Origin of the sequence: Actinomadura mexicana, assembly GCF_900188105.1 — a bacterium.
GTDB classification, from domain to species: Bacteria; Actinomycetota; Actinomycetes; order Streptosporangiales; family Streptosporangiaceae; genus Spirillospora; species Spirillospora mexicana.
The window spans coordinates 799,529-855,670 of record NZ_FZNP01000001.1 but is presented as its reverse complement, the minus strand read 5'-3'; the positions used below and the strand labels follow the sequence as shown (position 1 = coordinate 855,670).

The following is a 56,142-nucleotide window of genomic DNA, read 5'->3' as shown; positions in this document are numbered from 1 at the left end:
CGGTGCGGCCTGCTGCGGCGCGGTCCGCTGTTTCGGCACGGTCTGGACGGCGGCGACCGTCTCGGTGGACGCATGCTGCAAGGTCGTCGGCACGGCCGCCGTCACGCCGAAGACGGCGAGACCCGTCAGCGTGACCGTGGCCAGGGGACCGGGCCGCAGAACACGCGACCGCTCGGTGTGCTTGCCTTTCAAGGGGGGCTCCTTGCTTCCATGTGCCGCCTACCGGGTTAGCTGACGGGTTCGGACGTGGAAGTCGCCCTACGGCCTGAGCAGGCCGATTCACCCCAGTGCGGGTTGGGTCCCCGGCTCCGCCCCATGGCGGACTCGGCGGGTGCCGCTGAGAGAAAGCGGCGCTGACGATGTGGGGCCCGATCGATGAAGCGTCTCGGGCCTTGTCGCGCGGGGATGGCACCCCGCCCCACCGTGGTGGGACAAAACGCCTGGAAGGCGTCTCGAAGGGGCAAAGCTACTGAAACCTCTCGAATACGGCAAGGTCACCTCTGAATGGAGGAAAAACCTCCACTTTTTCCCCGGACGCTCAGGGGAGTCGGTCCCCAGACCGTGACGGCACGGGAGCGGTCTAGAAACGGGGGCGTCAGAGGCCCAGCTGGGCGGCTGCCAGGGCGGTGCCCTCCACACGGGCGGCTATCTTCGCGAAGGCGGTGTCGCGGGACGTGGAGGTGTCGTCGGCGAACGGGGAGAAGCCGCAGTCGTCGCAGGTGCCGAGGCGGTCGACGGGGAGGTGGCGGGCGGCGGCGAGGACGCGGTCGCGGATCTGCTCGGGCGTCTCGACGCGCGGGTCGATGGGGTCGACGACGCCGACGAAGACGCGGGCGTCAGCGGGCAGGTGGTCGGCGACGATGGCCAGGATCCGGTCGGGGTCGGGTTCGCTGGCCAGCTGGAGGTAGAAGGCGCCGGCCTTGAGCTCGAAGAGCTTGGGCAGCAGCTCCGCGTAGTCGACGTCGAGGCTGTGGGTGGAGTCGAGGTCGCCGCCCGGGCACACGTGCACGCCGATCCGGGTGCGCTCGTCCTCGGAGAAGCGCTCCAGGACCCGGTTGTTGAGCGCGATGAATGCGTCCAGCACGCCGCCGCTGGGGTCGAGTTTGAGCGACAGCCGCCCCTCGGTGAAGTCGAGCTGCACCACGTGGGCGCCCGCGTCCAGGCAGGAGCGGATGTCGGCCTCGGCCTCGTTGACCAGGTCGTCGAGGAACATCTCGCGCGGGTAGCCGTCGATGCCGTCGGCCGGGTACAGCAGGCTCAGCGCCGAGGGCGCGATCACGGCCTGCTTGACCGGCGCGGTCGCGTGGCGCTGGGCGGCCCGCAGGTAGTCCACGGCGTGGCCGGTGTAGCGGAACGGGCCCGCCGTCAGCCGCGGCAGCTGACGCTGGTGCCCGTCGGCGAACGGGATCACCGCGCCGTCCGGGGCCAGGCCGGCCAGGCCCGCGATCGGGTAGGTGGCGAAGCTCGGCTTGGACTGCTCGCCGTCGGTCACCACCGGACAGCCGAGCTCCTCCAGCCGGCGGAGGGTCTCGCGCACGGCGCGGTCCTGGGCGCCGGACAGCTCGGTCGGCGAGGCGGTGAGCAGTTCCTGGGGACGCGGGATGCTGCCGATGGGCTCTGTGGGGAGGGGCATACCACGAGGCTACGCTACCGAGAGTGGCGGCAAAGGTGCTCATCGTGACCAGAGGTGGCCGTGTGATTCCGTTGCGGCATCACGGCGAATCCCTCCCGAGGCCGTGCGCCGGTAGCATTCGCGGGTGGTCGATGGGGGAGTGCCGAACGGGCAGCCGGTCGCGGCGGACATGGATCCCCGGCGGATCCACGCCGCGCTGAGCCTGCTGGCGGACCGGCGATGGCGGACGCTCGGCGAACTGGTCCGGGAGACGGGCGCGCCGCGGCGTTCGGTGGAGTCGCTGCTGGCGGGGCTGTCGCTGGAGCACTCCGGCGGCGACCGGTTCCGCCTCACCCCCGATCAGGGCGCCGAGATCGCCGAGTCCCTGCGCACCGGGTACCGTCCGCTCGACCCGGCCGACCCCGTGGGGCACCTGCTGCCGGAGTACGCCGCCGTGGTGGAGCGTGTGGCCGGGCTGATCGAGCGGGCGCCGCGGGCGCGGCACGTCCTGGACCATGTCTCGGCCACGCCGGAGACGGTGGTGCGGCGGGCGCTGCTCCTGGGGGCGCGGTTCTGGCTGCCGGGAACGCGCCTGCTGTGCGTGGGGGACCACGATCTGACCTCGCTGGCCGTCGGGCTCGTCCACCCGGGCGTGCAGACCACCGTGGTGGACGTCGACGAGCGGATCCTGGCCTACATCGACGCGTGCGCCGCCGAACTGGAGGTGGACGTGCGCACCCGCTGGGCGGATCTGAGGCTGGGACTGCCCGCGTCCGCCGTCGAGTACGCGGATCTGGCGGTGACCGATCCTCCGTACACGCCGGAGGGCGTCGGGCTGTTCGTGGCCCGGGCGGTGCAGGGACTACGAGACCAGGGGCAGGGCCGGGTCCTGCTGGCCTACGGGGCGAGCGACCGCACGCCGATGCTCGCGCTGAAGGTCCAGCAGGCGCTGCAGGAACTGAACCTGGTGAGCGAGGCCGTCTACCCGGACTTCAACGGCTACTTCGGCGCGGAGGCGATCGGATCGCGCGCCGACCTGTACATCCTGCGGCCGACCGGAAAGAGCCTCCCGGCCGCCGGCGCCCGCGCCGACCGGTTCGCCACCGCCATCTACACCCAGGGGCCCCAGGCCGTCGAAGCCCGGACGGCGGTGCGGGCGTCGCCCGACGACGTCGCCGATCTGCGGCCGGACGTCCTGGTCGGGGACTGGCCCAAGCAGGTGCTGCCGCAGGTGCCGCGCGTGCGGCTGACGACCTGGCTGGCCAAGCCGTACGCCGCGCGGGTGCGGCACGCGGCCGTCGCGCTGCCCCCGGGGCTGGAGGGCGCGCTGGTCCGCGTGCTGCTGGCCACGCGCGCCGAGCACGTGCGGGTGTTCCTGCCCGAGCCTCCCGGCGACCTCGCGGACGAGGCCGCGTCGCTGGCGGGCGTGTACGAGCTGACCCGGCGCGGCGCGACCGTGGAGGCGGTGCGCGCCTCGTCCGGCACGGCCGACCAGGCGCAGCGGATCGTGCGCGCCATCATGGACCGGGCGCACGGGAAGGTCGCCAACGTCTGGCGCGACGCCCTGGTCGACGCGCACGCCGGCCTGACCAAGCGGCAGGCCCGCGCAGTCGTGGCCGACGCCGCTCCCTGGGCGCGAGACGTCACGTTGCTGGAACTCCCGCTCCACCGGCTGCGTGACCTGCCCGCCGCCGTGCGCGCCTCCCTGGACCTCGCCACCACGGCATCGGCCGGGTAGAACCGGCCGGTATGGGCTGAGGTCGGCGGTTATCGGGCGCGTTCCGGGCCGTACCCTGGCGGTGGCCATCGCGGACGCCGTCACGGGGAGCCAGTCGATCTCCGTCGACCCGACCCCGCCCTGGCGCCGAGGCAAAGGAGCCGACGATGAACGATCCGGTGGCGACGGCCGCGCACTCCGGGGTGCTGGAGGAGGTCGAGCGGCGGGTGCTGTGGCTGTCCACGGCCATCGTGCACCACGCCAACCGCGTCCGGCCCAACCCGTCCGGGCTGAAGGTGGGCGGCCACCAGGCGTCCTCGGCGTCGATCGCGTCCATCATGACGGCGCTGTGGTTCCGCCACCTCGGGCCGCAGGACCGCGTCTCGGTCAAGCCGCACGCCTCCCCCGTCCTGCACGCGATCAACTACCTGCTCGGCGAGCTGGACGAGCGGTACCTGACGACCCTGCGCGAGTTCGGCGGGCTGCAGAGCTACCCGAGCCGGACCAAGGACCCCGACCCGGTCGACTACTCCACCGGCTCGGTGGGCATCGGGGCCACCGCGCCGATCTGGGGCGCGGTCGCCCGCCGGTACGTGCAAGGAGCGCCCGCCGGGCGGCAGTACTCCCTGGTCGGCGACGCGGAACTGGACGAGGGCGCCGTCTGGGAGGCGATCCTCGACCCGGGCGTGGCCGAGCTGGGCGAGATCGTGTGGATCGTCGACCTCAACCGGCAGTCCCTCGACCGCGTCGTCCCGTACCTGGCCGCGCACCGGCTGAAGGGCATGTTCGCCGCCGCCGGCTGGCAGGTGCTGACGCTGAAGTACGGCCGGCTGCTGACCGGGCTGTTCGAGCGCCCCGGCGGCGAGGACCTGCGCGCCCGCATCGACGCGATGCCCAACCCGGAGTACCAGCGCCTGCTGCGCTGCGACGCCGGCGAACTCCGCGACCGCCTCCCCGGCGGCAGCGAACCGGTCGCCCGGCTGATCGCGGAACTCGACGACACCACCCTCCTCGCGGCCCTCCGCAACCTGGGCGGCCACGACCTCGGCACCCTGGCCGAGGCGTTCGACGCCATCGACGACACCAGGCCGACCGTGGTGTTCGCGTACACGGTCAAGGGCCACGGCCTGCCCAGCGAGGGCCACCCGCAGAACCACTCCTCCCTCCTCACCGCCGACCAGATCGCCGAGCTCGCGCCCCGCCTGGGCGCCGACCCGGACGCCCCCTGGGCCCGTTTCGAGGACGGATCGGCCGCCGCCCTCCTGTGCGCCGAAACCGCGACGCGGCTGCGCCGGCCCCCCGCCGCGCCGCAGGCCCCGCCCCCGGTGCCGGACGACATCGGCCGCACCCCCAAGGGCACCGCCACCACCCAGGCCGCCCTCGGCCGGCTGCTCCTCGACCTCACGCGCGAGGCGCCCGACGCCGCCGCCCGCGTCGTCACCGTGAGCCCGGACGTCAGCTCCAGCACCAACCTCGGCGGCTGGGTGAACAAGGTCGGCGTCTGGTCGACCTCCGAACGCCGCGACTGGTTCGCCGACGACGGCGAGACGATCCTGCACTGGCGGGAAGGCCCGGCGGGCCAGCACATCGAGCTCGGCATCGCCGAGACCAACCTGGTCGGCCTCCTCGGCGAACTCGGCGCCACCTGGAGCCGCTGGAACCGTCCGCTGCTCCCGATCGGCGTCCTGTACGACCCGTTCGTCGGCCGCGCGCTCGAACCCTGGTCGTTCGGCATCTACGCGGGCGGCCAGTCGATCCTGATCGGCACCCCGTCCGGGGTCACGCTGGCCCCCGAGGGCGGCGCGCACCAGTCGATCGTCACCCCGTCGATCGGCGTCGAGCAGCCGGGCTGCGTCGCCTACGAGCCCGCGTTCGTCCTCGACACCGAATGGACGCTGCTCGCGAGCATGGCCCGCCTCGGCCGCCCCGACGGCGGATCCGCCTACCTGCGCCTGTCGACCCGCCCGGTCGACCAGACCCTCGCGGCGGTCCCGTCCGACCCGGCGTCCCGCGAACGCCGCCGCCGCCAAGTGATCGCCGGCGCCTACCCGCTGCGCCGCTCCGCCCGTCCCGCCGTCACCATCGCGGCGATGGGCGCACTCGTCCCCGAGGCCCTGGCCGCCGCCGACCGCCTGGAGCAGGCGGGCGTCGGCACGGACGTGGTCTGCGTGACCAGCCCCGGCCTGCTCTTCCAGGCCCTCCGCTCCCGGCAGGGCCAGGACGACGCCCCGAACTGGATCCTGGACCAGGCGTTCCCCGCCTCGCGCGCCACCCCGCTGGTCACCGTCCTGGACGGCCACCCCCACACCCTGGCCTTCCTGGCCGGCGTGAACAACGTCCCCTGCACGACCCTGGGCGTCACCACCTTCGGCCAGTCCGGCTCCATCGAAGACGTCCACCGTCACCACGGCATAGACGCCGACTCGATGATCCGCGCAGCCCTGGACCTCCACTCCCCGTGAAACGACCCGAAGGATCGATCAGGAATCGAGAAGTGCCCGCCCCCGGTCCTTACATAGCGTGATCCTCACGAAGGCGGAAGCAGGTGGCCGACCGGCCACCATCACGCACACAAGGGGACAGACATGAAGGCGCACGTGAGTTCGATCCTGCTGGGCGTCCGGGACATGGACCGGGCCAAGCGGTTCTACACCGAGGGGCTCGGCTGGAAGATCCAGAACGACTACGGCATCTCGGTGTTCTTCGAGTCGGACGGGGCCTCGCCCGTCGGCTTCTACGGCCGCGAGGGCCTCGCCGACCAGGTGGGCACGAGCCCGGAGGGCAGCGGCTTCAGCGGGCTGGTCCTGACCTACGTCGTCCGCAGTGAGGCGCGGGTGGACGAGGTCATGGCGGAGGCCGAGAAGGCCGGCGCCACGATCCTCAAGCCCGCCGGCGCCCTGCCGTGGGGCGGGTACGGCGGCACCTTCGCCGACCCGGACGGTTACATCTGGAGCCTCGGCTACAGCGCCCAGGGAACCGACCAGCCCTACGCGGAGTAGCCGCCCGCGAGTGCCGGTAAGGCGGTTCGGCGTCGCACGGCAGCGTGCCGACGCCGAGCCACCGCACCGTCGGACGAGAGCCTTGATCGCCTGCAGCCAGGGTCCGCCCCATCTCCCTCCAGGGACGAACCGCCCCCGGGTCTGATCACAACGCGTGTTCTAATGATCACGGAAGTGACGGCTCTCGGTGGGGCAGCAGATGGGCATCTCGCAGGATCCGAACGCCGCCGCGAGACGGGGCGGCCTCCCTTGGCCGGTCGTGGCGGGATGGCTGGTGGGGATCACGACGGTCCTCGCGGTGACCGGCGTCGTGCTCGGCAGGGAGACCGGCCTGGCCCCGTTCCTCGTCTTCCTGCCCACCCTGATCGCCGGCCGCGGAACGGTCCGGCAGACCGCGGTCGCCTCCGTCTGGACGATCCTGGTCATCGCCGGATCGCTGATCCGCAGCCCGCTGTCGACCGCGGCGGCCGCCGCGAGCGTCATCATCTTCGCAGTCGCGCTCAACGGCCTGAGCGTGGTCCAGGCGGTCCGGCGCATCCGCCAGGAACGAGAGATCAGCCGTCTCCGCTCCGCGGCGGCCGCCCTGCAGCGCCAGATCCTGCGCCCGTTCCCCCTCGTCACCCGCGAACTGCTCGTCCACGGCCTGTACGAGCCGGTCGAGGAGGACAGCCTGGTCGGCGGCGACGTCTACGAGGCCATGCCGACCCCGTACGGCAGCCGCGTCCTCATCGCCGACGTCCAGGGCAAGGGCCTGCCCGCCATCAGCGCCGCCTTCGCGGTACTCAACTCGTTCCGTGAAGCGGCCCTGGCGGAGCCCACGCTCGCCGCCGTCGTGGAAGCCCTGGAGAACTCGGTGCGGCGGCACAACGCCTTCGTCGCCCAGACAGGCGAGGAACAACGCTTCGTCACGGCGCTCATCCTCGACATCGGCTCGGAAACGAAGGCCCAGGCCATCAACTGCGGCCACATCCCGCCCTACTCGCTGTCCGAACAAGAAACCGGCCAGATACCCCTGGGAGAGGCATCCCTGCCCCTCGGATTGGCCTTCCTCAGCCCCGAGCCACGGACCGTCGCAGCCTTCAACTTCCCAGTTGATTCCACACTTCTCCTGTGCACCGACGGCGTCACCGAGACCCGCGACCCGTCCGGCGCCTTCTTCCCCCTGACGGAGCGCCTGGCCGCCTGGAAGCACCTGCCCCCCGAGGAGATCGCACCGACCGTCCATCAAGAACTAAACGATTACGCAAAAGGCAGGCTGGCAGACGACAGAGCGCTACTCGTAATCCACAGAAGCCCCGCCAAGTCCCCTCCCCAACCAAAACGACCACCGCCCGGATCGCGGCGAACATCCGACCAGTCCCGGGCGTAGAAAGAGCCGACACAACACATCGCCGGACAGTTTCTTGTTCTCGGCGCGCAACCTGGCGAATTCTCCGTCCTCGCCCGCGCTCTGCATCGGCTTGGCGGTGCGCGGCATGGCGCCACCTTCAGAACCGCCTTCGGACACCCCGTCGTAGGCGGCGGAGGATCTGGGCCTTGTAGTTCCCGGTGAGCATCGTCCGGTCGTATGTCCCAAGTTGCCGATCGCCGCCGACCAGCGACGGTCCTACGAGAACGACCGCCGGAAAGAGCGGTCAACAAAGAAAACTCGGAGGACCCACCGTGCTTACCAACCGACGCGTGATCGTCATGCTGATCATCCTGGCACTGACGGCACCGCTCGCAAGCCTCTGCAGTCGCGGGAACGCCGACAACGGGCCGCTGACTTACGCCGAGGTCTGCGCGGAGGAAGAGAAGAAGCTGGCGGACCTGCCCGGCGCCGAGGCCCTGACGCGGGCCCTGGAAGCCCGGCGGACGTCGGAGGACGTCTACGCCGTCATCTGGGTCGACGTCCATCGCCTCCAGGCACCCGGCTGCCCCGGCAGCACCGAAGCCGATCCCCAGTCCATGGCGATCGAGAAGTTCATGCTGGTCGACGCGATCGACAAGGGCGGACCGGCAGTGCTGAGCAAGACCATCTACCGGCCGGTCGCTTCCGAACTCGCGGCCCTGGTCCACTTCTCCGGTACCAAGGACACCGCTTGGGCCAGTTTCGACCGGCTGATGAAAAAGGTCGACGGGGATCTCTCGAAGACCGGCATCGGCGGGAACGGCCCGCTGGACGACACCTCGGTATCCGGCTACCTGTTCGTCGGAGCACGGGGGTACGGTCACTGGCGCTGATCGGCGCCTCGCGGGTCGATCCTCGCCGATGAACTCCTCCCGGCGCCACCGACGGCGCCGGGACACCAGCCGAGGGCGGGACGGATCACAACGATCCGCCCCGCCCTTCCTTCGAATCCTGGAGCACGTGCCGTGACAGACGGCATCCCGTGGTGGCGTCCCGGTGTCACATGGGCCAAAAACGAGAAGAGCCGCTTTCCCCTGTATCGCCAAATCAGGGACGTTCCAGAACGACACGGCATCGCTCTGATCGGCGCGGACCTCCTTACCCGTCCGCTGCCTACGGGGCCTGCCGTCGAGACGAACCTCGCAGACTCAGCGCAGACGATCTTTGATGCCTGGTTCCAATGCGCGACTAGCGCACGTCCGCGCGTACGAATGCTCCGGCTCGCAGGGGGTTCGGGGGCGGCGTGCCCCGAGTCGCGCTCGCTCTGCCTTGACCTTCGGCATCCTCATCAAGGCAGTTCAACACCCGCCTTCTTGAGGTGCTTGTAGGCGCGCCACAGACACTCCTCTGCTGTGTCAGCATCGACTCGCACCCAACTTCCGGCAAGTGGCCCTCCGCTTGCGTAGAACGTCCAAGGGCGGGCCCCACGCTCGGCATCGACTCTGAGAAGCGCGTTCACGCCCTGCTCTAAGAGCCACTCCAGCAGGAAGCTGGCGTCATCCATGGCGGAACCATACCTACGGCGCCGGGCCGCGCGGCGGCGCGAGCGCCGCCGCCCCTTGACGCTGTGGCGGGTCCTGAACGTGGCCAGAGGTACGGCACAGGCCGAGGCTCCGCTTGCGCGCAAACCGTACGACTTTCGGCACGCCGGGGTCTCGTGGCGGCTCAATCCCGGGATGCCGGCTACCCAGGTCGCCGAGTGGGCCGGTCACAACGTGGAGGTCCTGCAACGGATCTACGTGCACTGCCTCGACAATGAGGACGGTCTCTGTCGAACGGATGGATGCGGCGCTAGGCCGCTAGCCTGAGCCCCGGTTCCGCGCCGGGGCTCTTCTGCTGGGGGTGACCTGGGCGGATGGCCTCGACCGCGTTCCGCGCATGTTCCGGGAACCGCGACAATGGGCGGCTTCCGCTGGCACAGGCTGCATACGCAACAAACCCCGGCGCCTGGCTAATGCCTGGTCAACCGGGGTTTTCGCTGATCGTCTGGAGGTGCCCCCTGCAGGATTCGAACCTGCGCACACGGCTCCGGAGGCCGTTGCTCTATCCCCTGAGCTAAGGGGGCGCGACGCGGTATGAGGTTACCAGGGTTGGCGGGGTGACGCGCACGGGGAGGTTCGCCGTGCGAACGGGGGGTGGAGTGGGCTAACTTCGAGGCCGTGACCGAGCCACTGGGACGCGTGCTGGTCGTCGATGATGACGAGGTGATCCGCCAGCTCATCGCCGTGAACCTGCAACTGGAGGGGTTCGAGGTGTCGACCGCGGTGGACGGTCAGGACTGCCTGGACAAGGTGGTGGAGGTCGGGCCGGACGTGATCACGCTGGACGTGATGATGCCGCGGCTGGACGGGTGGGTCACCGCGGTGCGGCTGCGGGAGGATCCCGGGACCGCGCACATCCGGGTCGTGATGATCACGGCGCGGGCGCAGGAGCATGATGTGCGGCGGGGGCACGAGATCGGTGTCGACGCGTACGTGACGAAGCCGTTCGACCCCAATCAGCTGATCCAGACGGTGCGGAAACTGGCCGCGGTGTCCAGATAGTGGTCGGCTAGTCTCACCAGGGTGACTCCAGCGGATGCTCTCGTGCGTGCGGTGCGGGACGCCGTGGACGCGGGGGAGATCGATGTCGCCGTTCCCGAGGAGGTCGTGATCTTCGGGCGGGGCGGCGGGGTCTTCGAGAGTCCGGTGGCGCTGAGGCTCGGCGTCGATCCGTGGGTGATCGCGCGGCGGGTCGGGGGGAGTGTCTCCGGGCCCGGGTTCGTCAGGGTCGTGGTGGGGCCCGAACTGGTGGAAGGCATCCGGCGTGATCCTGGTTACGGGGTCGCGCGGGTGCCGCGGGGCGGGTGGAGTGAGTGGCCCCGGACGTTCGACAATCCGGGGTTCTCGGTGCGTTATGCCTACGCGCGGGCCTGCTGGGTGGGGCGATGGGCCCGGGAACTCGGGGTGGCGGCCGGGCCGTTCGAGGGTGGTGCGGAGGAGCTCGTGGGGGCGTTGGGGGACGTTCCCGGACGGGCCGCGCAGGCGGAGCGGGAACGCGACGCCAGGCCCCTGATGTTGTGCTTGGAGAGCGTGGCCGGGGCGTACCACGAGGTGCACGAGCGGTGTCCCGCGCTGCCCGTGGGCGATGAGGAGCCGCGGGCGGCGCACGCGGGACGGGTCGGCTTGGCGGAGGCCGTCAAGGTCGTCCTCGGCAACGGGCTGAACATGATCGGTGAGACCCCTAGAGAGCGGATATGAGTCGAGTACACCCTGCTGGGCAGCGGCATGCCGACGTCCTGCCGGAGGAGCATCCGGCCGCGCCGGCGGCGGACCTGAACGCGCTCGAGCCTTCTGTGTGGCCGCGGAACTCAAAGCGGGAGGACGGCGTCCTCACCGTCGCGGGAGTGGACGTCAGGGACCTGGCCAAGGAGTACGGCACGCCCCTCTACGTCTACGACGAGGAGGACGTCCGGAGCCGTGCCAGGGAGTACGTGGCGGCGTTCCATGACGGGGACGTCCACTATGCGGGCAAGGCGTTCCTGTGCACGGCCGTCGCGCGGTGGCTGAACGAGGAGGGGCTCGGCCTCGACGTGTGCAGTGGGGGTGAGCTCGCCGTGGCGCTGGCGGCGGGCTTCCCCACCGAGCGCATCACGTTGCACGGGAGCAACAAGGCGCCCTGGGAGCTGGAGAGGGCCCTGGAGGTCGGGGTCGGGCGAATCGTGCTCGATTCGTTCGAGGAGATCGCCCGCGTGGGGTACCTCGCCCAGGAGATGGGCGTCCGGCCCAAGGTGATGGTGCGCGTCACCACGGGTGTGGAGGCGCACACCCACGAGTTCATCGCCACCGCGCACGACGACCAGAAGTTCGGGTTCTCCAGGAGTTCCGGGGCGGCGCTGGAGGCGGTCAGGCGGGTCCTGGAGCTGGAGCAGCTCGAACTGGTCGGGCTGCACAGCCACATCGGATCGCAGATCTTCGAGGTGGACGGGTTCGAGGTGGCCGCGCACCGGCTGGCCGAGCTGCTGGTGGCCATCCGGGACGAGCACCGGGTCGAGCTCCCGGAGCTGGACCTGGGCGGCGGCTACGGCATCGCGTACGTGCCGGGCGAGGAGCCGCACGATCCGAAGTCGATCGCGGACGGGCTGCGCGACATCGTGGCGCGCGAGTGCCGGGCGTACGGGCTGTCGATGCCGCGGCTGACCGTGGAGCCGGGGCGGGCGATCATCGGCCCCGGCGGCGTCACGCTGTACGAGGTCGGGACGGTCAAGGACGTCGAGGGCCTGCGCACGTACGTGTCGGTGGACGGCGGCATGTCCGACAACCTGCGCACGGCCCTGTACGGCGCCGAGTACACCGGGGCGCTGGCGAGCAGGTCGTCCGATGCCGCCCCGATGCTCAGTAGGCTTGTCGGCAAGCACTGCGAAAGCGGCGACATCGTCGTGCGGGACCTGTGGTTCCCCGAAGATCTTGCGGCGGGGGACCTGGTGGCGGTGGCGGCGACCGGTGCGTACTGTCGGTCGATGGCCAGCAACTACAACCATGTCCCGAAGCCCGCCGTGGTGGCGGTGAGGGAGGGCAGGTCGCGCGTGATCGTCCGGCGGGAGAGCGCGGAGGACCTGCTGCGGCTCGATGCGGAGGTGCGAGCGTGAAACCCGGACTGCGCGTTGCGCTGCTCGGTTGCGGCGTGGTCGGCACGGAGGTCGTCAGGCTGCTCAACGAGCAGGCGGACGATCTGGCCGCGCGCGTCGGGGTCCCGCTGGAGCTGGCAGGGATCGCGGTGCGCAGGCCGGACCGGGTGCGCGCGGGCGTCGACCCGGGGCTGCTGACCACGGACGCGCAGACGCTGGTGACCAGGGACGACGTCGACCTCGTCATCGAGGTGATCGGCGGCATCGAGCCGGCCAGGACGCTGATGCTGGAGGCGATGAAGACCGGCAAGTCGGTCATCACCGCGAACAAGGCGCTGCTGGCCGAGGACGGGGCGACGCTGTTCGCCGCGGCGCGGGAGTACGGCGCCGACCTGTACTACGAGGCGTCCGTGGCGGGGGCGATCCCGCTGCTCCGGCCGCTGCGGGAGTCCCTGGTCGGCGACCACGTGCACCGGGTGCTCGGCATCGTGAACGGGACCACGAACTACATCCTCGACCAGATGGACACGCACGGCGCCGGTTTCAACGAGGCGCTGGAGGAGGCGCAGGCGCTGGGCTACGCGGAGGCCGATCCGACGGCCGACGTGGAGGGTTTCGACGCGGCGGCCAAGGCGGCGATCCTGGCGCAGCTCGCCTTCCACACGCCGGTGACGGCCGCGGACGTCCACCGCGAGGGCATCACCGAGGTGAGCGCCGCGGACGTGGCGGGCGCCCAGGGCATGGACTGCGTCGTCAAGCTCCTGGCCATCTGCGAGCGCATCCCCTCGCAGGACGGCCGGAACGGCCGCGGGGTGTCGGTCCGCGTGTATCCGGCGATGATCCCCCGGTCGCACCCGCTGGCGAGCGTCCGCGAGGCGTACAACGCGGTGTTCGTCGAGGCGGAGTCGGCGGGCTCGCTGATGTTCTACGGCGCGGGCGCAGGTGGCGCTCCCACGGCCTCGGCGATCCTCGGCGACCTCGTCGCGGTCGCCCGCAACGTGGTCGGCGGTACGCCCGGCCCGGTGGAGGTCACGTACGCGAAGCTGCCGGTGCTGCCGATGGGCGAGACCGTCACCCGCTACTACATCGAGGTGGACGTGACGGACGAGGCGGGCGTGCTCGCCACGGTCGCCGAGGAGTTCGCCAGGCACGGTGTGTCGATCCAGGCCGTCCGGCAGGTGGGCTCGGGCGAGGAGGCGCAGCTCGTCGTCGTGACGCACCGGGCGCCGGACGCCGCGCTGTCGGCGACGGTGGCGGGCCTGCGCGAGCTGGAGATCGTCCGCGGGGTGACGAGCGTCATGCGCGTCGAGGGAGACGAGTGAGGCGGGCCCGGTCCCGGTAGACTCCGGGCGAACATCGCAGGTCAGCCGAGGAGACCGAGTGAACGCGAACGCCCGCGCGTGGCGCGGCATTATCGAGGAGTACCGCGACCGGCTTCCGGTGACGGACGCGACGCCCGTCGTCACCCTGCTGGAGGGCGGTACCCCTCTGGTTCCCGCCCACCGGCTCTCCCAGATGACCCGTTGCGAGGTGTTCCTCAAGGTCGAGGGCGCCAACCCGACCGGGTCGTTCAAGGACCGCGGCATGACGATGGCGATCAGCAAGGCCGCCGAGGACGGCGCCAAGGCCGTCATCTGCGCCTCGACCGGCAACACCTCCGCGTCCGCCGCCGCGTACGCGGTGCGGGCCGGGATGACCTGCGCGGTCCTGGTGCCCAACGGCAAGATCGCTATGGGCAAGCTGGCGCAGGCGCTGGTGCACGGCGCCCGGCTCCTCCAGGTGGACGGCAACTTCGACGACTGTCTCGAACTGGCGCGCAAGCTGTCGGTCGACTATCCGGTGGCGCTGGTCAACTCGGTGAACAAGTACCGGCTGCAGGGCCAGAAGACGGCCGCGTTCGAGATCGTGGACGCGCTCGGCGACGCGCCCGACGTCCACTGCCTGCCCGTCGGAAACGCCGGAAACATCTCCGCGTACTGGATGGGCTACAAGGAGTACGCCAAGGACGGCGCCGCCTCGCGCACCCCGCGCATGCTGGGCTTCCAGGCGAGCGGCGCGGCGCCCTTCGTGAAGGGCGAGCCCGTCCTGAAGCCGCAGACCATCGCCACCGCGATCCGCATCGGCAACCCCGCCTCGTGGGACCTCGCGGTCGCCGCGCGGGACGAGTCCGGCGGCGCGATCGACTCGGTCACCGACCGGCAGATCCTCGCCGCCTACCGGCTCCTCGCCCGGGAGGAGGGCGTCTTCGTGGAGCCCGCCTCCGCGGCGAGCGTCGCCGGCCTGCTCCAGGCGAGCGAGCGGGGCGGGCTCGCGGCCGGATCCAGGATCGTGTGCACCGTGACGGGCAACGGCCTCAAGGACCCCGACTGGGCCATCTCCGGGGCGCCCGCGCCGACGACCATCAAGGTCGACGCGCACTCCGCCGCGTCCGAGCTCGGCCTCACCTGAGGTGGGCTGGCAGGACGGCCCGGTGCTGGTGCGGACCCCCGCCACCAGCGCCAACCTGGGCCCGGGATTCGACTCGCTCGGCCTCGCGCTGGACCTGTACGACGACGTCGAGGTCGAGGCGACCGGCGGCGGCCTGTCCATCGAGGTGGACGGCGAGGGCGCCGAGGTCGCCGGCCGCGCCGAGCGGCACCTGATCGTGCGGGTGTTGCGGCGGACCTTCGACGTGCTGGACGACCTGGCCGGAACCGGTCCCGCCCGCCCGGACGGGCTCCGGCTGCGCTGCCGCAACCGCATCCCGCACAGCCGCGGCCTCGGCTCCTCGTCCGCCGCGATCGTCGCGGGGATCGTCGCGGGCCGCGCGCTGCACCCCGCCGGGAAGCTCCTCGACGACGCCGGGGCGCTGCGCCTCGCGACGGAGATCGAGGGCCACCCCGACAACGTGGCGCCGTGCCTCGCCGGCGGCCTGACCGTCGCCTGGACGACGCCGGGCGGCCCCCGGTCGGTGCGGCTGGAGTCGCAGGTCAGGCAGGTCGTCGCCTTCGTCCCCGAGCAGCGGCTCGCGACGGAGCGGGCCCGCGGCCTGCTGCCTGAGACCGTCCCGCACGCGGACGCCGCCGCCAACGCGGGACGCGCCGCGCTGCTCGTCGCGGCCCTCACCGGCGGCCTGGACGCCGGCATCCTGCTCGACGCGACCGAGGACCGGCTCCACCAGGACTACCGCGCCCCGGCCATGCCCGGATCGGCTGCGCTCGTCGCGCGGCTGCGGGACGCGGGCGTCCCGGCGGTGATCTCCGGTGCGGGGCCCACCGTCCTGGCCTTCACGACCGCATCACCGGTTGATTCGATCGGCGGCGAAGTGGGTAAAGGCTGGCACGAGCACCCGTTGGACGTCGCGACCCGCGGCGCACGCGTGGTGACCGGAGAATCCGAGTAACCGGGACACACGGCGGCGCCGGGGGCGGGGGAGTGCGCCGCTCCGGCCGGTGCCGGTCCGGCCGGGTCCCGCTAGGTAAATTGCGAAGACATCGACCTCTGGGGAATAGCAGTGTGCCCTGGTGATGTTAGGCTGATTGCCGCACCAGATGCCCCGTTCGGGGCAGCGTGCTCGTCAGCCGCGCGTCGCCTTTTCGGCCCTCCGGCCGTGTCGGTCCCGCGTACCAGGCTCCCCGACACCGTGACTTCCCGTTGTCAGGCATTCCAGCGAAACTTCGGACGTGGCGGTACCGGGGACACGCACGAGCGGAACGTCCCGTCCACCATCTGGCTGTGCCCAGAACACGCAGATCCCGGTTCCATCGTGATCAGCGGAGCCCGATCCGGCGCCCCCGCCGGGCCGCACCACCGGGTCGACTGGCCGAACGCCGGCCAACGCCCGCGCCCTGGGAAGGACCCTTAGTGAGCGAATCCAGCGAACTCCTTACGGACGCAACCAGCACGGAACCCGCCGCCGCTCCGGCCGGCACGGAGCCCGCCGCCCCCCGGCGCCGCCGCGGCACCGGCCTGTCGGCCATGGTGCTCCCCGAGCTCAAGGCGCTCGCGTCCAGCCTCGGCATCACCGGCACGACCGGGATGCGCAAGAGCCAGCTCATCGCCGCCATTCAGGAGAAGCAGGGCGGCCAGGGGCAGGGCTCGGCGGGGGGCGAGCAGGGAGCCGCTGCCCCGGCGACGGCCGAGCGGCCGCGCCGCAGCCGCGCCGCGGCCAAGCGCGAGGTGTCCGACGAGCAGGTCACCATCGCCGACGCCGCGCCCGCGCCCGCGTCTGCGCCCGCGTCTGCGCCCGCGTCCGAGAACGCGTCCGAGAACGCGGCCGCGCCCGAGGCGCAGTCCGGCACGGCCGAGAAGGCCGTCCAGGGCGACAAGCAGGAGAAGACCGACCGGCAGGGCGGCCGGCAGCGGGGCGAGAAGCAGGACCGGGGAACTTCCGAAGGGCGCGGCGACCGGCAGGGCCGCGACCAGGGGCGCGAGCAGAACGCCGAGGACGGCGAGTCCCAGGGCGGCCGGGACGGCAACCGTGACGGCCGCGAGGGCAGGGAAGGCGGCGGACGCCAGCGGCAGCGCGGCGGCCGGGACCGCGGCGAGGGCCGCGACCGCGGCGAGGGCCGCGACCGGGGCGACCGGGGCGACCGGGGCGACCGCGGCGAGCGGGGCGAGCGGGGCGAGCGGGGCGACCGGGGCGAGCGCGGTGACCGGGGCGAGCGCGGTGACCGGGGCGACCGTGGTGACCAGGGCGGCGGACGCCAGCGCGGCCAGGGCGGCGGCGGTCAGGGCGGCGGCGGCCAGCACGACGATGACGACGGCAGCGGCCGGGGCCGTCGCGGGCGCCGGTTCCGGGAGCGCAACCGCGGCCGCGGCCGCGACCGCTTCGAGGAGCCGGTGGTCACCGAGGACGACGTCCTCATCCCCGTCGCGGGCATCCTCGACATCCTCGACAACTACGCCTTCGTCCGGACGACCGGCTACCTGCCGGGCCCGAACGACGTGTACGTCTCGCTGGCGCAGGTCCGCAAGAACGGGCTGCGCAAGGGCGACGTCATCACCGGCGCCGTCCGGCAGGCGCGCGAGGGCGAGCGGCGCGAGAAGTTCAACGCGCTGGTCCGCCTCGACACCGTCAACGGGGTGGAGCCCGACCAGGCCAAGGGCCGCGTCGACTTCAGCAAGCTGACCCCGCTGTACCCGCAGGAGCGGCTGCGCCTGGAGACCGACCCGGGCATCCTGACGACCCGGATCATCGACCTGGTGTCGCCGATCGGCAAGGGCCAGCGCGGTTTGATCGTGTCGCCGCCGAAGGCCGGCAAGACCATGGTGCTCCAGGCGATCGCCAACGCGATCACCAAGAACAACCCGGAGTGCCACCTGATGGTCGTCCTCGTGGACGAGCGTCCGGAAGAGGTCACCGACATGCAGCGGACAGTGAAGGGCGAGGTCATCCACTCGACCTTCGACCGTCCCGCCGAGGACCACACCACGGTCGCGGAGCTGGCCATCGAGCGTGCCAAGCGGCTCGTCGAGCTCGGCCACGACGTCGTGGTGCTGCTCGACTCGATCACCCGCCTGGGCCGGGCCTACAACCTGGCGGCGCCCGCGTCCGGCCGCATCCTGTCCGGCGGTGTCGACTCGACCGCGCTGTACCCGCCGAAGCGGTTCTTCGGCGCGGCGCGCAACATCGAGAACGGCGGCTCGCTGACGATCCTCGCCACCGCGCTGGTGGAGACCGGGTCCCGGATGGACGAGGTCATCTTCGAGGAGTTCAAGGGCACCGGCAACATGGAGCTCAAGCTCAACCGGTCGCTCGCGGACAAGCGGATCTTCCCGGCGGTGGACGTCGACCAGTCCTCCACCCGCAAGGAGGAGATCCTCATGGCTCCGGAGGAGCTGCGGGTCGTCTGGCAGCTGCGCCGGGTGCTGCACGCGCTCGACACCCAGCAGGCGCTGGAGCTCCTCATCGAGAAGATGAAGGAGACCAAGTCCAACGCCGAGTTCCTGCTCCAGGTGCAGAAGACGACCGTCTCCGACGATCGCTGAGACGCGCCGCACGCCCCCGTCCGGTCCTCCGGGCGGGGGCGTCGCCGTCCCGCGGGCCGTCCGCGCGTCCGCCCCGGGGAATGGTGGGGTTAGCCCCACCCCTGATCGGGCGGCGGACGTCATGGCGGCCCCGCCTCCCGCCCGGCACGCTTGACACGTAGGACGGAAGGCCAACGCAGGTCGGAGCGGCACGGAGGGACGACGTGGGCGAGCTGAGCAAGGACGGCGGTGCCGGGGGCGGTGGCGCCGTCCGGTGGGCCGCGGCGCGGTGGGCGACGGCGACGGTGACGCGGGCCGAGGGCGGGCGGGCGTCCGTCATGAACCGGTCCTGGCATCCTCTCGCGATGGCGAAGTCCTCGCTGACCTGGCGTTCGGCGCTGTATCTGGGCGTCAGCCTGGCCTGGGGGCTCGGCTGGTTCGTCGTCCTCGCCGTCGGGCTGGCCCTGTCGGTCGGGCTGCTGATCATCTGGGTGGGCGTCCCGCTGCTGGCGCTGCTGATGGTCGCGTGGCGGTTCGGCGCGGTGCTGGAGCGGTGGTTCGTCCTGGCGGCGTTCGGCGTCCGGATCCCGGGCCCCTACCGGCGCATGCCGGAGGGCCGCAACCCGCTGGCCAGGCTCAGGGGGATGGCGGGGGACCCGGCCACCTGGAAGGACCTGGTCTACTTCGCCGTGCTGTTCCCGATCACGCTGGTGGAGTTCGTCGTGTCGATGACGGTGTGGGCCGGGACGGGCACGCTGCTGTTCCTCCCGGCGATCGTGGCGGTGGGCGGCGGCACCGAGATCAACTTCTGGGTCTCGTACTGGGCGGGGAACCCGGTCGAGGCGCTGCCGATGTCGCTCCTCGGGCTGGTGCTCCTCGTCCCGGCGATGTACGTGACGCGCGCGATGGCGATGGGGCACGCCGCGTTCGCCGCGCTGATGCTGGGCCCGAGCCCGTCGCAGCGGGAGAACGCCGCGCTGCGCGAGCGGACCGAGCACCTGCGGGCCAGCCGCGCCCGCGGGGTGGACGCGGCCGAGTTCGAGCGGCGCCGCATCGAGCGCGACCTGCACGACGGGGCGCAGCAGCGGCTGCTGGCCGTGGCGATGGACATCGGCCGCGCCCGCGCCAAGCTGGACGAGGACCCCGAGGGCGCGCGGGCGCTGATCGAGCAGGCCCACGCGGGCACCCGGGAGGCGATCTCCGAGCTGCGCGACCTCGCCCGCGGGATCTACCCGGCGATCCTCACCGACCGCGGTCTGGACCCGGCGCTGTCCGGGCTGGCCGGGCGCGCCCCCGTCCCCGTCGAGGTGGAGGTCGACCTGCCCGAGCGCCCGCCGGCGGCGGTCGAGAGCATCGCCTACTTCATCGTCGCCGAGTCGCTGGCCAACATCGCCAAGTACGCCCGCGCGACCCGCGCGTCCGTCCGCGTGGCCCGCGAGGACCGCTGGGTGGTCGTCGAGGTGATCGACAACGGGATGGGCGGCGCGGTCGCGCGGCGGGACGGCGGGCTGGCCGGGCTGGCCGACCGGGCGGCGACGATCGACGGCATGCTGATCGTGGACAGCCCGCCCGGCGGCCCCACGATCGTCCGGGCTGATCTGCCCTGCACGTGGTGACCTCGGCGCACGGCGCCGCGCCGACGACGATAATGGCCGGATGCGGGTAGTGATCGCCGAGGATTCGGTGCTGTTGCGGGAAGGGCTCGTCCGGCTGCTCGCCGACGCCGGGATCGAGACGGTGGCGACCGTGGGCGACGGCCCCGGGCTGCCCGGGATCGTCGAGGAGCACGCCCCCGACCTCGCCATCGTGGACGTCCGGATGCCGCCCTCGTACACCGACGAGGGGCTGCGCGCGGCGCTCGCCGTCCGGGAGCGCCGCCCGGGCACGCCGATCCTCGTGCTGTCCCAGTACGTGGAGGAGCGCTACGCGACGGACCTGATCGGCGGCGGCGCCCACGGCGTCGGCTACCTGCTGAAGGAGCGGGTGTCGGACGTCGAGGAGTTCATCGACGCGGTGCGCCGCATCGCCGCCGGCGGGACGGTCATCGACCCCGAGGTGATCGGCCAGCTGCTCGGCCGGCGCCGCACCGGCGACCCGCTGGAGGCGCTGACCCCGCGCGAGCGCGAGGTGCTCGGGCTGATGGCGCAGGGACGCTCGAACGGCGCCATCGCCGCGGACCTCGTCGTCACCGAGGGCGCCGTGGAGAAGCACATCTCCAACATCTTCATGAAGCTGGGCCTGCAGCCCGCGCAGGGCGGCCACCGCCGCGTCATGGCGGTGCTGGCCTACCTTGGGCTGTGTTAGTCGAGGGCGTCCGTGCCAGATCGGGAATGACCGGTGACCTCGCCGCGTTCGGGTATCTGGCACACTTGGTGTGCAACCGCTGCGGTACCGGTTCACGCCTCCCACATCTCCCATGGCACCGCCATGCGGATCCGGGGGCGCCCGGCGACCGCCTGAGGCGAGGAGAACCCATGAAGCCCGACATCCACCCGAACTACGTCGTCACGACCGTGACGTGTACGTGCGGCAACACCTTCGAGACCCGCAGCACCGCCGCGAACGGCGCGATCCACGCGGACGTGTGCTCGAACTGCCACCCGTTCTACACGGGCAAGCAGAAGATCCTCGACACCGGTGGCCGGGTCGCGCGCTTCGAGCAGCGCTTCGGCAAGAAGAAGGCCGACAAGTAGGGCGAACCGCACGGCGGACATCAGGGGCGGCCCGGGGACTCCAGGTCCCCGGGCCGCCCGAAACCGGTGCGGGGGCGGCCGTCCCCGTGCCGCAACGGGCCAGGACACAGCGTGAATCTCGACGATCTGATCAGCGAATACGCGGGCATCGAGGAACGGCTCGCCGACCCGTCCGTCCATGCCGACCAGAGCCTGGCGCGCAAGCTCGGCAAGCGTTACGCGGAGCTGCGCCCGATCGTCGAGACGCACCGCGAGCTGTCCGCGACCGAGGACGACCTCGGCACCGCCCGCGAACTGGCCGGCGAGGACGCCGCGTTCGCCGCCGAGGCCGAGGAGCTCGGGAAGCGCCGCGCGGAACTGGAGCAGCGGCTGCAGCGGCTGCTCGTCCCGCGCGACCCGAGCGACGCCAAGGACGTCATCCTGGAGGTCAAGGCGGGTGAGGGCGGCGAGGAGTCGGCGCTGTTCGCCGGCGACCTGCTGCGGATGTACCTCCGCTACGCCGAGCGCGTCGGCTGGAAGACCGAGATCCTCGACTCCCACCCCTCCGACCTCGGCGGATACAAGGACGTCACGGTCGCGGTGAAGGCCAGGGGCGCCCAGGAGGAGGGGGTCTGGACGCGGCTGAAGTTCGAGGGCGGCGTCCACCGGGTGCAGCGCGTGCCCGCGACCGAGTCGCAGGGACGCATCCACACCAGCGCCGTCGGCGTCCTCGTGACGCCCGAGGCCGAGGACGTCGACGTCCAGATCGACGCGAACGACCTGCGCATCGACGTGTACCGCTCGTCCGGGCCGGGCGGGCAGAGCGTCAACACGACCGACTCCGCGGTCCGCATCACGCACCTGCCGACCGGCGTCGTCGTCTCCTGCCAGAACGAGAAGAGCCAGCTGCAGAACAAGGAGCAGGCGCTGCGCATCCTGCGCTCCCGGCTGCTGGCGATGGCGCAGGAGGAGGCCGACGCGGCGGCCTCCGCCGAGCGCAGGAGCCAGGTCCGCACCGTGGACCGCTCCGAGCGGGTGCGCACCTACAACTACCCGGAGAACCGGATCTCCGACCACCGGGTCGGCTACAAGGCCTACAACCTCGACCAGGTGCTGGACGGCGACCTCCAGAACGTCACGCAGGCGCTGGTCGACGCCGAGATGGAACGCCGCCTGGCCGAAGCACAAGGATCATGAACCTGCTGCTCGACGAGATCGCCAGGGCCACCGCGCGGCTCGCCGACGCGGGCGCCGCCTCGCCCCGCGCCGACGCCGAGGAGCTCGCGGCGGCCGTGCACCGGGTGCGGCGCTCGGAGCTGCACGGCGTCCCCGACAGCGCGTTCGACGCCCGGTTCTGGGAGTTCGTCGCGCGCCGCGAGGCGGGGGAGCCGCTGCAGCACATCACCGGCCGCGCCTTCTTCCGCTACCTGGAGATGAAGGTCGGGCCCGGCGTGTTCGTGCCGCGCCCGGAGACCGAGGTGATGGTCGGCTGGGCGCTGGAGACGCTGCGCGACATGGACGTCCGCGACCCCCTCGTCGTCGACCTGGGCACCGGCTCCGCCGCGATCGCGCTGTCCATCGCGCTGGAGGCCCCCCGCGCCCGCGTCCACGCCGTCGAGAAGGACCCGACCGCCTTCGTGCACGCGACCCGCAACGTGGAGGAGCTGGACGAGCGGGGCCGCGTCCGCCTGCACCTGGACGACTTCGCCACCGCCCTCACCGAGCTGGACGGCACCGTCGACCTCGTCGTCAGCAACCCCCCGTACATCCCGATGAGCGAGTGGGAGTACGTCCCGCGCGACGTCCGCGACCACGACCCCGCCGACGCCCTGTGGGGCGGCGGCGACGACGGCCTGGACGCGATCCGCGTGGTGGAGCGCACCGCCCGCCGCCTCCTGCGCCCCGGCGGCTACACGGCCGTCGAGCACAGCGACCTGCAGGGCAACGGCGTCTACTGGGTCTTCGCGGAGGAGCACGGCTGGCGCGACGTGCGCAACCGCCGCGACCTGGCGAACCGGGACCGCTTCGTCACCGCGCGCCTGGCCGCCGACTAGCCCCGCTATCCTGATCGGTGCCATACCCGCGAGCGCTGTGCAGATGGGAGGACGGGCGACCGTGAGCCGACGTTACGACTGCTCTGAGCCGATGGAGCGCACCCGGGGGATCGCCGAGGCCTTCTCGGCCGTCCGGCGCGGCGAGCTGATCGTCCTGCCGACCGACACCGTGTACGGCGTCGGCGCGGACGCGTTCATGCCGCCCGCCGTGACCGCCCTCCTGGACGCCAAGGGCCGCGGCCGCGAGATGCCGCCGCCGGTGCTGGTCGGCTCCGTCCGCGCCGCCACGGCCCTCGTGGACGACCTCGGCACCTACGGGCAGGACCTCATCGACGAGTTCTGGCCGGGCGCGCTGACCCTCGTCTGCCGGGCCAACCCCAACCTCATGTGGGACCTCGGCGAGACCAAGGGCACCGTCGCCATCCGGATGCCGATGCACGAGCTCGCCGTCCAGCTGCTCAAGGAGACGGGCCCTCTCGCCGTCAGCAGCGCGAACCTGTCCGGCCGCCCCGCCGCTCGCACGGTCGACGAGGCCGAGAAGATGCTGGGCGACTCGGTCGCGGTCTACCTGGACGGCGGCGCCTCCGGCCACGCCGACCCGTCCACGATCATCGACCTGACCGGCCCCGTGCCCCGCCTCCTGCGCGCCGGCGCCGTCCCCGAGGACAAGATCCGCGCCGTGGTCGGCGTCCTCCTCACCGCGGAGGACGAGCCCGAGGAGCCCGCAGAGGCCCCCTCCACCGACGAGGCGGCCAAGCCTTCCCTCACCAAGGACGAGCCTCCGCAGACCCCTCGAGAGCCCTCTGAGCCCCTCCGGGAATCTCCTGCCCCGAACCCCGAGCCGTCCCTCCGCAAGGACGACCCCGGCACCGACTAGCTGTTCTGTCCCGTGGGGTCGGGGACGCGGCCGGCGGCCGGCGCGGCGACCCGGGACGGTCGGATCAGTGAGCCGGGAATGGCCGCCCGGAGTTCGGAGGCGACCGGTTCGGCTGTTTCCGAGGTTCTTTCTCCGGCGGTTATCCCGGGCGGCCGCAGGCCGTGCTCGCGGCCTGGTCTCGTGCGTCGGCCACCCGTTCGCGTGGATCGCCGCGGACGCCGGGGACGACCATTCCCGACTCGGTGACCGGCGCCATGATGAATGGCGGAAATCGTCGGCGAGCCTTGCCGGCCGGATCTCCGGGACAGGGTGGGCGATCGGCTCCTCCACACGCGTTCGCGGCGCGGGGACCAGGCAGGACCGTCCAGAAGAGTCGATCGCCACCGGCGGGCCGTCCGAACAAGATCCAATCAATGTGGCCCGTATACCGGGGTCGCGAGGGGCCGCGGAAACGCGAAGGCCCCGCCGGGTCGGGCGGGGCCTGGTCGTCGGGCCGAAAGGGCGGGCGGATCAGAAGATCTTCTTGCCCTTGCCGTAGTAGTACTTGCCGGTCTTCTTGTTCCGGCCGCACTCCTGCACCCACATGTGGCTGCCGTAGGACGACTTCACGCTGATCTTGACCTTGGCCTTGCCGTCGAAGTTGTAACGGGTGCCGCCGGACGTCACACCGATGATCTTGAAGCGCGACCAGTACACCTTGGAGCCCTCGGTGAACTTGAAGCGCACGCAGGAGGTCCAGCCGTTGGTCTTGTCGTCGAGGAGGTAGCCCGTGACGGAGGTGCTGCCGCCACTCCGCGTGTAGGTCCCGTAGGAGGCCACGTGGCTGTAGGAGTTGTACGGCTTCCAGCTGCCGGTGGCGGCTTCGGCGGGGGCGCCGACGGCGGCCATGCCGGCCATCAGGGTGCCGGCGGTCAGGGCTACTGCAGCGATTCGCCGCATAGGTCCCTCCATGTTCGGATTGGGGGGTTAGCGAGCGACAACCTAGCAGGCCCTTACCAGTGATTATTGGTAGGGATGCGCATCTGACCGGGGCAGGACGATTCCGGCGGTCCGGCGAACCGATCCGCCGCTGGACGCGTCCAAGGCCCCGCTGATCGTCCGTGCAAGGGGCAAAGGGCTTACCCGGCGGGCGGATCGGGGGCGTTACACCGGCACGATCACGGCAACGGTGGAAACATGCCCGACGTGCGTGGCCGTGTCCGGCGCTCCGCGACCATCGCGGGGGCGCTGCTGCTCCTCCTCGTGCTCGGGCTGCCCGCCTGCGCCGGAGGTCCGGCGCGCGCCGAGCCCGCGCCCGGGGCCTCCGGGGTCGCGCCGCCCCCCGAGCCGGCCTACCGCGGCGAGAGCATCCCGGCCTACGACGTCGTCCTCACCATCGGCGCCGACGGCGTGCTGCACGTGCGGGAGACGATCACCTACGACTTCGACCAGGCGGGGGAGCACGGGATCGTCCGGCACGTGCCGTTCCGCCGCGGCGACCGCCTCTTCGAGGTCCGGGGCGTCAGCAGCAGTTCCTCCACCGGCGCCCCGGCCCGCGTCCGCACGACCCGGTTCCTGCGCGACGTGCGGATCAGCGTCGGCGACCGGCACCGCGAGGTCCGCGGCCGCCAGGCCTACGTGATCGAGTACGAGGTGCGCCGGGTGTTCACCCCGCGCGCCGACCACGACGACCTGCTGTGGGACGCGATCGGTACGAACTGGGACGTCCCCATCGGGAACGCGGCGGTCCGGGTGCAGGCGCCGGTGCCGCTGCGGCACGCGAACTGCCGGGCGGGCGCGCCCGGCGCGACGACCCGGTGCCTGCGCGACCGCGACGGCCCGTACGCCATCGACTTCGTCCAGAACGCGCTCGGCCCGCACGAGGGGATGCGGATCCGGGTCCGGCTGCCCAAGCACGCGATCGCCGTTCCGCCGCCGCGGTACGTCCCGCCGCGCTGGACGGGCCACTGGACGGGCACCGCCGTGCTGGCCCTCGCGCTCGCCGCCGTGCCCCTGCTCGGGCGCCGCCCGGCGCCGCGGCGGGAGTCCGGCGCCGTCCTGGCCGCCGCCGGGACGCTGCTCGTCGTCGCCGACGCCGGGGACGACGTCGCGGCGAGCGGGCCGTGGGCGTTCTCGCTGGGGGACCGGTGCCTCGCCGGCCTCGCGCTCATGATCGTCGGCGCCGGGATCATGTGCGTTCAGCGGACCCGTAGTGCCCGATATGCCGCGGACGACCGTCCGGGAGGACTACAGTTGGTCGGTCGCGACGTGAACTGATCGTCCCGGCGGGTCGTCTACCGAGGTGAACTCCGTTCCGGACGGGGCACGTAGGCATCGTTGATCGGCGAAGGGAGGCGCAGGGGAGTGCGGGAGTACCTGCTCACGATCCTGGTCGCCGCTCTCGTCGCCTACCTGCTGACCCCGTCGGTGCGCAGGTTCGCCGTCTGGTTCGGAGCGCAGGCCGTCCCGCGCGACCGCGACGTGCACGTGATCCCGACGCCCCGGCTGGGCGGTCTCGCGATGTTCGGCGGGATGGTGGCGGCGCTGGTGGTCGCGACCGGGCTCCCGGAGATGCGCAAGGTACTCGGCGACGGCGGGATCAGCGTCAGCAAGGCGCTGCTGCTGTCGGGCGGGCTGATCGTGCTGATCGGGATCGCCGACGACCGCTGGGAGGTGGACGCGCTCACCAAGTTCGCCGGGCAGGTCGCGGCCGCCGGGATCTTCATCATGCAGGGCATCCAGATCTACGTGATCCCGCTGCCGACCGGCGACTCGCTGTCGCTGCCGCCCGCCTACGGGGTGCCGCTCACCGTCCTGGTCGTCGTCGCCACGATCAACGCGGTCAACTTCATCGACGGGCTGGACGGCCTCGCCGCCGGCGTCGTCGGGATCGCCGCGCTGGCGCTGTTCTCCTACGCCTACCTGCTGTCGAGGACGAACGGGCTCACCACGCTGTCCGCCGCGACCCTCATCGCCGCGGTGCTGTTCGGCATGTGCGCGGGTTTCCTGCCGCACAACTTCAGCCCGGCCAAGATCTTCATGGGCGACACCGGCTCGATGCTGATCGGGCTCCTGCTCAGCGCCTCCACGATCATGCTGACCGGGCAGTTCGACCCGGCCATCCTCGCCAACGGGCTGTTCCCGTTCTTCGTGCCGGTGCTGCTCATCCCGGCGGTGGCGGCGGTGCCGTTCATGGACATGCTGCTCGCGGTGTGGCGGCGCACCAACCAGGGCCGCTCGCCGTTCGCCCCGGACAAGCAGCACCTGCACCACCGGCTGCTGGAGCTCGGCCACTCCACCCGCCGCGCCGTGCTGATCATGTACTTCTGGGTCGGGCTGCTGGCCTCCGGGCTGGTCGGCCTCGCGCTGTTCGACGCCGCCTGGATCACCCTCGGCCTCACCCTGATCGTCGCGGTCGCGGGCGTGCTGCTGATGCTCCGCATCCCCGGTCGCCGCAGGTCCGCCCGCGCGAAGGCCCCGGGTGCCGGCGAACAGTCCGCCGAGCGCCCCTCGATGCCCGTCTGACCTGCGCCGGGACGTCACCCGGTGGGCGCGGGGCCGACTGCTGCGGGAGCCTCGAACGTGCGTGGGCACAGGCCGGGCTCGGCTACAGTCCCTCGTGCGGGCGTCGCGCGCGGTAGCACCCCGCGCGCGCCGGATCGCATTACCTCTAGGGTAATTGTGGACATTCCGGACGCTTGTGATACCTTTCACGAACAAGAGACGACCACTGACCGTGACCAGCCGGAGCCCTCATGCATACCTCCGACGCCCGGATGCTCCGCGGCGCCGCGATCCCGACGTCGATCGTCGGGGTGGGCGCCGTTGTGATCGGCCTGCTGACCGCCGGCGCCAAGGGCGCCCTGGCGGCGGCGCTGGCCTCCGTCGTGGTGATCGCCTTCTTCTCGGTGAGCGCGCTGGTGGTCTCCTGGGCCGCCCGGCTCTCGGCGCAGACCATGATGCTGGCCGCCCTCGCCAGCTACGCGGTGAAGATCCTCGCGGTGATGGTCCTGGTCACGGCCATCGACGGTGTGTCGATCTTCAACACCCAGGTCTTCGGCTGGACGGTCATCGGGCTCGCGCTGCTCTGGATCGGAGCCGAGTTCCGAGTCGTCCTCCAGCGGAGGCCCTACATTGACGACCCCGAGGACGTCCTGGACCGGAGTCCGTGATGAAGCGCTCGCGGACGGTGTCGGCCCCCATGACGGACTACTCCAATATGACCACCGCAGGCATGGCCTGCTATCGTCCGGAGCGCGATGAGCGAGCAGAAACGCCGGCCCGAGGACGGCCAGCGGGAATTCGCCGACGCCGCCTGGTCCGCGCCCAGCTACCTCCTTTCCGGGATGCTCATCTGGGGTGGTCTCGGGTGGCTGCTGTCCAAGTGGACGCACCAGGCCTGGCTGGTCCCGACCGGCCTGGTCATCGGCGTCGTGCTCGCCGTCTACCTGGTCTACGTGAAGTTCGGTCGCCACTCCTCCTGAGCGGCCCCGCCGCCGAAGAAGCCTTCGTGAAACATCACCACATTGATGAAGGGAACGCCGCGTGAACGCGCTGACGGTCCTCGCCTCCGGCGGAGATGAGTTCCAGGCCCCCGGACCGGAGCTGTTCGACTTCCCGCCCCTGTTCGCCGGCGGCCCCGAGTGGCTCACCAAGCCGGTCGTCTTCGCGGTCGTCGGGTCGCTGCTGGTCTGCGTCTTCTTCTGGAGCGCCTTCGCCAAGCCGAAGCTCGTGCCGCGGGGCGTGCAGAACCTCGGCGAGGTCGGCTACATGTTCGTGCGGGACGAGATCGCCCGCCCGTTCCTCGGCAAGAACACCGACCGGTGGATGCCGATGCTGATGTCGATGTTCTTCCTGATCTGGATCTGGAACATCTTCGCGGTCGTCCCGGTCGTCCAGTTCCCGATCGCCTCGCACATCGCGTTCCCGATCGTCCTGGCGCTCTTCGTCTACATCGCCAAGATCTACCTCGGTCTGCGGCACCAGGGGATCCGGTACTTCTCGAACATGATCCCCCGCGGCCTGCCGCTGCCCGTCTACTTCCTGCTGGTGCCGATCGAGTACCTCTCGACCTTCGTCCTGGCCCCGTTCACCCACGCGGTCCGGCTCTTCGCCAACATGTTCGCGGGCCACATGATCCTGGCGTTCTTCAGCCTGGTCGGCTTCTGGTTCCTGTTCGAGAAGCCCACGGTCGCCGGGTTCGGCGTCGGCATCATCGGCGTGATCGTCACCATCGCCATGACGGCGCTGGAGCTGCTGATCCAGTTCCTGCAGGCGTTCCTGTTCACCATGCTGGCCGCCATGTACATCCAGAGCGGCCTGGAAGCCGACCACTAAGACCGCGGGGCACGCGACGCCCCGGCTCCGCGGCCCCACCGGACAACCCCGTAAGCCCAGACCGGCGGAGCTTCCGCCGGCCGACAGAAAAGGGAAAGAACATGGGAGACCTCGCTGCCCTCAGCGGTAACGTCACCTCGATCGGTTACGGCCTCGCGGCGATCGGCCCGGGCATCGGCGTCGGCATCATCTTCGGCCAGGGCGTGAACGCCATCGCCCGCCAGCCCGAGCTGACCGGTGTCATCCGCACCAACATGCTGCTGGGCTTCGTCCTTACCGAGGCGCTCGCCCTGATCGGCCTGGTCGCGCCGTTCATCTTCCAGGGCATCAAGTAGTAGCCATCCGAACTGAGGAAGGGCTGCAGACATGATCACAGCAGCTTCCGTCCTGGCGGCGGAGGAGAACAACCCTCTCATTCCGCACCCGTTCGAGCTGGTCGTCGGAATCTTCTCGTTCCTGGTCGTCCTGATCGTCCTCGGCAAGATCCTCACGCCGCGTATCCAGAAGACGCTGGAGGAGCGGACCGAGGCGATCGAAGGCGGTCTCGTGCGCGCCGAGCAGGCGCAGCAGGAGGCCCAGCAGGTCCTTGAGCAGTACAAGGCCCAGCAGAAGGCGGCCGCGGTCGAGGCGTCCAACGAGCGCCGCAAGGCCGAGGAGCAGGGCGCGCAGATCATCGCCCAGGCCAAGGAGCAGGCCCAGGTCGAGGCGCGCCGCATCGTCGAGAACGCCAAGGCGCAGATCGAGGCCGAGCGGCAGCAGGCGCTGCAGTCGCTGCGCGCCGAGATCGGGACCTTGTCGGTCGAGCTGGCCGGACGAGTCGTGGGCGAGTCCCTCGAGGACAGCGCGCGGCAGAGCCGGGTCGTCGACCGGTTCCTTGAGGAGCTCGAGGAACGCGCTCGCACCCAGGAGCAGATCACATCATGACCATCACGGGAGCGGTGAGCAGGGCGTCGCTGGCCGAGGCCAAGGATCGGCTGGAGGCCGTCATTCCCTCCGCCGACCTGGCGCGGCTCGGCGGCGACCTGTTCGCGGTGCTGCACCTGATCGACCGCGAGCACGGCCTGCGGCGGGCGGTCTCCGACCCGGCGCGCGACGGTGCCGAGAAGGCGCAGCTCGTCCAGATCCTGCTGGAGGGCAAGGTGTCGCCGGCCGCTCTCGGGCTGGTCGCCGACGTCGTCCGGCTGCGCTGGTCCAGGCCGTCGGAGCTGTCGGACGCGGTGGAGATCCTCGCGGTCACCGCCGAGTCCGCCCGCGCCGAGGCCGACGGCAGGATCGACGACCTGGAGGACGAGCTGTTCCGGTTCTCCCGGGTCGTCGAGGGGGAGCCGGAACTGCGCGGTGCCCTGGCCGACCCCGCGTTGCCGGACGAGCGCAAGCTCGGCCTGGTCAACGCGCTGGTGGAGGGCAAGGTCACCGACGCGACGCTGACGCTCGTCACCGAGCTCGTGCTTCGTCCGCGAGGACGTAGCCTGGAGAGCGGGCTCGCCGACTACGGCAAGCTCGTCGCCCAGCGTCGGCAGCGGCTGGTCGCCCTGGTCCGCACGCCGGTGCCGCTGTCGGCGGAGCAGCGGACGCGGCTCGCCGCGGTGCTGGCCGTCGCCTACGGCCATGACGTACATCTGAACATCGAGATCGACCCCACCTCGATCGGCGGCCTTTCGGTCCAGATCGGGGACGAGATCATCGACGGCACGATCGCCGGACGGCTGGACGACGTCCGCCGGCGGCTCGGCACCGGCTGACCCGCCGGCTAGCTGACCCCATAGGGAGCAAGAGAGGAATCATGGCGGAGCTGACGATCCGTCCGGACGAGATCCGGAACGCGCTGGAGCGCTTCGTCCAGTCGTACGAGCCCGAGGCCGCCGCGCGCGATGAGGTCGGCACCGTCGTCGATTCGGGCGACGGTATCGCCCACGTCGAGGGCCTGCCCTCCGCGATGGCGAACGAACTCCTTGAGTTCGAGGACGGTACCCGTGGCCTGGCTCTGAACCTGGACGTACGTGAGATCGGCGCCGTTGTCCTGGGTGACTTCAGCAAGATCGAAGAGGGCCAGAAGGTCCGCCGGACCGGCGAGGTCCTCTCGGTCCCCGTCGGCGACGGCTTCCTGGGCCGCGTCGTGGACGCGCTGGGCAACCCACTGGACGGCCAGGGGCCGATCGAGACGACCGAGCGCCGCGCGCTCGAACTGCAGGCCCCCACGGTCGTGCAGCGGCAGTCGGTGAGCGAGCCGCTGCAGACCGGCATCAAGGCCATCGACGCGATGACGCCGATCGGCCGCGGCCAGCGGCAGCTGATCATCGGTGACCGGCAGACCGGCAAGACGACGGTCTGCGTGGACACCATCATCAACCAGAAGGAGAACTGGGAGTCCGGCGACGACAAGAAGCAGGTCCGCTGCATCTACGTCGCGATCGGCCAGAAGGGCTCCACGATCGCCAACGTCCGCCGCTCCCTGGAGGAGGCGGGTGCGCTGGAGTACACCACGATCGTGGCGGCTCCCGCGTCCGACCCGGCGGGCTACAAGTACATCGCCCCCTACACCGGGTCCGCGATCGGGCAGCACTGGATGTACCAGGGCAAGCACGTCCTGATCATCTTCGACGACCTGTCGAAGCAGGCCGAGGCCTACCGCGCGGTGTCGCTGCTGCTGCGCCGCCCGCCGGGCCGCGAGGCCTACCCCGGTGACGTGTTCTACCTGCACTCGCGCCTGCTGGAGCGCTGCGCGAAGCTGTCGGAGGAGATGGGCGGCGGCTCGATGACGGGCCTGCCGATCATCGAGACCAAGGGCAGCGACGTGTCGGCCTACATCCCGACGAACGTCATCTCGATCACCGACGGGCAGTGCTTCCTGGAGACGGACCTGTTCAACCAGGGCGTCCGGCCGGCGATCAACGTCGGCATCTCGGTCTCCCGGGTCGGCGGCGACGCGCAGATCAAGGCGATGAAGACGGTCGCCGGCACGCTGCGCCTGGCGCTGTCGCAGTTCCGTGACCTGGAGGCGTTCGCCGCCTTCGCCTCGGACCTGGACGCCGCGTCGCGCGCGCAGCTGGAGCGGGGCGCCCGGCTGGTCGAGCTGCTGAAGCAGCCGCAGGGCAGCCCGTTCCCGGTCGAGCAGGAGGTCGTGTCCGTGTGGGCGGGCACCTCCGGCGCGCTGGACGACGTCCCGGTGGGCGACATCCGCCGCTTCGAGCGCGAGTTCCTCGACTACGTCGAGCGTGAGGAGGGCGGCCTGCTGACCTCCATCCGCGAGACCGGCAAGCTGTCCGACGACGGCCTCACCAGCCTCAAGAACACCATCACGGAGTTCAAGAAGGGCTTCCAGACCAGCGAGGGCGAGCTGCTCGCGGAGGAGCCGGTCGAGGCGATCGACGACGAGGACGTCAAGCAGGAGACGATCACCCGCGTCAAGAAGGACTGACGGCCATGGCCGCACAGCTTCGTCAACTCCGGCAGAAGATCAAGACGGTCAAGTCGACCGCCAAGATCACTCGTGCCCAGGAGATGATCGCCACGTCGCGGATCGTCAAGGCCCAGCAGGCGGTGGCGGCCTCCAAGCCGTACGCCGACCAGATCACGCAGGCCCTGACCGCGCTGGTGAGTCACCACGTCGGGATCGACCATCCGCTGCTGGAGGAGCAGCCGGCCGACAACCGCAGCGCCGTGCTGATCATCACGAGCGACCGCGGGTTCTGCGGCGCCTACAACGCCAACGTCATCCGCGAGGCGGAGTCGCTGGTCAAGGCGCTGCGGGCCGAGGGCCGCGAGCCGGTCCCCTACGTCATCGGCAACAAGGGCATCACCTGGTACCGGTTCCGGGACCGGGACGTCGCCGAGTCCTGGAAGGGGTTCAGCGACCGCCCCGCCTTCGGCAACGCCGAGCAGATCGGGCGGCGGCTCGCGGAGGACTTCCTCAAGACCGACGCCGAGGGCGGGGTCGGGGAGATCCACGTGGTCTACACCGAGTTCGTCTCGATGCTGACCCAGACCGTCCGGGTCACCCGGCTGATGCCGCTGGAGATCGAGGAGGCCGAGGCCTCCAAGGTCCCGCCGGCGTACGAGTTCGAGCCGTCCGCCCAGGCCGCGCTCGACCTGCTCCTGCCGAACTACATCGAGAGCCGCATCTTCCACATGCTGCTCCAGTCGGCGGCGTCCTTCCAGGCGTCGGTCCGGCGGGCCATGAAGTCGGCGACCGACAATGCCAACGAACTGGTCGGGGTCTACACGCGCCAGATGAACCAGGCGCGGCAGGCCGCGATCACCCAGGAAATCAGCGAGATCGTCGGTGGCGCTGACGCGCTCGCCGATTCTGGCGGGGAGTGAGAAGGGTATGACTGCTCAGGTAGAGACGGCGACCGCGACCGGGCGCGTCGCCCGTGTCATCGGGCCGGTCGTCGACGTGGAGTTCCCCGCCGACGCCATCCCGGAAATCTACAACGCCCTCAACGCGCAGGTCACCCTGGGCGGCGAGGCGAAGACCCTGACCTTCGAGGTCGCCCAGCACCTCGGCGACAACATGGTCAGGGCCATCTCGATGCAGCCGACGGACGGCCTCGTCCGCGGCGCTCCGGTGACGGACTCGGGCCGGTCGATCACGGTGCCGGTTGGCGACATCACCAAGGGCCACGTGTGGAACGCCCTCGGCGACGCGCTGGACGTCCCGACCGCCTCGCTGGAGATCAACGAGCGCTGGGGCATCCACCGCAGCGCTCCGCCGTTCGACCAGCTGGAGTCCAGGACCGAGATGCTGGAGACCGGCATCAAGGTCATCGACCTGCTGTGCCCGTACGTCAAGGGCGGCAAGATCGGTCTGTTCGGCGGCGCGGGTGTGGGCAAGACCGTCCTCATCCAGGAGATGATCCGCCGCGTCGCCCGCAACTTCGGTGGCACCTCGGTGTTCGCCGGAGTGGGCGAGCGCACCCGTGAGGGCAACGACCTCTGGGTGGAGATGGACGAGGCGGACGTCCTCAAGGACACCGCGATGGTGTTCGGCCAGATGGACGAGCCGCCGGGCACCCGGCTGCGGGTGGCGCTGTCCGCGCTGACGATGGCGGAGTACTTCCGCGACGTGCAGAACCAGGACGTGCTGCTGTTCATCGACAACATCTTCCGGTTCACGCAGGCCGGCTCGGAGGTGTCCACGCTGCTCGGGCGCATGCCGTCCGCGGTGGGGTACCAGCCGACGCTGGCCGACGAGATGGGCGTGCTCCAGGAGCGGATCACCTCGACGCGCGGTAACTCGATCACCTCGATGCAGGCGATCTACGTGCCCGCCGACGACATCACCGACCCGGCGCCGCACACCACGTTCGCGCACCTGGACGCCACCACGACGCTGTCGCGGGGGATCTCCGAGAAGGGCATCTTCCCGGCGGTGGACCCGCTCGACTCCACCTCGCGGATCATGGACCCGCAGATCCTGGGGAACGAGCACTACGAGGTCGCCCAGGAAGTGATCCGGATCCTGCAGAAGTACAAGGAGCTGCAGGACATCATCGCGATCCTCGGCATCGACGAGCTCTCCGAGGAGGACAAGGTCACCGTCCAGCGGGCGCGGCGCATCGAGCGCTTCCTTTCGCACCCGATGTACGTGGCCGAGCAGTTCACCGGCCAGCCCGGTGAGACGGTGCCGAAGGACGAGACGATCTCCTCGTTCAAGGCGATCGCGGAGGGCAAGTACGACCATCTCCCCGAGCAGGCGTTCTTCATGTGCGGCGGCATCGAGGATGTCGAGAAGAAGGCCAAGGAGCTGGAGAAGTAGTCCGCTCCGGCGGGCCGCGCCCGGGCCCCGCGCCCGGGGCGGCCCGCCGGATCCGCTCCAGTAGTCGGAGGGAAAGACGTGGCAACCCTGAAGGTCGGGCTGGTCTCGCCGGAGCGCGAGGTCTGGTCCGGCGAGGCCAAGATGGTGGTCGCGCAGACCATCGAGGGCTCGCTCGGCATCCTGCCGGGGCACGCCCCGGTGCTGGGCGTCCTCCTCGACGGCAGCGTGGTGAAGATCGAGCCCGCGGACGGCGGCGCGCCGGTCCTGGCGGCGGTCGGCAGCGGGTTCTTCTCCGTCGCCGCCGACGAGGTGTCGGTGCTGGCCGAGCAGGTCGAACGGGACGAAGAGATCGACGTCGACGACGCCAAGCGGGCGCTGGACGCGGCGCTGTCCGCCGAGGCCGAGGACGCGACGCCGGAGCGGCGCGCCAGGGCACGGCTGCGCGCGGCGGGCGTCGAGGTCTAGGTTCGGGCGGACGGCGGGGGATTTGGGCGAGCACCTGGCACTGGACGTCGGCGGGGTGCTCGCCGCGCTCGTCCTGGCGGCGGCGCTGCTGTTCGCCTCCATGGCGGTGCGCCGCTGGCTGTTCACGCGCGGCGGCGGCACCGTGGAGTGCAGCCTGCGCGAACTGCCCCGGGAGGGCGGAGCCCCCGGAGTGTGGAGGCTCGGCATCGGCCGCTACAAGGGCGATGTCCTGCACTGGCACCGCGTGTTCGGTTTCCGCAGACGGCCCCGGCAGGTGATCCACCGCCGGGGCCTCGTCGTGTCCAACCGGCGCGTCCCGGACCGGGACGAGGCCGAGGGCCTGCTGCCGGACGTGAGCGTCATCGAGGTCAGGAACGGCGACCTGGCGGTGGAGCTGGCGATGGGCGCGGCGGCCCTGACCGGGTTCCTGGCGTGGCTGGAGGCGGCCCCGCCCGGCTTCCCGGTGGACCTGCACTCCCCGGAATGAGGGCGGGTCCGGCGGGCCGGAACGAGCCCGGCCGGGAATGAGCCGGTAAGGCCCCGGTATCGAAACGGTCTTGCCGTGCCGCCGCTGCTTGAGGCGGCCGGGCCGCGGGGTGAGGATCGCGCTGGTCCGCTTCCTCCTCCGCCCCGCTGGAGTGCACGTGCGCATGCTCCTCACCGGCCGCAGGCTTTTCGTCGCCCGCAGGTTCCTCTTCGGCGCGGCGGTGGCGCTGCCCGCCCTGTTCCTGCCCGCGGCCCTGCTCCCGGCCGGGGCCGCGCCGGCGCGGCCCGATCTCGCGGCGCTGGTCACGATGAAGGACGTCAAGCCGCATCTGGCCGCGTTCCAGGAGATCGCCGACTACAACGGCGGGAACCGCGCGGCGGGGAGGCCCGGCTACGACGTGTCCGTGCGGTACGTCACCGGGCGGTTGAAGAAGGCCGGTTTCTCGCCGAAGGTGCAGGAGTTCACCTATCCGTACTGGCGGGAGCGGTCGAGCGCGAAGTTCGCGCGGACGGCGCCCTCCAAGGCGTCCTACAAGCGGGAAGCCGACTTCCTCACGCTCGCGTACTCCGGTTCCGGCGATGTGACGGCACCGGCGGCGGCGGTGGACGTCCCGGCCGAGGGCGAGGGGACGAGCGGCTGCGAGGCCGGTGACTTCACGGGCTTCAGGAAGGGCTCGATCGCGCTCGTCCAGCGGGGGACCTGCACGTTCGCGGCCAAGGCCGCCAGGGCGCGGGCGGCCGGCGCGTCCGCCGTGGTCATCTTCAACAAGCCGGGGGAGAAGGGGCCGGTGAACGGGACGCTGTCCAAGCCGGCCGCGATCCCGGTCGTCGGCCCGACGCACGCGGTCGGCGCCGCACTGGTGAAGGCCGCGCGGAAGGGCGGCCTGAAGCTGCGGGTGAGGACCGACGCCGTGCACGGCAGGCGGACGTCGGCCAACGTCATCGCCGACACCCCGCAGGGGCGGGCCGACAACGTCGTGGTCGTCGGCGCCCATCTGGACAGCGTCCCGGCGGGGCCGGGGATCAACGACAACGGCACCGGCGCCGCCGCCCTGCTCGCCATCGCCGCCAAAATCAGGTGGCTCGGCGAGGACGGCCTGCGCAACCGGGTGCGGTTCGCCTGGTGGGGGGCCGAAGAGGAGGGCATGCAGGGGTCGGAGCAGTACCTGCGGTCGCTGCCCGCCGCCCAGCGCGGGCGGATCGCGCTGAACCTGAACTTCGACATGCTCGGTTCACCGAACGGCACCCGGGGCGTCTACGACGGTGACCACTCGACCGGCGCGGGCACGCGGGCGCCCGCCGGGTCCGGGGCGATCGAGCGGATGTTCCGGCAGTACTTCCAGGGCCGCCGCCTTCCGGTCACCGCGAGCCAGTTCAACGGTCGCTCCGACTACGGGCCTTTCATCGAGCGGGGCATCCCGGCGGGCGGGATGGACACCGGCGCCGAGGGAGTGAAGACCGCCGCCGAGGCCAAGGCGTTCGGCGGCAGGGCGGGCGAGGCGTACGACCCGTGCTACCACGCCAAGTGCGACCGCCTGAAGAACGTCGACCTCAAGATGCTCGACGGCAACGCCGACGGTGTCGCCCACGTCCTGCAGCACCTGGCCCGGACGACGGTCGCGGTGAACGGCGGCGCCCGCCTCGGCCCGGTCCGGGACCCGTCCTACGCCCCGCTGTGGCAGGGCCCCTACCTGCTGCGTTAGCGGCGGGCAGGTTCGGCCGGCTCGGCGTCACGCCGGGGGGAGCCCGAAGTCTTCGACCGGGGTCGCGGGGTTCGCGTTGTGGGCGGGCCGCTCGGGATCGAGCATGCACCCCGCGAAGGGGCCGTCGGGGGCGCGGAGGCGCGCGAGCGCGGGGTCGAGATGGTCGCGGTGCCAGTCGCCGGGGCCGGTGTGCCCGCAGGCCGGTGAGTCGGTGAGCCCCTGCCAGGCCATCCAGAGAGCGTGGAGGCGGGCGAGTGCCTCGGGATGCTCCCACCAGCGTGAACACCACGGTCGGAGCGGGCTCACCTGGTTGACGTAGACGGGGACCAGGAGAACGTTGACCCACGTGGCCATGGTCTCCAGTTCGAGGGTGTGCTCCGGGCCGTCCAGGTACAGCAGGAAGGTCGGTACGAGCGGACGTCCGCCATCCGGCCGGGCGGCGGTCTCCTCGGCGTCGACGGAGGCGGGGGAACCGAGCCGATCGCGGAGTCCCTTGATGAACTCCGCGTGCCTGGCGAGTCCATGGCCGTGGATCTCGACGACCGCGCGCAGATCGGCGAGATCTTCGGCGAGGTCGTCGGGTGAGTCGGTCATGATGCGTCTCCATCGTGCTACTGGCCGCGAGCACCATGGATGACCGTCCGGAGACCTCGGGGCGGGTCAAGCCCGGCGTGACCGCTAGTTCGGCGCCACGGTGATGCCGCCGTCGCGGGTGCGGAGATCGACACGCCGCGCGGCCTGCGAGTCCTGGTGGACGGCCGGGTCGATCCGCTTGCCTCCCTCGGCGGACAGGACGATGGCGTAGGTCTCCGCGGCCGGGAGGCGCAGCCGGATCGAGCCGGTGCCGGCGGCGGCCCGGACGTTCGCGGGCGGCGAGTCCAGCCGCATCGTGATGCCGCCGTCGTCGGTCCGGGCGGTGATCCGGTCGGCGGCCAGCCCGTCCAGGGTGATCGAGCCGCTGCCGGTGCCGAGGTCGGCGACGGCGACGCGCCCGCTCACCTCGACGCGGCCGTCGGACGCGCGGGCCTTCAGCCGGTCGGCGGTGAGGTTCTGCGCGGTGACGGCGCCGCTGCCGCTGTGCAGGTCGGCGGCGGCCGCGCGGCCCGTCACGCGCACCGAGCCGTCGTCGGCGCTGATCGACACCGTCGCCCCGCGCAGATCCGTCGCCCTGACCGCGCCGCTGCCGCTGCGCAGCCGCACCGGCCCGGCGAGGCCGGACGCCTCGATCGTCCCGTCGTGGCTGTCGATCTGCACCGGAGTGCTGCGGGGCACCTGGACGCGGTAGGAGACCCCGCACACCGCGAACCCCATCACGTTCCTGCCGCACGAGGACGACAGCACCAGCGTGGAGCCCTCGGAGACGCGCCGCGCCTTCGGCTTGTTCTTGTCGTTGGACCAGCGCAGGACTTCGGTGATCCTGATACCGGGGGAGTCGGACGCGGTGACCTCGACCCGGCCCCCGTTCGTCGTGATCTTCAGCCCGGCGGTGCCCGCGGGCGCGGCGTAGGAGCGGTCCTGCTGGTGCCGGCCGGCGTTCACGTTGCCGCAGCCGGCAAGCGCCGCCGCCGTCAACGCCGCCGCGGCCGTCAACGCCGCGGCGGCCGTGGCTGTCAGGGTCCTCACTGGTCTCTCCCCGTCGTCGGCGTGCGCCCGTACAGGCCAAGCCTGCTCCAGGCGCGGCGGCGCCGCCAGGAGGGGAGCCGGTCGACCGGGGGTGGGGTTAGCCCCACCCTCCGCGGCGCCTCAGCGTTCCCCGCCGGGCTTCCAGAGGACGTCGCCGTGCTCGGCGTTGGCGACACGGCAGAGGATGAACAGCAGGTCCGACAGCCGGTTGAGGTACGTGGCCGTCAGCGGGTTCACGCCGCCTTCGGGCGTGGCGCCGGAGTCGCCGTGGGCCTCGACCGCGGCCCAGGCGGACCGCTCGGCGCGGCGGGTCACCGTCCGCGCGACGTGCAGGAGCGCGGCGCCGGGCGTCCCGCCGGGCAGGATGAAGCTGCGCAGCGTCGGAAGGTCGGCGTTGTGCTCGTCGCAGGCCGCCTCCAGCCGCTCGATGTAGGCCGGCTCGACGCGCAGCGGCGGGTACTGCGGGTCGGGGACGACGGGCGCGCACAGGTCGGCGCCCACGTCGAACAACTCGTTCTGGATGCGGGTCAGAAGCGTGACCAGGGCTTCGGGCAGGGACCCGAGCGCGAGCGCCGTACCGATCGCGGCGTTGGCCTCCTCCACGTCGGCGTACGCGGCAAGGCGCGGATCGGTCTTGGACGTGCGGGACGCGTCGCCCAGCGCGGTGGTGCCGTCGTCCCCCGTGCGGGTGTAGATCCGGGAGAGCACGACGGGATTGTCCCTGTTCTTCGCCATGGGGGCAGCCTAGCCCTGCCGCCGGCAGAAGCCCGTTCGGTAGTGTTTTCGGAAAGACCCCGGAGGCCGCCGTGTACGACTACATCATCGTGGGAGCGGGCAGCGCGGGCTGCGTCCTGGCCGCCCGACTGACCGAGGACCCCTCCGTGAAGGTCCTGCTGCTGGAGGCGGGCCCGCCCGACGACGCCCCCGAGATCCACATCCCGGCCGCGGTGGCCGCGCTGATCAAGGGGCCGTTCGACTGGGACTACGCGACCGTCCCGCAGGAGCACGCGGCCGGGCGCAGCGTGTACTGGCCGCGCGGGCGCACGCTCGGCGGCAGCTCGTCCACCAACGCGATGATCTACATCCGCGGGGCCCGGTACGACTACGACACCTGGCGCGACTCCTACGGCTGCGACGGCTGGGGCTACGAGGACCTGCTGCCCTACTTCGTCCGCGCCGAGGACCAGCAGCGCGGCGAGCTGCCCTACCACGGCGTCGGCGGCCCGCTGCGCGTCGAGGACCTGCGCTACAAGCACCCCCTCACCCGCGCGTGGGTGCAGTCGGCCAAGGCGTACGGCCTCGCCGCCAACCACGACTTCAACGGCGCCGACCAGGACGGCGTCGGCTTCTACCAGGTCACCCACAAGCGCGGCCGCCGCTGGTCGACCGCCGCCGGCTACCTGCACCCGATCGAGTACCGCCCGAACCTGACGGTCGTCACCGACGCCCTCGCCACCCGCGTCGTGATCGAGGACGGCCGCGCCACCGGCGTCCGCTACGAGGCGCGCGGCGAGACGATGTCGGCCCGCGCCGAGGCCGAGGTGATCCTGTCGGGCGGCGCGGTGAACAGCCCGCAGCTCCTCATGCTCTCGGGCGTCGGCCCCGCCGACCACCTGCGCTCCCTCGGCATCGACGTCCTCGTCGACTCCCCGGTGGGGCAGCGCCTCCAGGACCACCCGTTCGTGAACGTCATGTTCGCCACCCTCCGCACCAAGCCCCTCTGGGAACTGGCGAACGCCCGCTCCTTCGCCCTCTACCAGGCCCTGGCGCGCGGCCCCTACGCCTCGAACGTCGCCGAGGCCGGAGGGTTCGCCCGCACGGTGGAGGGCCTGCCCGCCCCCGACCTGCAGTACCACGTCCTGCCGACCCCGTTCGTCAACCAGGGGCTCACCGACTCGTCCGAGCGCCTGCTGTCGGTCATGGTCACCGCTGTTGCGATCGCGAGCCGCGGCGCGCTCACCCTCCGCTCCGCCGGCCCCCACGCCAAGCCGCTGATCGACCCCGCCTACCTCTCGGACAAGGCCGACCTGGACATCCTGGTCGCCGGCGTCCGGCAGGCCCGCGAGATCGCCGCCTCCGGGCCGCTGGCGGGCCTGGTCGGCGGCGAGTGGGCCCCCGGCGAGCAGGTCGACTCCGACGAGGCCATCGCCGACTTCGTCCGCCGCGAGGCCGCGACGCTGTTCCACCCGACCAGCACCTGCGCGATGGGCGCGGACGACTCCGTCTGCGACACCGAACTGCGCGTCCGCGGCGTGCAGGGCCTGCGCGTGGTGGACGCCTCGGTCATGCCGGCCGTCCCGCGGGGCAACACCAACGCCCCGACCATCGCGATCGCCGAACGCGCCGCCGACCTGATCCGGGGCCGCGCCCCCCTCGCGCCCGCGGGCGCCCCGAAATGAGGAACGCCCCCGTCGGAGACGACGGGGGCGTGGCCGCTGGGACGCAGGCTGCGGGGTTCACCGCTTGAGCGCCTTCACGAGACGGGCGCGACGGCTGTTCTTCCCCTCCGCCCGCAGCATTCGCACGCGGTCCTCGATGACGACCTTCATGAACTCCTGGCTGAACATCTGCTTCTCCTCGTTCCTGCCGGACCCTCTTGGCCCGACATGTACAAGGTTCGCCCTAAGGCCCCACCCCCAGCATCGGGACGACGCCTTATCTAGGCATGCCTAGGGCGCCTTAGACCCCCGCCGTCACGCCGGGAAGATCTGAGTCGAGCGCAGAGGGTGCGACGCGTCGATCGATCGCGCCCTGCTCAGTCCACCGGTGCGCCGCCGGACAGCGGAACCTCCCGCGCCGTCCGCGCTCAGCGCCACCTCCGTGCTGATCTTCTAGCGCCGCGCCGCCCGCCCCGACCCCGCGGCCCCTCCGACGACGTGCCGCCTGGAGCTCGACCGCCGAGTCGTCGGCGACCTGCCGGCCGTCGGCCGGCTGCTGCACGCGGTCGCCGACCCGTGGCCCGCCGGCGGTTAGACGAGTCCTCGCCCTGATGGACGGTGCCGAGGGGCCCGACCGGAAAGAGGTGGACGGCGGGGAACCGGTATGCGAGGATCCGAGCCATGATCAATGAAAGGGGCGCCGCCGCCCTGACCCGGTGAGCGTCGACGCGCAGCGGGAAGCTGCCGCCGTCCGCGCGGAATGGCTCGGGCATCTGCTCTCCACCGCGCCCGCCGACCGACCGGCCGCCGAGGCCGCCATATCCGAGCTGTACCGGCTGATCGGTCTCGATCCACCCCGTTTCCACTGGGTGCCGTCGCCGCTGGCGGCCCTGGAGACCGTCCCGCCCGGTGTGCGGCCGCGGCCGTCCGAGACCGCGGACCGACTTGACGAGTGGCCTCTGCCGGCACGTTTCCGCAGGCTGGTCGGCAGGGCGTCCGTGGAACTGGACGAACGCGTCATGCGAGGCTCTCCGGGGCTGGACCCGATGATCCGGCAGCTGGTTCGGATGCCGCTCACGACCTCGGCCCGAAGCACGATCCACATTGCGCTCCAGGAACCGCGGGGACGGCGAGACGCCTGGTACACGGCCCTCTGCGTCTCGTGGAGCGCCCACTACGACGCGGTCCGCCGGTGCTCCGGTGTGGTCTTCACGCCCGAGCAGAACCGGCTGATCGACCTGTGGGCGACGCCCGCCCGGTCCTGCGGCTGGTGGTGGCCGCGCGAGGACGTCTGCGTCGTCTCCGAACGGCCCGTCGAGATCCATACGGAGGTCTGGGACGACGAGGGCGAGGTGCGCCTTCACCGCTCGGACGGTCCCGCGCTCCGGTTCGCCGACGGCTGGGACGCGCACGCCTGGCACGGCACGAGGGTGCCGGGCTGGGTGGTGGACGACCCGGGCGTCGAGCGGATCGCGCGGGAGGCCAACGTCGAGGTCCGGCGGTGCGCGATCGAGAACATCGGCTGGGGCGCGTACATCGACCGGGCCGGGCTGCGGCTGGTGGCCGCCGCGCCGGACCCCGGCAACCCCGGCTCGGAGCTGCGGCTCTACGACCTGCGCGACCAGGCCAGGGTGCTGCTCGCCGTCAACGGCTCCGTCGAGCGCGACGGGAGCCGCCGCCGGTACGGGCTGGCCGTCCCCGGAGCCTTCGACGACCCGCTCGCCGCCGCCGGATGGACCTACGGGCTGTCCGCCGACCAGTACGCACGCCTCGTCCGCCGAACCTGAAAGGTGATCTTGATGACCGTGAATCCCGAGACCGTGCTTCCTGACGCCGTGACTCTCGCCTCCCTCTCCGAGCAGACCGGGCTCGCCGTCCTCGACCATCTCGACCGGTCGGTGAGCATCCCCGTCGTCGACGGGATCCAGGCGCAGGGCGATCTGATCGTCGTCCCGACGTCCGAGCTCCCGGCGCTGTCGTTCTGGCCGGACGCCACATGGACGGACGTGCCGCCCGAGGGGGTCGAACTGCTCCGGGGCGCGGCGGGCGGCAACCCGCATACCCTGGTCGCCGATCCCGGCACCTGCCGCTGGACGACGAACGCGTGGGAGACCAACGGCCTGGTCATCGGCGTCTTCGAGGCGTCGGCGCCCGTCTACCTGCTGCATCCCGAGCACGGAGCCTCCGGCTGCGCGCCGGGACGCTACGCCGTCCGCCGCCAGCGCGAGTACGCCCCCGGCGGCTGGGGCTCCCGCCTCGTGGCCGACTGAGCCCGGCCGGGCCCGGGCCGGGGGCCTAGGCGGTCTCGACGAAGCCCAGACGGTCGTAGAGGCGGCGGGCGCGGCGGTTGCGGCGGGTCACGGCCAGGGTGAGGGCGTCGTGGCCCCGCTCGGCCAGGGCGTGCATGACCGCTTGGACGAGGCCCTGGCCCAGGCCGCGCCCCGCGTGGGCCGGGGCGGTGAAGAGGAACGCGAGGAGGGGCAGGTCCTTGTAGAGGGTGACAAGGGCCCCTCCCGCCGGGCGGCCCTCATGGTCGGCCACGAACGACGCCTCCGGGAGGAACGTGCCGTACTCGCCGGCCATGGTGAGGTGGATCTCGCGGACGGCGCCCTCGACGTCCCCCACGTCGGCTTCGTCGGGGGTGCCGCGGTAGGCGTCCCACATCAGGGCCGCCAGGGCGGGGACGTCGGCGCCGGTGAACGGCCGGAAGCCGGGTGGGGGCGGAGGCGGCGCACCCAGGGTCACCTCGAGGCGGCTCCGCACGGGGGCGTTCATGGTGTCGATTCTAGGCGGCGCCCCCGCCGGAGACCGGCGGGGGCGTTCCCCGGTCAGCGCTTGTAGCGGCGGCCGTGGATCATGTTGATCATGCCGAGGACGCGCGCCATCTCCTTCTCGGTGCGGGCGAACGTGGTGAGGTTCATGGTCGCGAACCGCTGGCGCGTGATGGCCTTCGGGCGGGCGAACTCGCGCAGGCCGTCCGCGCCGTGGATGCGGCCGAAGCCGGACTCGCCGACGCCGCCGAACGGCAGGGCCGCGACCTGGGCGAACGCGGCGAAGGCGTTGATGGACGTCATGCCCGACCGCATCCGGCGAGCGACGTCCATCGCGCGGGCCTTGTCGCCGGAGAAGATCGTCCCGGCGAGGCCGTAGCTGGTCTTGTTGGCCTTCTCGACCGCCTCGTCCATGTCCTTCACGCGGTGGACGGTGATGGTGGGGCCGAACGTCTCCTCGCACACGGCCGACGAGTCGTCCGGGACGTTCGTCAGCACGACCGGCTCGACGTAGGGCTTGCGGACGGACTCGGCGCCGCCCACGACCGCCTTGCCGCCCTTGTCCAGCGCGTCCTTGATGTGGCGCTCGATGATGTCGAGCTGCGAGGGCATCGTGATGGGGCCGTAGGCGGCCTCGCGGTCGAAGCCGGGACGCAGGTCGCGGGCCTTCTCGGTCAGCTTGCCGAGGAACTCGTCGTAGGCCTCGTCCACGACGTAGATCCGCTCGACGCCGATGCAGGTCTGGCCCGCGTTCGACATGGCGCCCCACAGCGCGGCGTCGGCGGCGGCGTCGAGGTCGGCGCCGGCGTCGACGATGCAGGCGTCCTTGCCGCCGCACTCGGCCACGATCGGGGTCAGGTTCTCGGCGCAGGCCGCCATGACGCGCTTGGCGGTGCGGGCCGAACCGGTGAAGGCGATCTTGTTGACGTGCGGGGACGAGGCGAGCGCCGCGCCCGTCTCGCCGAGCCCGGTGACGGTCTGCAGGACGGGGTGCTCGGGGATCACCGCGGCGAACAGCTCGGCGAGGAACACGCCGACGCCCGGGGTGAACTCCGACGGCTTGAACACCACGGCGTTGCCGGCGGCGAGCGCGTAGGCGATCGAGCCCATCGGGGTGAAGATCGGGTAGTTCCACGGCCCGATGACCCCGACGACGCCGAGCGACTGGTACTCCAGGACGCAGCGCTGGTTGATCGCCATGAGCCCGGGATAGACGTTGCGCGGTCCGAGGACCTTCTGCGCGTTGCGCGCCGCCCAGTCCAGATGCGTGATCGCCATGATCGTCTCGAGCTGGGCGTCCTGGACCGGCTTGCCGGTCTCCTGGTGGATGAGCTCGGCCATCCGGTTCAGGTTGCGGGTGAGCGAGCCCTTGACGTTCAGCAGCCGGAGCCGGCGCTCCTTCCAGCCGAGGGCGCGCCACCAGCCGGCCGCCTCGCGGGCGCGCTCGACCGCCGCGGCCACGGCGGCGCCGTCCCGGACGGGGTGCTCGGCGACGACCTCGCCGGTGGCCGGGTTCAGCGACGTGAACGTCTCGGTGTTCTCCGTGGCCACGGACATGGGGAACCTCCCGGGAGGGGCCTGGTAAGTGACTGCTTGCACGGCAGTACCGGCTAGTAAACCACCCTATGTGCCGGCTCGGGCGTCGGGGATCCAGCTTCCGTGGAATCCGGCCGGAACGCGGCGCGGCAGCCGGACGCTCGCGGCGGGCGACAGGTCCGCGGCGTCGAGCACCAGCAGCTCGGACGCCGAGCCGCGGGTGACGATCGACAGCAGCCAGCCCTCGTCCTCCGCGCGGGCGCCCGCCGCCGGCACGAAGACCGCCTCGCCGACGTGCGCGTCCTCGCCGAGCTCGTGCGCGGACGTCCCCTGCCCGCGCAGGTCGTACTTCACGATCGACTCCCCGCCCACCGTGTAGAGGTAGCGGTGCTCCCTGCCGGTGCGGGTGTCGTCGTGCGTGGGGAACTCGACGCCGCGGTCGTCGAGCGGCCCCTCGGTCGCGCGGCGGGTGACGGGGTCGAGGATCCAGCGGTGCAGGCTTGCGTTCTGCGAGCGCACCGCCCCGGTGGCGGGGTCGACGGTTCCGCCGATGTCCTCCCAGAGGGAGACGAAGTTCTCGGGGCGGTAGCGCGCACCGTCCACCACGATCCGTCCGGCGGCGTCCTCGTGGGCGTTGCCGACGTGGAAGACGTAGCAGGGGTCGATCTCGTACCAGGTGACCTCGTCCGTGCCGTCCCGGCGCATCACGCCGAGCCGGGCGCCGTACGCGTCGTCCCAGACGTAGGGCATGCCGGTCGATCCGGACAGCGCCAGGTCGACGTCGAACACCACCGGCAGGTCGAGCCAGACCACGTGGTTCTCGGTGATCGCGAAGTCGTGCATCATCGTCGGGCCCGCCACCCCGACCTCGCGGCTCTCGGCCAGCGTCCCGTCCGGCGCCAGCCGGTGGAAGGTGAGGTGGGGCTCGAACGCCCCGTACCCGAAGAACAGCAGGTCGCCGGTGACCGGGTCCTCCTTGGGGTGCGCCGTCATGGCGCTGGTGAGCCGCCCGCCGAAGTCGCAGGCGCCGATGGTCTCCAGGTCGGGCGTCACCTGGTACGGGAACCCGGCCTCGACCAGGGCCCAGATCTTGCCCGCGTGCGGGACGACGTGGGTGTTGGCCTGGACCGAGCGGCGGTCGAAGGTGAGGTCGTCGCGGACGAACGGCGTCCCGTTGAGGAAGGCGTCGGTCCGCACCCACCGGTTGCGGTACCACTCGGCGCGGCCGTCCCGCAGCCGGATGCCGTGGATCATTCCGTGGCCGGTGAACCAGTGCCTGCTCGGCTCGCCGGGCTTGGGGTTCGGCCCGTTGCGCAGGTAGCGGCCGGTCAGTTCGGGGGGCAGCACGCCGGTGACCTGGAGGTCGCGGGCGTCGGTCTCGTCGGGGACGGGGGCCAGGTGACCGTCCAGCCAGGTGGCGGGGCGCTCGGTGATGTTCTCGCCCATCTCGGTGCTCCTTTCCGGGCCGCTCCTGGACGGGAGGTCAGCGGGAGGACGGCTCGGGCTGCGACGTGGCGGGCGCCTCCGTCAACGGTAGCCCGAGCCGCGCGAGGTGGCGCCTGCGCGCGGCCTCGGGGTACCGGGCGGTGACGGCGGCGGGGACCAGGAATCCGGCGATCTTGACGGCGACCAGCAGCGCCGTGTCGTCCGGTGACCAGTGCTGGACGCAGCCGAGGGCGGCCGCCAGCACGGTGAAGCTCGCCGCCCACACGGTGGTGAGCACGCGGTTGATGCTCCGGAACACGTCCGTCGCGGCGATCTCCGCGGTGACCTGGCGGCGCGCGATGCCCGCCGTGAAGGGGCGTCCGAGCAGGAGCGTCGCCCAGGCGGTGAGTCCCAGCCACCCGATCGCGAGCGAGGCGCCGTAGTCCAGCGCCGGCGAACCGGGGACGGTGAAGGCGAGCGCGGTGAGGGCGGCCATGAAGGCCGAGGTGGAGATCTCCAGGAGCAGCGAGTCGGCGCGGTGGCCCCGGCGCAGGTCCTGGCCGAGCAGGGCCAGCGCGGCGACGAGCCCGGAGACGGCGCCGGCCCGGTCGCCGAAGCCGCTGACGGCCGCGAGCAGGATCCAGGGGAGGAAGGTTCGGGCGTAGTACTTCGGCATGGCCGGGGCCTCCTGGCCTCACATTCCAACTTTGACATGTCGAAGATAAACATTCCAATTTAGACATGTCAACTGTGAAGGGTTAGAGTGCGAAGCATGAGTTTGCGACATGCGGTGCTCGGGCTCATCGCCGAGATGGACGGCGCCAGCGGCTACGACCTGCTGAAGATGTTCGAGATCTCGCTGGGGAACGTCTGGCCGGCCCGGCAGAGCCAGCTCTACGGCGAGCTGGGCAAGCTCGCCGACGCCGGGCTGATCGAGGTCGCCGAGGAGGGGCCCCGCGGTCGCAAGGCGTACCGGATCACCGAGTCCGGCCGCGCGGAGCTGCGCCACTGGCTGGTGGACGTCCCCTCGAAGGGGAGCCGCAAGGACGAGTCGCTGCTGCGGGTCTTCTTCCTCGGCCTGGTCGAGCCGGAGGACGCCCGGCGCTACATGCGCGGGCACGTGGCGGGGCTCGGGGAGTACCTCGACGAGCTGACCGCCCTGGAGAGGAACGTCGACTGGGGCGAGGACGACCTGTCCGTCTACGGACGGCTGGTCATCGAGTACGGCAAGCGGTTCGCCGCGATGCGCCGGGACTGGTTCGACTGGGCCTCTCGCGAGATCGAGTCCCTCGGCGGGCGCGAGCGGGCCGCCGAGCGCGGGTAGCGGGGCAGGACGAAGGGGCCGCCACGCGGCAGGGCCGCGAGCACTGAGGCTCGCGGCCCGGCGGGGGGTCGGTGGAGGGCGTGCGCGCGGTCAGCGGAAGTCGTGGGCGTGGTCGGCGGCCCACTCCTTGAACGTCCGCCCTGGGCGGCCGGTGATCCGCTCGACCTCACCCGACGGCGCGGCCGGGTGGTCGACGGCGCGGGCGCGCAGGCGCAGCAGGACGTCCACCAGGCCCTCGCGCATGTAGGGGCGGCCGAGCATCTCCTCCCGCGCCTGCTCGGGAGTGACCTCCTCGAACCGCGCCGGACGGCCGGCCGCCTCCCCGATGAGTCCGACCATCTCCGGATGGGTGAGCGGCTCGGGACCGGTCAGCACCGGCTTGGCGCCGACCAGGGCATCGGTGAGCAGGGCCCTCGCAGCGACGGCCGCGATGTCGCGCTCGTGGATCGGCGTGCTGCGCGCCGCCGCGTACGGCTCGCGGACGGGCTCGCCGGCGCGGATCGCCTCGCGCCACGCCAGCGCGTTGGAGGAGAACTCGCCGGGACGCGTGAACGTCCACTCCATCCCCGTCGCCTCGATCGCCCGCTCGATGCCGAGGTGGTGCGCCGCCAGCTCGTTGGACGGGTCGTCGTCCAGCGCCGCGGCGGACGACAGCATGACGACGCGCCGGACGCCGTGGTCGACCGCGCGGGTGAGCAGGTCGCCGAGGCCGTGCCAGAACACGGCCGGGTTGAGGAAGAGCGACGTGACGCCGTCCAGCGGCATCTCGTCGGTGCGGGCGACCTGCGCCTCGCTGGGCAGGTTCGCGGTGGCGGGGTCCCGGGACAGCGCGCGGACGGCGGCGCCCGCGGTGAGCAGCTCGCCGACGAGGTGGCGTCCGACGTTGCCGGTCGCTCCGGTTACGAGAATCATGCCGCTAGCTTCAACCAAACAGATGAACATGTCAAACAGCCGGATGGTTGAACTCCTCAGAAGCCCGGCTACCATGGGGAACGTGACGGAACCGACGAAGCGGCCGGCGACGAAGCAGGCGAGGCGCGCCCCCGCCCCGGACGAGCGCACGCTCGACGCCGAGCGGTCGCGGCGCCTGCTGCTGGACGCCGCGCTGGAGGAGTTCTCCGCCAAGGGCTACGCGGGCGCCCGCGTCCAGGACATCGCCGACCGCGCCGGCGTCAACAAGCAGCTGATCAACTACTACTTCGGCGGCAAGGAGGGGCTGTACTGCGAGCTCAACCGCCGCTGGCTGGCGCGGGAGGCCGAGTTCAACGACCCGGACGTCCCGTTCGACGAGATCGTGGTCCGGTACCTGCGGCACGTCCTGGACGACCCCCGCGGCACGAGGCTGAACGCCTGGCGCGGCCTCACCGAGGACCTGGACGACATCCCGCCCGGCCCCCGGGAGGACCTGTCCGACATCGAACGCCGCCAGGCCGCCGGGGAACTGCCCGGCGACCTGGACCCGGCCGCGATCATGTTCGCCGTGATGGCGATGGTGTCGGCGCCGGTCACCAAGCCGCTCGCCGTCCGCCACGTCTTCGGGATGGACCCGGAGTCACCCGAGTTCCAGGAGCGCTACGCCGAGCAGCTCCGCCGCATCGTCCGCCACCTGACGGGCTAGTCGAACGGCCGTCGAACGGCCATCGCTCGCCGCCCACGGTCGGAACACCGGAAGGTCGCCGTCGCGCTACATCACTGCGAGTGCCGACTTGGATACACTGTGCAACCGGAGTCGGAGGTAGGGAACTCCTGCGGTGGTCACGACGTCCTTTTCCGTTCCTCCCGGGGAGTTGCATGTGAAGACCGCTTCGCCCGCCCGAGCCGCAGCGGCCGCCGTCGCGGTGGCCGGGCTGCTGTCCTTGGCGGCCGCCATGCCGGGCGCGGCGGCCCAACCCGGGTCCGCGCCGCGATCGGCCAAGGCGCCGGTCTCGCAGATCGAGATCGTCGTCGGCCCGCAGAGCGGGCGGGGTCAGCTCTCCCAGGCGACCTGCCCCGCGAGCAAGCGCGTCCTCAACGGAGGTTTCGAGAGCACGGGCTTCAGCCAGTCGGGGAGCGGCGACCCCTACGACGGTGTCACCGCCAACGGACCGACCCTGGACGGCAGGGGATGGGTCGCACGGCTGCTGACCGGCACGATCCGCGCCCGCGCGGTGTGCGTGCCCGAATCCCAGGCCCCGCAGGCCAGAGGCGGTCCGGAGAGCACGCCCCACGGCGAGTCGGCCGCACTCTGCCCCGGCGGCACCAAGGCGATCGCCGGCGGCTACGTCGCCAAGACCTGGCCCAAGAACAACTACGGCGAGTCGCTGGACGACGTGTTCACCAACGCCCCCAGGGGGGACGGCGGCGGATGGAGCGCCAAGCTGTTCAACGGCAAGGTCGAAGCCCGCGCCCTGTGCAGCTGATCCCCGGTCGCGGTGTGCTCTTCGCCGTGCTCACACGACGGACCCGGTGAACGTCCGGGGCCACCGCGCTAGTTCTTCCACCACTGGAACAGGTAGTGCCCGAGCTCGATCGGGAAGTGGTCGATCGAGCCGTTGACCCGGAACGGGAACTCGCCGAGGCCGATCGCGTCGGTGAGGTAGTAGATGACGTTGAAGAAGCCCTGGTTGATCGGGCCCAGCCACAGCAGCGCGATCAGGATGAGGAACGCGTAGCCGCCGTAGGCGTTCGCCTGGTCGGCCAGGCGCCGCGGCAGGTACGGCTCGACGATCCCGAAGCCGTCCAGCCCGGGGATCGGCAGAAGGTTCAGGATCGTGGCGGTGACCTGCAAGAACGCCAGGAACGCCAGGCCCGACCAGAACAGCGCGTGGTCGGCGTCGGCGAAGTTCTTGAAGATCACCGCGAGCATGATGGCGAACAGCGCGTTCGACAGCGGGCCCGCCGCCGAGATCAGGCTGTGCCGCAGCCGGCCCTGGATCACGTGCCGGTCGATCCACACGGCGCCGCCCGGCAGGCCGATGCCGCCGAGCACGATGAACACGACGGGGATGAGGAAACTCAGCGTGACGTCGGAGTACTTCAGCGGGTTCAGCGTGAGGTAGCCCTTGTCGGCGACGCTGCGGTCGCCCGACCGGAAGGCCATGTACGCGTGCCCGAACTCGTGCAGGGACAGCGACAGGATCCACGCCGCGATCACGAACCCGAACAGCGCGATCCGGCCCGGCTTGTCCAGGATCGTCCCGTACCGCCAGGCGATCAGGCCGCACAGGACGGTCGCCGCCACGACCGCGAGGAACACCGGGCTCGGCCGGACGGCCGCGCCTCCCCGCCTCTCGCGCGCAGTGCCATTCATCGTTCCCGGCCCCTCTCGCCGCGCCGTCTCCGCGGCGTCCCGTCCCACGTCCTCATGCGGAGGCCGGCCGCCCGGCCGCCGGCGCCGCGATGACCGGGACGACGTAGGTGCGCAGGAAGCGGCGCAACCCGTCGGCGTCCCGGTCCCGGTCCATCACGATCAGCGAGGTGATGATGCGGAAGAGGAACTCGACCGTCCCCTCCACCTCGATGTCGGTGCGCAGCTTCCGCTGCCGCTGCGCCTGCTCGAAATGGGGCCGCACGTACTCGCAGCACAGCGCGAGCACGTGCTCGGCCGCCCCCGCCACCGCCGCCTGCATGTGCCCCGCCGCCTCCGGGACGAGGAAGTGCGCGATCGCCGGCTCGTCGCGGACGTAGTTCACCGCGTCGAGCGTCCCCTCGACGATCGCCTCCGAGACCGAGCGCTCCCGGCGCAGCCGCTCGGCGAGCCGGTCCAGGAACCGTTGCAGGTCGCGCACCACCACGGCGAGGATCAGCTCGTCCCGCCCGCCGGTGACGCTGCGGTACACCGTCGCCCGCGACAGCTTCGCGGCGGCGGCGATGTCCTCGACCGTGGTCTTGGCCACGCCGAAACGGCCGAAGCACACTTCGGCCGCGTCGATGATGCGCTCGCGCGTGGCGTCGCCGGTGACCGGGGGCATGACCCGAACATTACCGGCCGCTGGTCGGCGCTCAGTCCAGCGTGTACTCCAGCGCCCAGGTGTGCCCGCCGTCCTCGGCGACGGAGATCTGGCCGACCCCGCGGATCCCGGCGAGCTCCCCCGTCCCCGAGGTGGGGACGATCAGCCACCGCAGCCACTGGGTGTCGGCCGTCCCGTCCTCGCTGCCCGCGCTGTGCTGCAGGACGAACGTCCCCTCACGGCCGTGCAGGATCCCCTGGACGTGCTCGATCCCCACATAGGCGACCGGCCCCGCCGGTGACTCCACCGTGATCAGCTCGGTGGAACTCGTCCCCACGAGGTCGCCGTGGAAGGTCTTGCCCACGTGAACCCGGGTCAGCCGGTTTCCGCTCTGCTCGTCATAGGGCTTGTCGGCGTCCCACGCCTCGATGTCGAATTTGCCGCTGGCTTGAAACGTCATGCCCGCCATGATGCCCGCCCGGTCCGACACCAGGGGAGACCTACGCCCACCTCACCGATCCGGTCGCCCAAGCACCCGGATGCCCCGCCACCCCCTCCCGGCCCGGCAAGCGCACGCGGCAGAACCCGCACGTTCCAGTCATGGCCTCGTCAGGGGACGAGGTCGACCACTCCCTTGCCGCTCGCCATGTCGAACGGCACGGAGGCCTGGTCGTGAGCGATCAGCCAGGCGTCGTCGGTCTTCCGGAAGCAGAAGGTGGCCCGGACCCACATGCCGTTCGTCGCCGTCCCGTTTCCCAGCGTGCCGCTGAGCCGGCCGAAGCAGTGCCCGAAGGCCACGTCGTCGCCCGCGGTGACTGTCAGGTCGCGGACCTCGTACGCCACCTCCTGGAAGAACGTGAACACGTTCGTCCAGTTCTTCAGCTTCGCGGCGATCCCGACGTGCTGGAGCGGCGGCTCGACGTCGAAGGACACGACGTCCGCCGCGTACACCCGCTCCAGGGCCTTCAGGTCCTTGGCGCGGATCCCCTCCACGATCGTGCCGACCAGCCGCCGGATCTCGGCTTCGTCGATCTCGCGTTGCGTAGGCATGCCCGACCACTCCTTGGATTCAGTGAGGAGTCTGCTTCCTCACCCCTATGACGGAGCAGCCCCCTGAAATGTGATGCCCCCACAAGAAGCCGTCTGGCACGGTAACCCGTTCCGCCGCATGGGCGTTTCGGCCGCCCGTGGGGCTTTCGGGGACGCCGCGTCGACCGACCCGACACCGCGCAGTGTGGTTCCGGCCGACATGCAGATCAGGGGGACTCGGTGCGGGCGCGGCGGCTGCGGAAAGCGGCGGCCCGAGCGCGGTTCTGGCAGGTGACCGAGCAGTAGCGGCGGTCGCGTGTGGGGGAGGCGTCGATATAGACGTCGGCGCAGTTCCGGGCGGTGCAGGTGCCGAGGCGTCCGAACCCGTTCCTGCCGAGGTGGTCACGGATCGCCAGCGCCGCGGCGCCGGCCAGGGCCCGTTCGGGCGCGTCGGTGGACCAGCCGGCGACCACGTCGTCGTCGACGACGGTCACCCGCGGGGACACCCCGGCGGAGACGAGAACTCTGGTGACCTGTCTGGCGCACTCGTGTGGAACGCCGGTGGCGAAGGCCGGATAGAGCCGGTCGGCGACATCCTGGAGCGTGTCGTCGTCAAGGTCGCGCGCCAGTTCGTCGGGGATGCCGAGCGGCAGTCCGCCGGCCGGCGGGAAGGGGTGGTCCTGCTCCCCGGCGACCGCGCGCGGAACGGTGCCCCACTCATTGACCAGGTCGACCAGCACCGCGGGCGCCATCGCCTGGATCATCACCGCCATGCAGGCAGTCTAACGCACTGATACGCAGAAGCCCGTTGCGCCCGCGGCGTCGGCTGTCATAACGTACTGAACGCTGTCAGTGCGTTATGAAGCCGCCGATGTGGCCCGACCGGTGCCGCTCGGAGGCCCTGCCGCGGCCATGCCTCCCACCACCCGCGCGGAGCTGCATGGCGGGCGCGACTGCGATGCCGACCTGCTCATGACAGGTCGGCATCGCAGCGATCGGCTCGGGGTCATTACCGCGCCCTGAGCGGCCACAGTTCCCACCGGAACGACGCAAAGGCCGAGACGAGTGGCCGCCACCGAGGGAATCGCCCCGCCCCGCCCCGGCCCGGATGCGGTTGCGGTTGCGGTTGCGGTTGCGAAGACGTTCTCAAGCTTCATTTGCAAGGTAAGAGCTGATGCGGAATCCCATGGAGAGAACTGTGTACGCCCTGGCCTGTGCGCCGGCCGTCGCCGGGCCCGTGGTACGTGTGCACTCGGGCAGGGCAGTTGATCCGGCCATGTCGTCGGGGGTTCCTGCTGGAAAACTGCGCGCCGACAGTGCCTCGCTCGGCGATGTCGCACCATCTGCGGCCAGAACGGCACGGGATCGGCCTCCCGCCCCTCCGTCATCGAAGGCGACCTGGACTTGCGCTGATCGAACGGCTGGATCAGTGGACGGTGTAGGGAGCACGGCTTCGGCGGAGCGCCCGGCGGAACGGTCCAAACGGGGCAGGCGTGTGACGGCAGTGCTCGATGTCGGCGGAAGAGGAACGAAAGAGCGCACTGACGTCCGCCCTTGAAGGTTTTGAAAGCCGAATGGACTCGTTTGTGGCTACCGGAGTGCCTGCTGCCTTCGGTGAGTCATCAAGAGGCTTGCCTCGGTGCGGTCTCCGATCATTGCCGAGGAAGAGTCCACCGTGAATCCGAAGTGTGCGATCCGAGGGGCATCAATCAGTGGTCAACGAAGGTCAGTTCCAGAGGATCGCGGAATATCCGGGGATCGACCCGCTCGGCGATCTGTTGGAGCGGCCGCCGCGCGACCGGATCCATGTGCGAGATGAGCATCCGGGTGATCGGTCTCCGTTCATCGCGGTTCTGGGATCGAGCGGGTTTCGGGCGAGTTGGCAGGCTGGGCTCGCTCATGTGCTGGAGGAGGTGGGCGACCCGGTCCGCTGGGATCTGGCTTCGGGCGGCACCATCGCGGGACTCGCGGCCGCGGCGGGTCTGGGCAGGCACTGGCGTCGCATCGCGAATGCCGGTGCTCCGACGCACAAGATCCTCAAGGTGCCGCCCGGGCTTCGGTGGTTCGAACGCAGGAATCTCGACCTGGCCGGTGTCTTCGAGATGACCGAGGTGGAGGAATGGCTGGCCGACTGGCTGGCCTGGGCGGGGGTGCGAACCTTTCGCGACCTGCGGTACGAACCTGGCGACCCGAAACCCGTCGGTGTCTCCCATCGTGCCGGAATATGTGTCTCCGTATGGCGAACGGAAAGACCCTTTCCGATGCGGTGCACGGCCTCCCAACTGCGCGACCCGGAGTTCGTCCACCGCGCCTTCCGATGGGCGTTCTACAGTCGGCAGTTTCCCTGGCGCAGATTTCAGAGTATGTGGGTGCCCGACACCGTCGGTGAGCATCTACCTTGGCTTAAGGACGAGATCGACGACCACAGTCCGGCTTTCTGGGCCCGGGTGTCCATGAGTCAGTGGCCGGCCTGCCTGCCCACAGTGTTCCAGGACCCGAACACCCTTCAGCTGGTCTTTCTCG

56 protein-coding genes, 1 tRNA gene and 1 riboswitch (2 of these 58 only partly in view) are annotated in these 56,142 nt (G+C 71.4%); of the genes, 39 read left to right on the top strand and 18 right to left on the bottom strand.

The window, feature by feature from the left end:
- Positions 1-192, bottom strand: the beginning of a protein-coding gene (locus CHC11_RS03805) for an NlpC/P60 family protein (RefSeq protein ID WP_089310117.1). 525 nt of this gene lie to the left of the window's left edge; 192 of the gene's 717 nt are visible here — the first part of the coding sequence; the start codon lies at positions 190-192; its stop codon lies off the left edge, out of view.
- Between the two features lie 9 nt (positions 193-201).
- Positions 202-340: riboswitch (cyclic di-AMP (ydaO/yuaA leader) on the bottom strand.
- Between the two features lie 255 nt (positions 341-595).
- Positions 596-1,633, bottom strand: coding sequence for a cobalamin-independent methionine synthase II family protein (locus CHC11_RS03800; protein WP_089310116.1), 1,038 nt, complete (start codon positions 1,631-1,633; stop codon positions 596-598).
- Between the two features lie 124 nt (positions 1,634-1,757).
- Here CHC11_RS03800 and CHC11_RS03795 point away from each other — a divergent pair, with 124 nt between their 5' ends.
- The 5 genes from CHC11_RS03795 to CHC11_RS03775 all read left to right on the top strand — a co-directional run bounded on the left by CHC11_RS03795 (position 1,758) and on the right by CHC11_RS03775 (position 8,551).
- Positions 1,758-3,350 carry a bis-aminopropyl spermidine synthase family protein gene (locus CHC11_RS03795; RefSeq protein ID WP_245918685.1) on the top strand — a complete coding sequence of 531 codons (1,593 nt, stop codon included), beginning with the start codon at positions 1,758-1,760 and terminating at the stop codon, positions 3,348-3,350.
- 146 nt (positions 3,351-3,496) lie between these two features.
- Complete coding sequence (locus CHC11_RS03790) at positions 3,497-5,791, top strand: transketolase-like TK C-terminal-containing protein (protein WP_089310115.1); 2,295 nt, start codon at positions 3,497-3,499, stop codon at positions 5,789-5,791.
- Positions 5,792-5,914: 123 nt separating this feature from the next.
- A complete protein-coding gene (locus tag CHC11_RS03785; RefSeq protein WP_089310114.1) occupies positions 5,915-6,328 on the top strand; it encodes a VOC family protein in 414 nt (137 codons plus the stop codon).
- Positions 6,329-6,602: 274 nt separating this feature from the next.
- Entirely contained in the window at positions 6,603-7,697 is a 1,095-nt protein-coding gene (locus tag CHC11_RS03780) for a PP2C family protein-serine/threonine phosphatase (RefSeq protein WP_245918684.1), read from the top strand.
- Between the two features lie 311 nt (positions 7,698-8,008).
- Positions 8,009-8,551 (top strand): hypothetical protein, encoded by a 543-nt coding sequence (locus CHC11_RS03775; protein WP_089310112.1) that lies wholly within the window; start codon positions 8,009-8,011, stop codon positions 8,549-8,551.
- Positions 8,552-9,006: 455 nt separating this feature from the next.
- Here the strand turns inward: CHC11_RS03775 and CHC11_RS03770 are convergent, their stop codons facing one another.
- Both CHC11_RS03770 and CHC11_RS03760 read right to left on the bottom strand, forming a co-directional pair.
- Positions 9,007-9,222, bottom strand: a complete 216-nt coding sequence (locus CHC11_RS03770; RefSeq protein ID WP_089310111.1) for a hypothetical protein — start codon at positions 9,220-9,222, stop codon at positions 9,007-9,009.
- 489 nt (positions 9,223-9,711) lie between these two features.
- Positions 9,712-9,783, bottom strand: a tRNA-Arg gene (locus CHC11_RS03760).
- A gap of 115 nt (positions 9,784-9,898) precedes the next feature.
- Between CHC11_RS03760 and CHC11_RS03755 the strand changes: the two genes are divergently transcribed.
- The 13 genes from CHC11_RS03755 to CHC11_RS03695 all read left to right on the top strand — a co-directional run bounded on the left by CHC11_RS03755 (position 9,899) and on the right by CHC11_RS03695 (position 23,876).
- Positions 9,899-10,261: a response regulator transcription factor gene (locus CHC11_RS03755; protein WP_089310313.1), complete on the top strand. Its 363-nt coding sequence runs from the start codon at positions 9,899-9,901 to the stop codon at positions 10,259-10,261.
- Positions 10,262-10,282: 21 nt separating this feature from the next.
- Complete coding sequence (locus CHC11_RS03750) at positions 10,283-10,957, top strand: DALR anticodon-binding domain-containing protein (RefSeq protein ID WP_089310110.1); 675 nt, start codon at positions 10,283-10,285, stop codon at positions 10,955-10,957.
- Positions 10,954-12,345, top strand: coding sequence for a diaminopimelate decarboxylase (lysA, locus tag CHC11_RS03745; RefSeq protein ID WP_089310109.1), 1,392 nt, complete (start codon positions 10,954-10,956; stop codon positions 12,343-12,345). The genes CHC11_RS03750 and lysA overlap by 4 nt, the downstream gene beginning before the upstream one ends.
- Positions 12,342-13,646 (top strand): homoserine dehydrogenase, encoded by a 1,305-nt coding sequence (locus tag CHC11_RS03740; protein ID WP_089310108.1) that lies wholly within the window; start codon positions 12,342-12,344, stop codon positions 13,644-13,646. Before lysA ends, CHC11_RS03740 begins: the two co-directional genes overlap by 4 nt.
- 58 nt (positions 13,647-13,704) lie before the next feature.
- Entirely contained in the window at positions 13,705-14,772 is a 1,068-nt protein-coding gene (gene thrC / locus CHC11_RS03735) for a threonine synthase (RefSeq protein WP_089310107.1), read from the top strand.
- Between the two features lie 22 nt (positions 14,773-14,794).
- The gene (gene thrB / locus CHC11_RS03730) at positions 14,795-15,706 is read left to right on the top strand and encodes a homoserine kinase (RefSeq protein ID WP_245918683.1); all 912 of its coding nucleotides are present in this window, start codon (positions 14,795-14,797) and stop codon (positions 15,704-15,706) included.
- A gap of 461 nt (positions 15,707-16,167) precedes the next feature.
- Positions 16,168-18,294, top strand: a complete 2,127-nt coding sequence (gene rho, locus CHC11_RS03725) for a transcription termination factor Rho (RefSeq protein ID WP_089310105.1) — start codon at positions 16,168-16,170, stop codon at positions 18,292-18,294.
- 203 nt (positions 18,295-18,497) lie between these two features.
- Positions 18,498-19,889, top strand: coding sequence for a sensor histidine kinase (locus tag CHC11_RS03720; protein WP_245918682.1), 1,392 nt, complete (start codon positions 18,498-18,500; stop codon positions 19,887-19,889).
- 40 nt (positions 19,890-19,929) lie between these two features.
- The gene (locus CHC11_RS03715; RefSeq protein WP_089310104.1) at positions 19,930-20,577 is read left to right on the top strand and encodes a response regulator transcription factor; all 648 of its coding nucleotides are present in this window, start codon (positions 19,930-19,932) and stop codon (positions 20,575-20,577) included.
- A 170-nt stretch (positions 20,578-20,747) separates the two neighbouring features.
- A complete protein-coding gene (gene rpmE, locus CHC11_RS03710) occupies positions 20,748-20,966 on the top strand; it encodes a 50S ribosomal protein L31 (RefSeq protein WP_089310103.1) in 219 nt (72 codons plus the stop codon).
- Positions 20,967-21,077: 111 nt separating this feature from the next.
- Positions 21,078-22,142 carry a peptide chain release factor 1 gene (gene prfA / locus CHC11_RS03705; RefSeq protein ID WP_089310102.1) on the top strand — a complete coding sequence of 355 codons (1,065 nt, stop codon included), beginning with the start codon at positions 21,078-21,080 and terminating at the stop codon, positions 22,140-22,142.
- On the top strand, positions 22,139-22,999 hold the full coding sequence (gene prmC, locus CHC11_RS03700; protein WP_089310101.1) for a peptide chain release factor N(5)-glutamine methyltransferase: 861 nt from the start codon (positions 22,139-22,141) through the stop codon (positions 22,997-22,999). Before prfA ends, prmC begins: the two co-directional genes overlap by 4 nt.
- 91 nt (positions 23,000-23,090) lie before the next feature.
- Positions 23,091-23,876: an L-threonylcarbamoyladenylate synthase gene (locus CHC11_RS03695; protein ID WP_245918681.1), complete on the top strand. Its 786-nt coding sequence runs from the start codon at positions 23,091-23,093 to the stop codon at positions 23,874-23,876.
- 510 nt (positions 23,877-24,386) lie between these two features.
- Here CHC11_RS03695 and CHC11_RS03690 read toward each other — a convergent pair.
- Entirely contained in the window at positions 24,387-24,815 is a 429-nt protein-coding gene (locus CHC11_RS03690) for a hypothetical protein (RefSeq protein WP_089310099.1), read from the bottom strand.
- Positions 24,816-25,052: 237 nt separating this feature from the next.
- Here CHC11_RS03690 and CHC11_RS03685 point away from each other — a divergent pair, with 237 nt between their 5' ends.
- The 14 genes from CHC11_RS03685 (at position 25,053) to CHC11_RS03620 (ending at position 37,604) form a co-directional block, all read left to right on the top strand.
- On the top strand, positions 25,053-26,132 hold the full coding sequence (locus CHC11_RS03685; RefSeq protein ID WP_089310098.1) for a DUF2207 domain-containing protein: 1,080 nt from the start codon (positions 25,053-25,055) through the stop codon (positions 26,130-26,132).
- Between the two features lie 87 nt (positions 26,133-26,219).
- Positions 26,220-27,380 (top strand): MraY family glycosyltransferase, encoded by a 1,161-nt coding sequence (locus CHC11_RS03680; RefSeq protein WP_089310097.1) that lies wholly within the window; start codon positions 26,220-26,222, stop codon positions 27,378-27,380.
- Positions 27,381-27,610: 230 nt separating this feature from the next.
- A complete protein-coding gene (locus CHC11_RS03675; protein ID WP_089310096.1) occupies positions 27,611-28,027 on the top strand; it encodes a Cg1360 family ATP-synthase-associated protein in 417 nt (138 codons plus the stop codon).
- A gap of 87 nt (positions 28,028-28,114) precedes the next feature.
- Positions 28,115-28,339, top strand: a complete 225-nt coding sequence (locus CHC11_RS03670; RefSeq protein WP_089310095.1) for a hypothetical protein — start codon at positions 28,115-28,117, stop codon at positions 28,337-28,339.
- 61 nt (positions 28,340-28,400) lie between these two features.
- Positions 28,401-29,192, top strand: a complete 792-nt coding sequence (gene atpB, locus CHC11_RS03665) for a F0F1 ATP synthase subunit A (protein ID WP_089310094.1) — start codon at positions 28,401-28,403, stop codon at positions 29,190-29,192.
- Between the two features lie 101 nt (positions 29,193-29,293).
- Positions 29,294-29,527, top strand: coding sequence for an ATP synthase F0 subunit C (atpE, locus tag CHC11_RS03660; protein WP_089310093.1), 234 nt, complete (start codon positions 29,294-29,296; stop codon positions 29,525-29,527).
- 31 nt (positions 29,528-29,558) lie between these two features.
- The gene (locus tag CHC11_RS03655) at positions 29,559-30,116 is read left to right on the top strand and encodes a F0F1 ATP synthase subunit B (protein ID WP_089310092.1); all 558 of its coding nucleotides are present in this window, start codon (positions 29,559-29,561) and stop codon (positions 30,114-30,116) included.
- Entirely contained in the window at positions 30,113-30,934 is an 822-nt protein-coding gene (locus CHC11_RS03650; protein ID WP_089310091.1) for a F0F1 ATP synthase subunit delta, read from the top strand. Before CHC11_RS03655 ends, CHC11_RS03650 begins: the two co-directional genes overlap by 4 nt.
- A gap of 41 nt (positions 30,935-30,975) precedes the next feature.
- Entirely contained in the window at positions 30,976-32,610 is a 1,635-nt protein-coding gene (gene atpA / locus CHC11_RS03645) for a F0F1 ATP synthase subunit alpha (RefSeq protein WP_089310090.1), read from the top strand.
- A 5-nt stretch (positions 32,611-32,615) separates the two neighbouring features.
- Positions 32,616-33,512 carry a F0F1 ATP synthase subunit gamma gene (locus CHC11_RS03640; protein WP_089310089.1) on the top strand — a complete coding sequence of 299 codons (897 nt, stop codon included), beginning with the start codon at positions 32,616-32,618 and terminating at the stop codon, positions 33,510-33,512.
- A gap of 7 nt (positions 33,513-33,519) precedes the next feature.
- Positions 33,520-34,950 (top strand): F0F1 ATP synthase subunit beta, encoded by a 1,431-nt coding sequence (gene atpD / locus CHC11_RS03635; RefSeq protein ID WP_089310311.1) that lies wholly within the window; start codon positions 33,520-33,522, stop codon positions 34,948-34,950.
- A 78-nt stretch (positions 34,951-35,028) separates the two neighbouring features.
- Complete coding sequence (locus CHC11_RS03630; RefSeq protein ID WP_089310088.1) at positions 35,029-35,415, top strand: F0F1 ATP synthase subunit epsilon; 387 nt, start codon at positions 35,029-35,031, stop codon at positions 35,413-35,415.
- Positions 35,416-35,437: 22 nt separating this feature from the next.
- Positions 35,438-35,902: a DUF2550 domain-containing protein gene (locus CHC11_RS03625; protein WP_089310087.1), complete on the top strand. Its 465-nt coding sequence runs from the start codon at positions 35,438-35,440 to the stop codon at positions 35,900-35,902.
- Between the two features lie 163 nt (positions 35,903-36,065).
- Complete coding sequence (locus CHC11_RS03620; RefSeq protein ID WP_089310310.1) at positions 36,066-37,604, top strand: M28 family peptidase; 1,539 nt, start codon at positions 36,066-36,068, stop codon at positions 37,602-37,604.
- A 27-nt stretch (positions 37,605-37,631) separates the two neighbouring features.
- Here the strand turns inward: CHC11_RS03620 and CHC11_RS42375 are convergent, their stop codons facing one another.
- From CHC11_RS42375 to CHC11_RS03605, 3 genes are all read right to left on the bottom strand, one after another.
- Positions 37,632-38,198, bottom strand: a complete 567-nt coding sequence (locus CHC11_RS42375) for a DUF4913 domain-containing protein (RefSeq protein WP_179278660.1) — start codon at positions 38,196-38,198, stop codon at positions 37,632-37,634.
- Between the two features lie 84 nt (positions 38,199-38,282).
- Positions 38,283-39,227 carry a DUF4097 family beta strand repeat-containing protein gene (locus tag CHC11_RS03610; RefSeq protein WP_179278659.1) on the bottom strand — a complete coding sequence of 315 codons (945 nt, stop codon included), beginning with the start codon at positions 39,225-39,227 and terminating at the stop codon, positions 38,283-38,285.
- Positions 39,228-39,347: 120 nt separating this feature from the next.
- Positions 39,348-39,962: a cob(I)yrinic acid a,c-diamide adenosyltransferase gene (locus CHC11_RS03605; protein WP_089310085.1), complete on the bottom strand. Its 615-nt coding sequence runs from the start codon at positions 39,960-39,962 to the stop codon at positions 39,348-39,350.
- 71 nt (positions 39,963-40,033) lie between these two features.
- On the opposite strand from CHC11_RS03605, the gene CHC11_RS03600 reads away from it, so the two are divergent.
- From CHC11_RS03600 to CHC11_RS03590, 3 genes are all read left to right on the top strand, one after another.
- Complete coding sequence (locus CHC11_RS03600; RefSeq protein WP_089310084.1) at positions 40,034-41,626, top strand: GMC family oxidoreductase; 1,593 nt, start codon at positions 40,034-40,036, stop codon at positions 41,624-41,626.
- A 695-nt stretch (positions 41,627-42,321) separates the two neighbouring features.
- Positions 42,322-43,392 carry a DUF6745 domain-containing protein gene (locus tag CHC11_RS03595; RefSeq protein WP_089310083.1) on the top strand — a complete coding sequence of 357 codons (1,071 nt, stop codon included), beginning with the start codon at positions 42,322-42,324 and terminating at the stop codon, positions 43,390-43,392.
- Between the two features lie 12 nt (positions 43,393-43,404).
- Positions 43,405-43,875: a hypothetical protein gene (locus tag CHC11_RS03590; protein ID WP_089310082.1), complete on the top strand. Its 471-nt coding sequence runs from the start codon at positions 43,405-43,407 to the stop codon at positions 43,873-43,875.
- Positions 43,876-43,900: 25 nt separating this feature from the next.
- Here the strand turns inward: CHC11_RS03590 and CHC11_RS03585 are convergent, their stop codons facing one another.
- The 4 genes from CHC11_RS03585 to CHC11_RS03570 all read right to left on the bottom strand — a co-directional run bounded on the left by CHC11_RS03585 (position 43,901) and on the right by CHC11_RS03570 (position 48,013).
- Positions 43,901-44,380 (bottom strand): GNAT family N-acetyltransferase, encoded by a 480-nt coding sequence (locus tag CHC11_RS03585; RefSeq protein WP_089310081.1) that lies wholly within the window; start codon positions 44,378-44,380, stop codon positions 43,901-43,903.
- A 53-nt stretch (positions 44,381-44,433) separates the two neighbouring features.
- Positions 44,434-45,933, bottom strand: a complete 1,500-nt coding sequence (locus CHC11_RS03580; protein ID WP_089310080.1) for an aldehyde dehydrogenase family protein — start codon at positions 45,931-45,933, stop codon at positions 44,434-44,436.
- 66 nt (positions 45,934-45,999) lie between these two features.
- The gene (locus CHC11_RS03575) at positions 46,000-47,358 is read right to left on the bottom strand and encodes a carotenoid oxygenase family protein (RefSeq protein WP_089310079.1); all 1,359 of its coding nucleotides are present in this window, start codon (positions 47,356-47,358) and stop codon (positions 46,000-46,002) included.
- Positions 47,359-47,395: 37 nt separating this feature from the next.
- A complete protein-coding gene (locus tag CHC11_RS03570) occupies positions 47,396-48,013 on the bottom strand; it encodes a hypothetical protein (RefSeq protein ID WP_089310078.1) in 618 nt (205 codons plus the stop codon).
- 96 nt (positions 48,014-48,109) lie between these two features.
- Between CHC11_RS03570 and CHC11_RS03565 the strand changes: the two genes are divergently transcribed.
- Positions 48,110-48,661 (top strand): PadR family transcriptional regulator, encoded by a 552-nt coding sequence (locus CHC11_RS03565; RefSeq protein ID WP_089310077.1) that lies wholly within the window; start codon positions 48,110-48,112, stop codon positions 48,659-48,661.
- Between the two features lie 90 nt (positions 48,662-48,751).
- On the opposite strand, the gene CHC11_RS03560 is transcribed toward CHC11_RS03565, so the two are convergent.
- Complete coding sequence (locus tag CHC11_RS03560) at positions 48,752-49,573, bottom strand: NAD(P)H-binding protein (protein WP_089310076.1); 822 nt, start codon at positions 49,571-49,573, stop codon at positions 48,752-48,754.
- Positions 49,574-49,655: 82 nt separating this feature from the next.
- Here CHC11_RS03560 and CHC11_RS03555 point away from each other — a divergent pair, with 82 nt between their 5' ends.
- Both CHC11_RS03555 and CHC11_RS03550 read left to right on the top strand, forming a co-directional pair.
- Positions 49,656-50,279, top strand: a complete 624-nt coding sequence (locus CHC11_RS03555; protein ID WP_245918680.1) for a TetR/AcrR family transcriptional regulator — start codon at positions 49,656-49,658, stop codon at positions 50,277-50,279.
- A gap of 175 nt (positions 50,280-50,454) precedes the next feature.
- Positions 50,455-51,060, top strand: coding sequence for a hypothetical protein (locus CHC11_RS03550; protein ID WP_089310074.1), 606 nt, complete (start codon positions 50,455-50,457; stop codon positions 51,058-51,060).
- A 68-nt stretch (positions 51,061-51,128) separates the two neighbouring features.
- Here the strand turns inward: CHC11_RS03550 and CHC11_RS03545 are convergent, their stop codons facing one another.
- From CHC11_RS03545 to CHC11_RS03525, 5 genes are all read right to left on the bottom strand, one after another.
- Entirely contained in the window at positions 51,129-51,950 is an 822-nt protein-coding gene (locus CHC11_RS03545) for a site-2 protease family protein (protein WP_089310073.1), read from the bottom strand.
- Positions 51,951-52,002: 52 nt separating this feature from the next.
- Positions 52,003-52,611: a TetR/AcrR family transcriptional regulator gene (locus CHC11_RS03540; RefSeq protein WP_089310072.1), complete on the bottom strand. Its 609-nt coding sequence runs from the start codon at positions 52,609-52,611 to the stop codon at positions 52,003-52,005.
- A 31-nt stretch (positions 52,612-52,642) separates the two neighbouring features.
- A complete protein-coding gene (locus tag CHC11_RS03535) occupies positions 52,643-53,050 on the bottom strand; it encodes a DUF3224 domain-containing protein (RefSeq protein WP_179278658.1) in 408 nt (135 codons plus the stop codon).
- Between the two features lie 149 nt (positions 53,051-53,199).
- On the bottom strand, positions 53,200-53,640 hold the full coding sequence (locus CHC11_RS03530; protein ID WP_089310070.1) for a YybH family protein: 441 nt from the start codon (positions 53,638-53,640) through the stop codon (positions 53,200-53,202).
- Positions 53,641-53,846: 206 nt separating this feature from the next.
- Positions 53,847-54,392, bottom strand: coding sequence for a CGNR zinc finger domain-containing protein (locus CHC11_RS03525; RefSeq protein ID WP_089310069.1), 546 nt, complete (start codon positions 54,390-54,392; stop codon positions 53,847-53,849).
- A gap of 939 nt (positions 54,393-55,331) precedes the next feature.
- On the opposite strand from CHC11_RS03525, the gene CHC11_RS40035 reads away from it, so the two are divergent.
- Positions 55,332-56,142, top strand: partial view of a hypothetical protein gene (locus tag CHC11_RS40035; RefSeq protein ID WP_143226902.1) — the 5' portion only. 437 nt of this gene lie beyond the right edge of the window; only the first 811 of its 1,248 coding nucleotides appear in the window; it begins with the start codon at positions 55,332-55,334; its stop codon lies beyond the right edge, outside the window.

What these genes read in the sequence shown, in the direction of transcription:
- CHC11_RS03800 (WP_089310116.1), bottom strand. Translation starts at nt 1,633, where the DNA reads ATGCCCCTCCCCACAGAGCCCATCGGCAGCATCCCGCGTCCCCAGGAA.
- CHC11_RS03790 (WP_089310115.1), top strand. Translation starts at nt 3,497, where the DNA reads ATGAACGATCCGGTGGCGACGGCCGCGCACTCCGGGGTGCTGGAGGAG.
- CHC11_RS03785 (WP_089310114.1), top strand. Translation starts at nt 5,915, where the DNA reads ATGAAGGCGCACGTGAGTTCGATCCTGCTGGGCGTCCGGGACATGGAC.
- CHC11_RS03770 (WP_089310111.1), bottom strand. Translation starts at nt 9,222, where the DNA reads ATGGATGACGCCAGCTTCCTGCTGGAGTGGCTCTTAGAGCAGGGCGTG.
- lysA (WP_089310109.1), top strand. Translation starts at nt 10,954, where the DNA reads ATGAGTCGAGTACACCCTGCTGGGCAGCGGCATGCCGACGTCCTGCCG.
- CHC11_RS03715 (WP_089310104.1), top strand. Translation starts at nt 19,930, where the DNA reads ATGCGGGTAGTGATCGCCGAGGATTCGGTGCTGTTGCGGGAAGGGCTC.
- rpmE (WP_089310103.1), top strand. Translation starts at nt 20,748, where the DNA reads ATGAAGCCCGACATCCACCCGAACTACGTCGTCACGACCGTGACGTGT.
- prmC (WP_089310101.1), top strand. Translation starts at nt 22,139, where the DNA reads ATGAACCTGCTGCTCGACGAGATCGCCAGGGCCACCGCGCGGCTCGCC.
- CHC11_RS03695 (WP_245918681.1), top strand. Translation starts at nt 23,091, where the DNA reads ATGGAGCGCACCCGGGGGATCGCCGAGGCCTTCTCGGCCGTCCGGCGC.
- CHC11_RS03690 (WP_089310099.1), bottom strand. Translation starts at nt 24,815, where the DNA reads ATGCGGCGAATCGCTGCAGTAGCCCTGACCGCCGGCACCCTGATGGCC.
- CHC11_RS03685 (WP_089310098.1), top strand. Translation starts at nt 25,053, where the DNA reads ATGCCCGACGTGCGTGGCCGTGTCCGGCGCTCCGCGACCATCGCGGGG.
- CHC11_RS03675 (WP_089310096.1), top strand. Translation starts at nt 27,611, where the DNA reads ATGCATACCTCCGACGCCCGGATGCTCCGCGGCGCCGCGATCCCGACG.
- CHC11_RS03670 (WP_089310095.1), top strand. Translation starts at nt 28,115, where the DNA reads ATGAGCGAGCAGAAACGCCGGCCCGAGGACGGCCAGCGGGAATTCGCC.
- atpE (WP_089310093.1), top strand. Translation starts at nt 29,294, where the DNA reads ATGGGAGACCTCGCTGCCCTCAGCGGTAACGTCACCTCGATCGGTTAC.
- CHC11_RS03655 (WP_089310092.1), top strand. Translation starts at nt 29,559, where the DNA reads ATGATCACAGCAGCTTCCGTCCTGGCGGCGGAGGAGAACAACCCTCTC.
- CHC11_RS03650 (WP_089310091.1), top strand. Translation starts at nt 30,113, where the DNA reads ATGACCATCACGGGAGCGGTGAGCAGGGCGTCGCTGGCCGAGGCCAAG.
- atpA (WP_089310090.1), top strand. Translation starts at nt 30,976, where the DNA reads ATGGCGGAGCTGACGATCCGTCCGGACGAGATCCGGAACGCGCTGGAG.
- CHC11_RS03640 (WP_089310089.1), top strand. Translation starts at nt 32,616, where the DNA reads ATGGCCGCACAGCTTCGTCAACTCCGGCAGAAGATCAAGACGGTCAAG.
- atpD (WP_089310311.1), top strand. Translation starts at nt 33,520, where the DNA reads ATGACTGCTCAGGTAGAGACGGCGACCGCGACCGGGCGCGTCGCCCGT.
- CHC11_RS03620 (WP_089310310.1), top strand. Translation starts at nt 36,066, where the DNA reads ATGCTCCTCACCGGCCGCAGGCTTTTCGTCGCCCGCAGGTTCCTCTTC.
- CHC11_RS42375 (WP_179278660.1), bottom strand. Translation starts at nt 38,198, where the DNA reads ATGACCGACTCACCCGACGACCTCGCCGAAGATCTCGCCGATCTGCGC.
- CHC11_RS03605 (WP_089310085.1), bottom strand. Translation starts at nt 39,962, where the DNA reads ATGGCGAAGAACAGGGACAATCCCGTCGTGCTCTCCCGGATCTACACC.
- CHC11_RS03590 (WP_089310082.1), top strand. Translation starts at nt 43,405, where the DNA reads ATGACCGTGAATCCCGAGACCGTGCTTCCTGACGCCGTGACTCTCGCC.
- CHC11_RS03585 (WP_089310081.1), bottom strand. Translation starts at nt 44,380, where the DNA reads ATGAACGCCCCCGTGCGGAGCCGCCTCGAGGTGACCCTGGGTGCGCCG.
- CHC11_RS03580 (WP_089310080.1), bottom strand. Translation starts at nt 45,933, where the DNA reads ATGTCCGTGGCCACGGAGAACACCGAGACGTTCACGTCGCTGAACCCG.
- CHC11_RS03575 (WP_089310079.1), bottom strand. Translation starts at nt 47,358, where the DNA reads ATGGGCGAGAACATCACCGAGCGCCCCGCCACCTGGCTGGACGGTCAC.
- CHC11_RS03570 (WP_089310078.1), bottom strand. Translation starts at nt 48,013, where the DNA reads ATGCCGAAGTACTACGCCCGAACCTTCCTCCCCTGGATCCTGCTCGCG.
- CHC11_RS03565 (WP_089310077.1), top strand. Translation starts at nt 48,110, where the DNA reads ATGAGTTTGCGACATGCGGTGCTCGGGCTCATCGCCGAGATGGACGGC.
- CHC11_RS03560 (WP_089310076.1), bottom strand. Translation starts at nt 49,573, where the DNA reads ATGATTCTCGTAACCGGAGCGACCGGCAACGTCGGACGCCACCTCGTC.
- CHC11_RS03545 (WP_089310073.1), bottom strand. Translation starts at nt 51,950, where the DNA reads ATGAATGGCACTGCGCGCGAGAGGCGGGGAGGCGCGGCCGTCCGGCCG.
- CHC11_RS03540 (WP_089310072.1), bottom strand. Translation starts at nt 52,611, where the DNA reads ATGCCCCCGGTCACCGGCGACGCCACGCGCGAGCGCATCATCGACGCG.
- CHC11_RS03535 (WP_179278658.1), bottom strand. Translation starts at nt 53,050, where the DNA reads ATGACGTTTCAAGCCAGCGGCAAATTCGACATCGAGGCGTGGGACGCC.
- CHC11_RS03530 (WP_089310070.1), bottom strand. Translation starts at nt 53,640, where the DNA reads ATGCCTACGCAACGCGAGATCGACGAAGCCGAGATCCGGCGGCTGGTC.
- CHC11_RS03525 (WP_089310069.1), bottom strand. Translation starts at nt 54,392, where the DNA reads ATGGCGGTGATGATCCAGGCGATGGCGCCCGCGGTGCTGGTCGACCTG.